This is a genomic window from Streptomyces sp. NPDC020845 (assembly GCF_044334165.1).
In the GTDB taxonomy this organism is placed as follows: Bacteria; Actinomycetota; Actinomycetes; order Streptomycetales; family Streptomycetaceae; genus Streptomyces.
Window position 1 is genome coordinate 566,478 of the sequence record NZ_JBIRSJ010000007.1, and the last position, 55,854, is coordinate 622,331.

Annotated in this window: 39 protein-coding genes and 4 pseudogenes; 24 read left to right on the top strand and 19 right to left on the bottom strand. The window is 70.3% G+C overall.

Annotated features, from left to right (window positions below):
* Positions 1-220 precede the first annotated feature (220 nt).
* Positions 221-2,461, bottom strand: coding sequence for an MMPL family transporter (locus tag ACH4U7_RS21055; RefSeq protein WP_398529369.1), 2,241 nt, complete (start codon positions 2,459-2,461; stop codon positions 221-223).
* A gap of 268 nt (positions 2,462-2,729) precedes the next feature.
* On the opposite strand from ACH4U7_RS21055, the gene ACH4U7_RS21060 reads away from it, so the two are divergent.
* Both ACH4U7_RS21060 and ACH4U7_RS21065 read left to right on the top strand, forming a co-directional pair.
* Positions 2,730-3,722: an ATP-binding cassette domain-containing protein gene (locus ACH4U7_RS21060; RefSeq protein ID WP_398529370.1), complete on the top strand. Its 993-nt coding sequence runs from the start codon at positions 2,730-2,732 to the stop codon at positions 3,720-3,722.
* Entirely contained in the window at positions 3,719-4,582 is an 864-nt protein-coding gene (locus ACH4U7_RS21065) for an ABC transporter permease (RefSeq protein WP_398529371.1), read from the top strand. The genes ACH4U7_RS21060 and ACH4U7_RS21065 overlap by 4 nt, the downstream gene beginning before the upstream one ends.
* A gap of 20 nt (positions 4,583-4,602) precedes the next feature.
* Here ACH4U7_RS21065 and ACH4U7_RS21070 read toward each other — a convergent pair whose 3' ends face one another.
* A complete protein-coding gene (locus tag ACH4U7_RS21070; protein ID WP_398529372.1) occupies positions 4,603-5,622 on the bottom strand; it encodes a LuxR C-terminal-related transcriptional regulator in 1,020 nt (339 codons plus the stop codon).
* Between the two features lie 161 nt (positions 5,623-5,783).
* Here ACH4U7_RS21070 and ACH4U7_RS21075 point away from each other — a divergent pair, with 161 nt between their 5' ends.
* The 12 genes from ACH4U7_RS21075 to metK all read left to right on the top strand — a co-directional run bounded on the left by ACH4U7_RS21075 (position 5,784) and on the right by metK (position 29,486).
* A complete protein-coding gene (locus ACH4U7_RS21075) occupies positions 5,784-6,053 on the top strand; it encodes a hypothetical protein (RefSeq protein WP_398529373.1) in 270 nt (89 codons plus the stop codon).
* A gap of 178 nt (positions 6,054-6,231) precedes the next feature.
* Positions 6,232-6,585 (top strand): hypothetical protein, encoded by a 354-nt coding sequence (locus tag ACH4U7_RS21080; protein ID WP_398529374.1) that lies wholly within the window; start codon positions 6,232-6,234, stop codon positions 6,583-6,585.
* A 37-nt stretch (positions 6,586-6,622) separates the two neighbouring features.
* Positions 6,623-7,621, top strand: a complete 999-nt coding sequence (gene sbnA, locus ACH4U7_RS21085) for a 2,3-diaminopropionate biosynthesis protein SbnA (protein ID WP_398529375.1) — start codon at positions 6,623-6,625, stop codon at positions 7,619-7,621.
* A gap of 2 nt (positions 7,622-7,623) precedes the next feature.
* Positions 7,624-15,498 carry an amino acid adenylation domain-containing protein gene (locus ACH4U7_RS21090; protein WP_398529376.1) on the top strand — a complete coding sequence of 2,625 codons (7,875 nt, stop codon included), beginning with the start codon at positions 7,624-7,626 and terminating at the stop codon, positions 15,496-15,498.
* A 283-nt stretch (positions 15,499-15,781) separates the two neighbouring features.
* The gene (locus tag ACH4U7_RS21095) at positions 15,782-22,954 is read left to right on the top strand and encodes an amino acid adenylation domain-containing protein (protein ID WP_398529377.1); all 7,173 of its coding nucleotides are present in this window, start codon (positions 15,782-15,784) and stop codon (positions 22,952-22,954) included.
* Between the two features lie 89 nt (positions 22,955-23,043).
* Entirely contained in the window at positions 23,044-23,247 is a 204-nt protein-coding gene (locus ACH4U7_RS21100; RefSeq protein ID WP_014179368.1) for an MbtH family protein, read from the top strand.
* A 122-nt stretch (positions 23,248-23,369) separates the two neighbouring features.
* Positions 23,370-23,627, top strand: coding sequence for an acyl carrier protein (locus ACH4U7_RS21105; RefSeq protein WP_089512909.1), 258 nt, complete (start codon positions 23,370-23,372; stop codon positions 23,625-23,627).
* Entirely contained in the window at positions 23,624-24,847 is a 1,224-nt protein-coding gene (locus ACH4U7_RS21110) for a beta-ketoacyl-[acyl-carrier-protein] synthase family protein (RefSeq protein WP_385611403.1), read from the top strand. Before ACH4U7_RS21105 ends, ACH4U7_RS21110 begins: the two co-directional genes overlap by 4 nt.
* Positions 24,844-25,998 (top strand): beta-ketoacyl synthase N-terminal-like domain-containing protein, encoded by a 1,155-nt coding sequence (locus tag ACH4U7_RS21115; RefSeq protein WP_398529378.1) that lies wholly within the window; start codon positions 24,844-24,846, stop codon positions 25,996-25,998. The genes ACH4U7_RS21110 and ACH4U7_RS21115 overlap by 4 nt, the downstream gene beginning before the upstream one ends.
* A complete protein-coding gene (gene fabG / locus ACH4U7_RS21120) occupies positions 25,995-26,858 on the top strand; it encodes a 3-oxoacyl-ACP reductase FabG (protein WP_398529379.1) in 864 nt (287 codons plus the stop codon). The genes ACH4U7_RS21115 and fabG overlap by 4 nt, the downstream gene beginning before the upstream one ends.
* Before the next feature lie 118 nt (positions 26,859-26,976).
* Positions 26,977-28,116, top strand: a complete 1,140-nt coding sequence (locus tag ACH4U7_RS21125) for a class I SAM-dependent methyltransferase (RefSeq protein WP_398529380.1) — start codon at positions 26,977-26,979, stop codon at positions 28,114-28,116.
* Positions 28,117-28,250: 134 nt separating this feature from the next.
* Positions 28,251-29,486, top strand: coding sequence for a methionine adenosyltransferase (metK, locus tag ACH4U7_RS21130; RefSeq protein WP_398529381.1), 1,236 nt, complete (start codon positions 28,251-28,253; stop codon positions 29,484-29,486).
* 102 nt (positions 29,487-29,588) lie between these two features.
* Here the strand turns inward: metK and ACH4U7_RS21135 are convergent, their stop codons facing one another.
* The 7 genes from ACH4U7_RS21135 to ACH4U7_RS21165 form a co-directional block, all read right to left on the bottom strand.
* On the bottom strand, positions 29,589-30,554 hold the full coding sequence (locus ACH4U7_RS21135; RefSeq protein WP_398529382.1) for a helix-turn-helix transcriptional regulator: 966 nt from the start codon (positions 30,552-30,554) through the stop codon (positions 29,589-29,591).
* A 557-nt stretch (positions 30,555-31,111) separates the two neighbouring features.
* The gene (locus ACH4U7_RS21140) at positions 31,112-33,124 is read right to left on the bottom strand and encodes a beta-galactosidase (protein ID WP_398529383.1); all 2,013 of its coding nucleotides are present in this window, start codon (positions 33,122-33,124) and stop codon (positions 31,112-31,114) included.
* A complete protein-coding gene (locus tag ACH4U7_RS21145; RefSeq protein WP_398529384.1) occupies positions 33,121-33,975 on the bottom strand; it encodes a carbohydrate ABC transporter permease in 855 nt (284 codons plus the stop codon). Before ACH4U7_RS21145 ends, ACH4U7_RS21140 begins: the two co-directional genes overlap by 4 nt.
* Positions 33,972-34,823: a carbohydrate ABC transporter permease gene (locus tag ACH4U7_RS21150; protein ID WP_398529385.1), complete on the bottom strand. Its 852-nt coding sequence runs from the start codon at positions 34,821-34,823 to the stop codon at positions 33,972-33,974. Before ACH4U7_RS21150 ends, ACH4U7_RS21145 begins: the two co-directional genes overlap by 4 nt.
* Before the next feature lie 160 nt (positions 34,824-34,983).
* On the bottom strand, positions 34,984-36,291 hold the full coding sequence (locus ACH4U7_RS21155; RefSeq protein ID WP_398529386.1) for an ABC transporter substrate-binding protein: 1,308 nt from the start codon (positions 36,289-36,291) through the stop codon (positions 34,984-34,986).
* A 112-nt stretch (positions 36,292-36,403) separates the two neighbouring features.
* Complete coding sequence (locus ACH4U7_RS21160; protein WP_398529387.1) at positions 36,404-37,564, bottom strand: ROK family protein; 1,161 nt, start codon at positions 37,562-37,564, stop codon at positions 36,404-36,406.
* A 60-nt stretch (positions 37,565-37,624) separates the two neighbouring features.
* Entirely contained in the window at positions 37,625-39,133 is a 1,509-nt protein-coding gene (locus ACH4U7_RS21165; protein ID WP_398529388.1) for an alpha-L-fucosidase, read from the bottom strand.
* A 214-nt stretch (positions 39,134-39,347) separates the two neighbouring features.
* Between ACH4U7_RS21165 and ACH4U7_RS21170 the strand changes: the two are divergent.
* The 5 genes and pseudogenes from ACH4U7_RS21170 to ACH4U7_RS21190 all read left to right on the top strand — a co-directional run.
* Positions 39,348-39,587: pseudogene (locus ACH4U7_RS21170) on the top strand (transposase); the annotation flags it as partial.
* A 39-nt stretch (positions 39,588-39,626) separates the two neighbouring features.
* A pseudogene (locus ACH4U7_RS21175) lies at positions 39,627-39,716 on the top strand (hypothetical protein); the annotation flags it as partial.
* A 166-nt stretch (positions 39,717-39,882) separates the two neighbouring features.
* Positions 39,883-40,005: pseudogene (locus tag ACH4U7_RS21180) on the top strand (group II intron maturase-specific domain-containing protein); the annotation flags it as partial.
* A 213-nt stretch (positions 40,006-40,218) separates the two neighbouring features.
* Positions 40,219-41,361, top strand: a complete 1,143-nt coding sequence (locus tag ACH4U7_RS21185; protein ID WP_398529430.1) for an epoxide hydrolase family protein — start codon at positions 40,219-40,221, stop codon at positions 41,359-41,361.
* A 234-nt stretch (positions 41,362-41,595) separates the two neighbouring features.
* Positions 41,596-42,243: pseudogene (locus ACH4U7_RS21190) on the top strand (type II CAAX prenyl endopeptidase Rce1 family protein); the annotation flags it as partial.
* A 176-nt stretch (positions 42,244-42,419) separates the two neighbouring features.
* Here ACH4U7_RS21190 and ACH4U7_RS21195 read toward each other — a convergent pair.
* Complete coding sequence (locus ACH4U7_RS21195) at positions 42,420-42,773, bottom strand: MerR family transcriptional regulator (RefSeq protein WP_089512981.1); 354 nt, start codon at positions 42,771-42,773, stop codon at positions 42,420-42,422.
* A gap of 100 nt (positions 42,774-42,873) precedes the next feature.
* Here ACH4U7_RS21195 and ACH4U7_RS21200 point away from each other — a divergent pair, with 100 nt between their 5' ends.
* The gene (locus ACH4U7_RS21200; protein ID WP_398529389.1) at positions 42,874-43,350 is read left to right on the top strand and encodes a hypothetical protein; all 477 of its coding nucleotides are present in this window, start codon (positions 42,874-42,876) and stop codon (positions 43,348-43,350) included.
* Between the two features lie 18 nt (positions 43,351-43,368).
* Here ACH4U7_RS21200 and ACH4U7_RS21205 read toward each other — a convergent pair whose 3' ends face one another.
* From ACH4U7_RS21205 to ACH4U7_RS21215, 3 genes are all read right to left on the bottom strand, one after another.
* Positions 43,369-44,523, bottom strand: a complete 1,155-nt coding sequence (locus ACH4U7_RS21205; RefSeq protein WP_398529390.1) for a helix-turn-helix domain-containing protein — start codon at positions 44,521-44,523, stop codon at positions 43,369-43,371.
* 1,592 nt (positions 44,524-46,115) lie between these two features.
* Positions 46,116-46,310, bottom strand: a complete 195-nt coding sequence (locus tag ACH4U7_RS21210; protein WP_398529391.1) for a GNAT family N-acetyltransferase — start codon at positions 46,308-46,310, stop codon at positions 46,116-46,118.
* Positions 46,307-46,606, bottom strand: a complete 300-nt coding sequence (locus ACH4U7_RS21215) for a hypothetical protein (RefSeq protein ID WP_398529392.1) — start codon at positions 46,604-46,606, stop codon at positions 46,307-46,309. Before ACH4U7_RS21215 ends, ACH4U7_RS21210 begins: the two co-directional genes overlap by 4 nt.
* 139 nt (positions 46,607-46,745) lie before the next feature.
* Here ACH4U7_RS21215 and ACH4U7_RS21220 point away from each other — a divergent pair, with 139 nt between their 5' ends.
* On the top strand, positions 46,746-47,324 hold the full coding sequence (locus ACH4U7_RS21220) for a hypothetical protein (RefSeq protein ID WP_398529393.1): 579 nt from the start codon (positions 46,746-46,748) through the stop codon (positions 47,322-47,324).
* Positions 47,325-47,431: 107 nt separating this feature from the next.
* Here the strand turns inward: ACH4U7_RS21220 and ACH4U7_RS21225 are convergent, their stop codons facing one another.
* The 3 genes from ACH4U7_RS21225 to ACH4U7_RS21235 are packed head-to-tail and all read right to left on the bottom strand — an operon-like array spanning position 47,432 to position 49,081.
* Complete coding sequence (locus tag ACH4U7_RS21225; RefSeq protein ID WP_398529394.1) at positions 47,432-47,806, bottom strand: hypothetical protein; 375 nt, start codon at positions 47,804-47,806, stop codon at positions 47,432-47,434.
* Positions 47,803-48,468: a hypothetical protein gene (locus tag ACH4U7_RS21230; protein ID WP_398529395.1), complete on the bottom strand. Its 666-nt coding sequence runs from the start codon at positions 48,466-48,468 to the stop codon at positions 47,803-47,805. Before ACH4U7_RS21230 ends, ACH4U7_RS21225 begins: the two co-directional genes overlap by 4 nt.
* 13 nt (positions 48,469-48,481) lie before the next feature.
* Positions 48,482-49,081, bottom strand: a complete 600-nt coding sequence (locus ACH4U7_RS21235; RefSeq protein ID WP_398529396.1) for a hypothetical protein — start codon at positions 49,079-49,081, stop codon at positions 48,482-48,484.
* Between the two features lie 180 nt (positions 49,082-49,261).
* On the opposite strand from ACH4U7_RS21235, the gene ACH4U7_RS21240 reads away from it, so the two are divergent.
* Positions 49,262-50,428 (top strand): IS630 family transposase, encoded by a 1,167-nt coding sequence (locus tag ACH4U7_RS21240; protein WP_398529397.1) that lies wholly within the window; start codon positions 49,262-49,264, stop codon positions 50,426-50,428.
* 86 nt (positions 50,429-50,514) lie between these two features.
* Here the strand turns inward: ACH4U7_RS21240 and ACH4U7_RS21245 are convergent, their stop codons facing one another.
* On the bottom strand, positions 50,515-52,023 hold the full coding sequence (locus ACH4U7_RS21245) for a DUF4246 domain-containing protein (protein WP_398529398.1): 1,509 nt from the start codon (positions 52,021-52,023) through the stop codon (positions 50,515-50,517).
* A gap of 193 nt (positions 52,024-52,216) precedes the next feature.
* Positions 52,217-53,230, bottom strand: coding sequence for a HEAT repeat domain-containing protein (locus ACH4U7_RS21250; RefSeq protein ID WP_398529399.1), 1,014 nt, complete (start codon positions 53,228-53,230; stop codon positions 52,217-52,219).
* Positions 53,231-53,278: 48 nt separating this feature from the next.
* Here ACH4U7_RS21250 and ACH4U7_RS21255 point away from each other — a divergent pair, with 48 nt between their 5' ends.
* Both ACH4U7_RS21255 and ACH4U7_RS21260 read left to right on the top strand, forming a co-directional pair.
* Positions 53,279-53,809 (top strand): hypothetical protein, encoded by a 531-nt coding sequence (locus ACH4U7_RS21255; RefSeq protein ID WP_398529400.1) that lies wholly within the window; start codon positions 53,279-53,281, stop codon positions 53,807-53,809.
* A 329-nt stretch (positions 53,810-54,138) separates the two neighbouring features.
* Complete coding sequence (locus tag ACH4U7_RS21260; RefSeq protein ID WP_398529401.1) at positions 54,139-55,221, top strand: glycoside hydrolase family 5 protein; 1,083 nt, start codon at positions 54,139-54,141, stop codon at positions 55,219-55,221.
* A gap of 113 nt (positions 55,222-55,334) precedes the next feature.
* Here the strand turns inward: ACH4U7_RS21260 and ACH4U7_RS21265 are convergent, their stop codons facing one another.
* The gene (locus tag ACH4U7_RS21265) at positions 55,335-55,538 is read right to left on the bottom strand and encodes a hypothetical protein (RefSeq protein WP_398529402.1); all 204 of its coding nucleotides are present in this window, start codon (positions 55,536-55,538) and stop codon (positions 55,335-55,337) included.
* Between the last annotated feature and the right edge of the window lie 316 nt (positions 55,539-55,854).

The window sequence follows — 55,854 nt, forward strand, 5'->3', positions numbered from 1 at the left end:
CGGGGGGGGGGGGGGGGGGGGGGGGGTGGGGGGGGGGGGGGCGGCCGCGGGGGGGGGGGGGGGGGGGGGGGGGGGGGGGGGGGGGGGGGGGGTTTGGGGGGGGGGGGGGGGGGGGGGGGGGGGGGGGTGCCGCCCCCCCCGCCCGCTGTCGTCACCTCAGTACCTCTGTACGTTTCGTGGTGCGGAATGTGTCGATGTCACTTTCACTCAGGGGTGTGGTTCAGTACGTGACCGGCACGCCCTGGGTGTCGCGCGCCGCCACGTGGCTGGGGCCGCTGTAGCCGGCCTCGGCGGGGCGGGACTTGCGGAGGAAGCCGGGTGCGGCCCAGTTCGCCCGGCCCAGCAGGGCCATCACGGAGGGCAGCAGGATCGCCCGGACGACCGTGGCGTCGAGCAGGACGGCCACCGCCAGGCCCACGCCCAGCTGCTTGAAGTCCTGCATGGCCAGGGTGCCGAAGACCGCGAACACGGCGACCATGATCAGGCCGGCGCTGGTGACCACCCCGGCGGTGGAGCGGATGCCGTGGGCGATGGCGTCCCGGGTGGTGGCGCCGCGGTCGTAGGCCTCGCGGATCCGGGAGACCACGAACACGTGGTAGTCCATCGAGAGCCCGAAGAGCACCACGAACACGAACAGCGGCATCCAGGACTCCAGGGCGCCCGGCGCCTCGGTGCCGACCAGGGAGGCGCCCCAGCCGTGCTGGAAGACGGCGGTCATCACGCCGTACGCGGCGCCCACCGACAGCAGGTTGAGGACGATCGAGGTCAGCGCGATGACCGGGGACCGGAAGGACACCAGCATCAGCAGGAAGGTCACGCCCATCACGAAGGCGAAGACCGGGACGATGCTGCTCTTGAGCTGGTCGTTGTAGTCCTCGGAGAAGGCCAGGTCACCGCGGACGAGCGTGGTGGTGTCCGAGACCTTGCCGAGAGTGTCGGGGATCAGGGTGTCGCGCAGTTCCTTGAGGGCCTTCTTGGAGGTGGCGTCGGTGCCGTTGCCGATCAGCGGGACGCTGATCTCGGCGATGTTCTGCTTGGCGTGCACCGTGACGTCGATCTGCTTACCGGTCTGCCCGGAGGCGAGCGCCGCCTTCTTGAAGTCGGCGATGGCCTGGGTGACCTGCGGGGAGTCGATGTCGTTGGACTTGATCACCACTCCGGCCGGGGCGGGGGCGCCGGGGAACTCCTTTCCGATCTGTGTCGAGATGGACACCATCGGGTTGTCGGCGGGCAGCAGCTTGTCGGTGCCCAGCTTCTCGGTCTTCATGCCCAGGGCCGGCGCGGCCAGGGCGAGCAGCAGTGCGGCGCCCAGGACGGCGAAGACACCGGGCCGGGCGAGCACCCCGCGCAGCAGGGCGTTGGTACGACGGCCGCCGACGGCCGCGGCGGCCGCGGCGCGGGCCTGGCGGCGGCGGGCGATGAAGGGGATACGGCCCTTCTCCACCCGGTCGCCGAGCATGGCCATCATGGCGGGCAGTACGGTCATGGAGCCGATGACCGCGATCAGGACGACCTCGATGGTGGCGAAGGCGAAGCCCTTGAACACGGTCAGCCCGGACAGGAACATACCGGCCATGGCGACCACGACGGTGATGCCGGAGATCAGCACCGAGTGTCCGGAGGTGGCGGCGGCGATGTGCAGGGCGGATTCCTTGTCCCGCCCGGCGGCCCGCTCCTCCCGCTCCCGGCGCAGATAGAACAAACAGTAATCAACCCCGACGGCCAGGCCCATGAGGAACATCACGGAGCTGGTCATGCCGTCGACCGGCACTACCTGGCTGGTCAGGGCCAGCAGGCCCATGGCGCCGACGCAGGCGGTTGCGGCGAGCAGCACCGGCAGCACGGCGGCCACGAAGGCGCCGAAGACGATCAGCAGGATGCCGAGGGCGACCGGGAGCGCGGTCATCTCGGCCCGTGCGAAGTCCTCGCCGAGGCTGTCGTTGATGCCCTTGAGGCCGGTGGCGGCGCCGTACTGGCCGAGCGTCACCGCTTCATGGGCCTTGTCTGTCTTCTCGACGGCGTCAATGACGGGCTGGATGCGGTCGGCCGCGGTGTCCGGGTCGCCCTTGACGTCGTACTGGATGAGGGCCGAGTGCTTGTCCTGCGAGACCACATGCGTGGTGTTCGGGTCGTGCAGGTTCTTGACCAGCCCGGTTTCCTTGAGCGCGTTCACCGTGGCGGTGACGGCGCCCTGGAACTCGGCGTCGCCGGCGGTGAGTTTGTCGCTGTGGACCAGGACCAGCTCCGCGGCGGGCGGTGCCAGGTCGGCGTCCTGGAGGATACGCTCGGCCCGACCGGAGTCCCCCGTCCCGTAGTCGGCGTTGGTCAAGGTCTTCTGTCCTGCGGCGCCGCCCACGACGGTGACCAGGACGACCAGGATCAGCCAGCCGAAGACGGCCGTCTTTCGATGGCGGGCGCTCCAGTCACCGAGCGCGGCGGCGAAATTTCGATGACGTGCCATTACCTCTCCTGCGGTCAGCGGCGTTTGCCCCGTAGCCGCGGAGGCCGTGGGGGATTGACCAAAACGCTAGGCGCTGCGCAGGGGCCATGGAGCCCGTGGAGCTTGCAGCAAGCTGCGCCTGCAGAGTACTGCCACCAGGATCCGGACATATCGGGCACCAGGCAGGCGATTCCGCTGCTACATTTCCCAGCAGCTTGATACCCGAACTCCCATGTTTCGAAGGGAATTCGGATTTCCATCGAAAGGGAAAGCTGGGAGAGGGGGATTCGTGGATATCGCCATCGCGGCAGAGAATCTTGGAAAACGCTATGGAAATCACCAGGCGCTCGCCGGAGTTGATCTCGAAGTGCGGTCCGGAACCGTACTCGGACTGCTCGGGCACAACGGGGCGGGCAAGACCACCACCATCCGCATGCTGGCCACGCTGCTGGAACCGGACTCCGGCAGCGCCCGGGTCGCGGGCTTCGACGTCGTACGCGAACAGCGCGAGGTGCGCCGGAGGATCGGCCTGGCGGGCCAGTACGCCGCGGTCGACGAGCTGCTGACCGGCCGGGAGAACCTGGTCCTGCTGGGCACCCTGCTGCGCCTTGGCCGCAGACGGGCGCGGCAGCGGGCGGAGGAGTTGCTGACGGCGTTCGAGCTCACCGGGGCGGCCGACCGTCCGGTGCGCACCTACTCGGGCGGGATGCGGCGCCGGCTGGACCTGGCGGCCTGTCTGATCGCCTCGCCGACCGTGCTGTTCCTCGACGAGCCGACGACCGGGCTCGACCCGGCCAGCCGGATGGTGCTGTGGAAGATGGTGCGGGAGCAGGTCGCCCAGGGCGTGACCATGCTGCTGACCACGCAGTATCTGGAGGAGGCGGACTTCCTGGCCGACCGGATCATGGTCTTCGCCGCCGGCCGCACCCTGGCCGAGGGCACTCCGGACGAGCTCAAGCAGAAGGTCGGCGGGGAGTGGCTCGAGGTGGCCGTGGCCACCGCCGAGGACCTGCCCGCGGCGCTTTCCGCGCTGGGTCCGGTGGCCGGCGCCAGCCCCACCGTGGACGAGACGAGCCACCGGATTTCCGTCCAACTGGCGGACAGGATGGGCTCCATCGCGGCCGCCGCGGCCGCGCTGGAGGGCTGCGGGGCCGATGTCGTGGACTTCGCGCTGCGCCGCCCCTCGCTCGACGACGTGTTCTTCCATCTCACCGGGGAGAGCAAGCCGGATCCGAACAAGTCTGGCGAGAACCCCACAACCACGGCGGAGGACGGGTCATGAGCAGCGTGACGGGACCGGCCGAGCTGGGTGCGGGGGCGGCCGGGACGGCTGCGGCGGGGGGCCGCTTCGCGGCTGTCGGAGATGTGCTGGCCCTCACCGGGCGGCATCTGCGGCATCTGCGCAGAACACCCGAGAAGCTGATCGCGGTGGCCCTGACGCCGGTGGCCATGGTGGTGATCCTGGGCTATCTGTTCGCCAGCGTCATCACGATCAAGGACAGTGGCGGGGTCGAGTACCACGACTACGTCATGGCCGGGGTCTTCGCCCAGATCGGGCTCACCTGCATCGGCATCACCGCGCTGGGAGTGGCCTCGGACATGGGCAAGGGGCTGATCGACCGATTCCGTTCGCTGCCGATGGCCCGGTCATCGGTGCTGGTCAGCCACACCGCGGCCGATCTCGCCCCGGTGGCGATCAGCATGGTCGCGGTGGGCGGGATCGGTCTGCTGGTCGGCTGGCGCACCGATGCGGGGCTGCTGCCCATCGCGGGCGGCTTCGCGCTGCTGCTCGCCTTCGCGTACGCGATGCTGTGGCTGGGCGCGCTGCTGGGGATGGTGCTGCGCAACATGGAGGCCATCAACGGCATCTCGGCCCTGGCCCTGGTCATCCTCTCGTTCATGTCCAACTCCTTCATGCCGCTGTCCGGGCTGCCCGGCTGGCTGCGCACGGTGGTGGAGTGGAACCCGGTCAGCACGGTGTCCGAGGCCTGCCGGGTGCTGTGGGGCAACGCCCCCGCCTCTTCGGGCGGGAGCCTGCCGATGGAGCATCCGGTGCTGGTCTCGGCCATCACGGTGGGTGCGCTGATCGCCGTACTGATCCCGGTGGCCCTGCGGACCTTCCGCACGGCCGCCGTGCGCTGACCATGGCGGCCGCCCGCCGGTCACTCCGGTTCCGAGGACCCGTCCGCGCTGCCCTGCAGCCAGCCCCGCTCGCCGGCGATCACCCCGGCCTGGAAACGGCTGCGGGCGCCGAGCTGGGTCATCAGTTCCGCGGTGATCCGGCGGGCGGTCCGTACGGAGATGCCCATCTTGCGGGCCACCACCTCGTCGGTGTGGCCCTGGGCCAGCAGGCTCAGCACGGCGCGGGCCTGGCTGGTGAGCCCGGTGTCCTCGTCGCGCCGGCGCGTGGCCCCGAACGGCGGGGCCTCCTCCCAGATGTGTTCGAACAGCGCGCACAGGGCGGAGACCAGCCCGGATCCGCGCAGCAGCAGCGCCCCGACGGCGGTGTCCTCGGGGTTGCTGGGCACGACGGCCGCCTGCCGGTCGAAGATGACCATGCGCAGCGGCAGCGAGGGGACCACCCGGACCCGGCAGCCGAGGCCGGTCAGCCAGTCCAGATAGGACACGGTCTGGGGGTGGTTGATCACGCTCTCCAGATAGACACAGCGCATGCGCACGCCGCGCTCCAGGAGTGCCTGGTCGATCGGCCTGCTGGCCTGCCGGGACTCGGCCGACTGCCCCCCGCCGGTGGTGAATTCCATGATCTCGGAGGTGCAGTCATGGGCCAGCTCCTCGAGCCGGACCCGGACCATGTCGATGCCGTTCAGCTCCTCGACGTCCACCCGGCGCTTGTTCTGGACGGAGTCGACGTATTCGGCGACGATCTTGCTGATGGCGAGCTTGCCGGAGGTGATCTCCTGCTGCCGCTGGGTCAGTTCCACCTCTTGGCGCGCCAGCAGAGACACCAGGCTGATCTCGGGATTGATTAATAAGAGCCCGCCAGGCCGCTGGTCGGACTCGCGCACCAAGGAGAGCCCGGCCAGTTCGTCCAGGGCGCTCCTGACCTTCTCCTCACTCCAGCCGAGTTGTCCGGCCAGGCCTGATATGCCGAGTTCGGGCCGGCCCAACATCGCTCGGTAGACGCTCTCGGCCGCGGAACTGACACCGAGGATCTCCAGCACGTGTGTACTCCCTCGTCCCCCCGCGCGCCCCCGCGCGTGATCGAAACCCACCCCTACGTCCCGATCACTGCATGTTACGGCACGAACGGGGTGCGACCGCGCGGTAGTTGATTAATTCACCTGTCCTTCGGCAGCCCGGCATCGAACCGTGAGAGGTGGCCATGTACATCGTCATGGGACGCATGCTGCGCGGCCGTACGATCGTGGACGCAGGGCAGCTACGAGCACTGGTGTACGCCGCCGCCGAACCGGAGGACGGTCTCGAGCACGTCTACGCCGAGACCGATCTGGATGGCGCCGGTACCGTCCTCTTTCTGTGTGCCACTTCCGCAGAACGAGCTGAGGCCACCGCCGTCCGTATCGTGGACCGGCTGCTCGCCCAGGATGAACTCCGGGGCTGGGAATGGGAAGGCCGTCGAGGCGAAGTCTAGGGAGATCCCAAATAATCCCTGGCATTCTCCGGCCATCGCAGGACCCTGACAGCGTAAACACATGACACCGGGTCTACGGCAGTACAGACTCATAACACCGGACAGGAATTCAAAACATTCTGGAATTCCCGCTTCCGAAACTCGAGAGTAACCAATCCTCAGCGAAAAGGGAATACTCATGCCTGCCATCAACCACTCCTCCGCCCGCATGAATGCGTTCATCTCGCTCGCTTTCGGAGCCGTCATTCTCGCCACTTCCCCGGCCGGGACCGGCGTCGGCTGGGACAGAGCCGGCGCGTTCGGCCCGGAGGTCGGCTGGGACAAAGTCGCCGTCGGCTGGGACCTGGCCCCGGCCCATGACCCCGGCGTGGGCTGGGACAACGTGGCGGCCGGCGCCCCGGACGCTGGCTGGGACAGCGCGGGCGCCGACCGCACGGACGTCGGCTGGGACCTGGCCCCGGCCCACGACCCCGGCGTCGGCTGGGACCGCAAGCCCCGCACCGACAACGTGGGCGACGTGGGCTGGGACTGAGCAGCGGTACGGATACGGCGATCAGGGGGAAGGTCTCGTGCCCATCATCACGACGCCGCAGGAGTTCAACGAAGAAGACCTCTTCGTGGACCTGCGGGAGATGTTCGGTTATCCGCTCTACCTGAAGTGCGAGGGGTTCAACTTCGCCGGCTCAATCAAGCTCAAGGCCGCCGCATCCATGATCGAAGCGGCGGAACGCGGCGGGCTTCTGGGCCCCGAATCGATCCTGGTCGAGTCCTCTTCGGGAAACCTCGGTATGGCGCTCAGCATGATCGCCGCCGCCAAGGGCTACCGGTTCATCTGCGTGGTGGACTCACGGACCAACCTGTCGACCCGGCAGGTCATCGAATCCCTCGGCAGCGAGGTGCATGTCATCACCGAGCCGTCCGTCACCGGCGGTTTTCTCGGGGCGCGCCTCGATTTCGTACGCGGTCTCTGCACCACGGATCCGCGTTACGTCTGGCTGAACCAGCACGCCAACCAGAACAACTGGAAGGCGCACTACCGCACCACCGCGCCCGCCATTGAAAAGCAGTTCCCCAACCTGGAAGTGCTGTTCGTCGGGGCGGGCACCACGGGCACCCTGATGGGCTGCGCGCGCTACTTCAAGGAGCAGCCGAACTCCCCCGTCACGGTCGTCGGCATCGACAGCGTCGGCTCGGTCACCTTCGGCACACCGGCCGGCCCCCGCATGATCCCGGGCCTGGGCGCCGGAGTGCGGCCCGCCCTGTTCGACCAGCGGTACCTCGACGACATGGTGCTGGTCCCCGAGATCGAGACCATCCGCACCTGTCACACCCTGGCCCGCGGCGGCTTCCTGTTCGGCGGCTCCACCGGCACCGTCGTCAACGGCGCCGTGAAGTGGCTGGCCGAACACCGCCCCGGCCAGGACGTCACCGCCGTGGCCATCTCGCCCGATCTCGGCGACCGCTACCTGGACACCATCTACCGGCCCACCTGGGTCCAGGACGTCTACGGCCTGGACGCGCTGGAGCCGGCTCCCCGTCCGGGCGCCGTCACATCAGGAGTGCACTGACGATGAGAGAGACCGACCTTTTCGAGCTACCGCTCTCCGGTGCGCAACGGGAGATGTGGTACGCACAAGCGCTCGACCCCGGAAACCCCGTCTACACCATGGCCGACCATCTCGACCTGGACGGGCCGCTGGACCTGGCGCGGTTCGAGCGCGCCTGGTGGCAGCTGATCCACGAAACCGAGTGCGTACGGGCCCGGTTCGGCGAGCGCGACGGCGAGCCCGTACAGACGGTCCATCCGCTCGGGGAGCGGACGCTCGCGGTACGGGACTACCGCGCCGCCACCGACCCCGACGCGGCCTCCCGCCACCGGATGCACGAGGACCTGCGGCTCCCGTCGTCCCTGGGCGCCGAGGCGTTCCACAGCGAGCTGCATCTGCTCGGGCCGCGGCGCACCCGGCTCTACGCACGGGCCAACCACATCCAGATGGACGGCTACAGCCGCTCGGTGTTCTACCAGCGGTTCGCCGCTCTGTACGAGGACGGCGGGGACGCACACGGCGCGCTGCCGCCGCTGGCCGATCTGCTCGCCGACGAGGAGGCGTACCTCGCCTCGCCCGCCCACACCCGCGACGCGCGGTTCTGGTCCGGCCGGTTCGACACCGCCCCCGAGCCCACCCGGCTGTCCCGGCGGCGCCCGGCGCACGCCCACCACACCCTGCGCCGCACCGCCCCGCTGCCCGAGGCCACCGTGGCGCGCTTGAGCGAACTGGCCTGGCAGGCGCGGGTGACCTGGCCCACCACGCTGATCGCGGCCACCGCCGCCTGGGCCGCCCGGGCCAGTGGCGACGGGGAGGTGCTGCTGACCCTGCCGGTGCCCGCCAGGACGGGGGCGACCGCGCGTGCCGTGCCCGGGATGCGCGCCAACTTCCTGCCGCTCGCCCTGTCGGTGCGCCCCTCGATGACCCGCGCCGATCTGCTGCGGCACACCGCGGCCGAGCTGCGCGCCACCGTCCGCCACCAGCGGTACCGCGGCGACGAGCTGCGGCGCGAACTGGGCTTCACCGGCGACGCCGACACCACGTACGGGCCCACCGTCAATGTGCTGGAGTCCGGAGTGGACTTCACCTTCGGCGACGCCTGCACCGGCCGGCTGCACAACCTGTCCACCGGGCCGGTGCCCGATCTGCAGATCATCTATCTGGACGCACCGGGGGACGGCTGGACGCTGCGCCTGGACGCCAACCCCAGCCTGTACACCGACGCCGAGCTGACCGCCCACCAGGACCGGCTGCTCACCGCCATCGAGTCCTTCGCACACGGCGCCGACGACCTTCCGCTGGGCCGTGTCGATGTCACGCTGCCCGCCGAGCGGGAGCGGCTGCTCGTCGACTGGAACGCCACCGAGCGCACCGGCGGCTTCACGGACGTGGTGGAGCGGGTACGGGAGCTGGCCGGTCTCGCGCCGCACGCGGTGGCCGTCGACGACGGCACGACCCGGCTGAGCTACGCCGAGCTGGTCACCCGCGCCGACGCCCTCTCCCGCACCCTGACCACCTCCGGGCTCTCCACCGGCTCCCTGGTCGCGCTGGCCGCGGGGCCCAGCGCGGCCTTTGTGACCGCGGTCCTCGGCGTGCTGGGCGCAGGGGCCGCGTGGGTGCCGCTCGACGTACGGGCCCCCGTCGCCCGCGGGGCCGCGCTGCTGGCCGACAGCGGGGCGCAGGCGCTGCTGTTCGGCCGCGACCAGGAGGAGTTCGCCCATCAGGTGCTGGCCGCCTGCGGCAGCTGGCCCCAGGTGATCGAACTGGAAGGGTCCGGGGATGGCTCCGGGAATGCTGCGGCGGATCTTCTACCGGTTGCGGGCAAGGGCGACGACCTGGCTTACGTGATCTTCACCTCGGGCTCCACCGGCCGCCCCAAGGGCGCGATGGTCCACCGCCACGGCATGGTCAACCACCTCCTCGCCAAGGTCGAGGACCTGGATCTGACCGCCGCCGACTCGGTGATCCACAACGCGCCCGTCACCTTCGACATCTCCATCTGGCAGATGCTGTCCGCGCTCGTCGTGGGCGGTCGCACCCGGGTGGTGTCCCGCGAGGTGGCCGGCGATCCGCAGACGCTGTTCGCGCTCGCCGACGCCGAGCGGATCACCGTGCTCGAAGTGGTGCCCTCGCTGCTGCGGGTGGCCCTGGACGAGTGGGACGCCGGGGCGGCCCGGCCCGAACTGACCGCGCTGCGCCATCTGGTGGTCACCGGGGAGACCCTGCCGGTCGACCTGTGCCGCCGCTGGCTCGCGCACTACCCCGGTGTGCCGCTGGTCAACGCGTACGGGCCCACCGAGTGCTCGGACGACGTCACGCACGCCTTCATCCGCTCCGAGGACGACCTGGGCCCGGTGCGGGCGCCGATCGGCTCGGCGGTACGCAACACCAGCCTGTACGTCCTCGGCGACGGGCTGCGCCCGGTGCCCGCCGGAGTGCCGGGCGAGCTGTACGTCGGCGGGTTCGGGGTCGGCCGCGGCTATCTGGACGATTCGCGCCGCACCGCCTCCGTGTTCGTCGCCGACCCGTACTCGCCGGTGCTCGGCGCCCGGATGTACCGCACCGGTGACCGGGTGGTGCACCGCCCGGACGGGCAGCTGGAGTTCCTGGAGCGGGTCGACCACCAGGTCAAGATCCGCGGCCATCGCATCGAGCTCGGTGAGATCGAGGCCGTACTGCGCGATGTGCCCGGCGTCATCGACGCCGTGGTGACCGTGGCCGTGGACCGCGAGGGCAACTCCCGGCTGGCGGCCTTCCTGTCCGGCACCGCCGATGTGGTCGCCGCGCGCGACCGGGTCGCGGGCGCACTGCCCGACTACATGGTGCCCGCGGCCTTCGTCGTCCTGGACGCCCTGCCGCTGACCGTCAACGGCAAGGTGGACCGCAAGGCACTGCCCGAGCCGGACTTCGCCGCCGCGGCGGCGGGTTCGGGCCGCGCCCCGCGGGGTCCGCGCGAAGAAGTGCTGTGCCAGCTGTTCGCTGATGTGCTGAACCTGGAGCGGGTGTCGATCGACGACGACTTCTTCGGGCTCGGCGGCCACTCGCTGCTCGCCACCAAGGTGATCAGCCGGCTGCGGGTGCTGCTCGGCATCGAACTGCCCATCAAGGCCCTGTTCGACGCGCCCACCGTGGAACGGCTCGCCGCCGCGCTGGACGGCGCCGGCCAGGCGCGGCCCGCGCTCGTCGCGGCGGACCGCCCCGCGGAACTGCCGCTGTCCTTCGCACAGCAGCGGCTGTGGTTCCTCGGCCACCTGGACAACCGCAGCGCCACCTACCACCTCCCCCGGGCGCTGCGGCTGTCCGGCGAGCTTGACCCGGCGGCGCTGGCCGAGGCGCTGGCCGACGTGGTCGCCCGGCACGAGAGCCTGCGCACCGTCTTCCCCGAGGTGGACGGGCGCGCCACCCAGGTCGTCCTGGCCGCCGAGGTGGCTCGTCCTGGCCTGCCGGTGACCGAGGCGGCCGAGGACGAGCTGGAGTCGCTGCTCGCCGAGCGGGCGGCGCGCCCGTTCGACCTGGCGGCGGAACTGCCGCTGCGCGCGGAGCTGTTCAGGATTGCCGAAGAGGAACACGTACTCCTCGTGGTGCTGCACCACATCGCCGGGGACGGCTGGTCGGTGCTGCCGCTGGCGCAGGACCTGCGCGAGGCGTACGCGGCGCGGCTGCGCGGCCGGGCGCCCGCGTTCCGGCCGCTGCCGGTCCAGTACGCCGACTACACGCTGTGGCAGCGCGAGCTGCTGGGCGACGAGAAGGACCCGGACAGCCTGGCCGCGCGGCAGCTGGAGTTCTGGCGCGAGGCGCTGGAGGGCCTGCCGGACGAACTGGAGCTGCCCACCGACTTCCCGCGCCCCGCGCTGCCCTCCTACCGGGGCGGCACGGTGGAGTTCCGCCTGGAGCCCGAGCTGCACACGGCCGTGGTGGCGCTGGCGCGCTCCTCCGGGGCGAGTGTGTTCATGGTGCTGCAGGCGGCGCTCGCGGCGCTGCTGTCCAAGCTGGGCGCCGGGGAGGACATCCCGCTGGGCACACCCGTCGCGGGCCGCGGCGAAGCCGCGCTCGAGGGGCTGGTCGGCTTCCTCGTCAACACGCTGGTGCTGCGCACCGATGTGTCCGGCGACCCGACCTTCCGCGAGCTGGTGGGGCGGGCGCGCTCCGCCGACCTGGCGGCGTTCGACCACCAGGACGTGCCCTTCGAGGCGCTGGTGGACGCGGTCAGCCCGGCCCGCTCGCTGTCGCGGCAGCCGCTGTTCCAGGTGATGCTGGCCTTCCAGAACAACGCGCCCGCCGACTTCGGGCTGCCGGGCCTGATCACCACGATGGCCCCGGTGCCCACCGGCACCGCACGCTTCGACCTGGCCTTCGAGCTGACCGAGGAGCACAGCACAGAAGGTGTGTCCGGCGGCATCGGCGGACAGCTGGAGTACAGCGCCGACCTGTTCACCGAGGCGAGCGCGGCGGTGATCGCCGAGCGGCTGGTCGAGCTGTTGCGCAAGGCCACCGCCGAACCGGACCGGCCGCTGAGCCGGCTGGACGCCCTGCTGCCCGAGGAGGCCACGCACCTCCTCGGCACATGGGCCGGCAGCGACGCCCAGGTCCCCGAAGCGGGCACGCTCCCCGAGCTGTTCGCCGCCCGGGTGGCGCTGGACCCGGACCGTACGGCGCTGCTGGCCACGGGCGTCGGCCCGGTCACGTACGGGGAGCTGGACGAGCGGGCCAACCGGCTCGCCCACCATCTGATCTCCCTCGGCGTGGGTCCTGAGGACACCGTCGCGCTGGTCCTGCCCCGCACCGTCGAGGCGGTGGTGGCGGTGCTCGCGGTGCTCAAGGCGGGTGCGGCGTATCTGCCCGTCGACCCCGCGTATCCGCAGGACCGCGTCGACTACGTTGTCGAAGACGCCCGGCCGGCCGCGGTGCTTACCACGGTGGAGCGGGCGGGGGCATTCCACGTGCCGTCAGGCACAGCTGCCGGCATCCTCGCGCTGGACTCGCCCGAGACCGCCGCCCGGCTTGCCGCGGCCCCCGCGCACGACCCGACGGACGCCGACCGGCGGGCGCGGCTGACGCCCCAGCACCCCGCGTACGTCATCTACACCTCGGGCTCCACCGGCCGCCCCAAGGGCGTGGTCGTACCGCACGCCAATGTGGCGGTGCTGGCCGCGCAGGGCGAGCCGTTCGGGGTGCGGGAGGGCGTCCGGGTGCTCCAGTTCGCCTCGTTCAGCTTCGACGCCGCGGCCTGGGAGGTCTGCACCTCGCTGCTGACCGGCGCGGTGCTGGTGCTGGCCGGCGAGGAGGACCGGGCGCCCGGCGAACCGCTCGCCGCGCTGATCGCCGAGGCCCGGATCGACGTGGTCTGCCTGCCGCCGACCGTGCTCTCGGCCTGGCCCGAAGACCTGCCCATGCCCGAGGGGATCACGGTCATCACAGCGGGCGAGGCCTGCCCGCCCGAGCTGGTGGAGCGGTGGTCGGCCGGGCGCCGGATGATCAACGCGTACGGGCCCACCGAGACCACCGTGTGCGCCACCCTCAGCGAACCGCTCTCCGGGGCCGTCAAACCGCCCGTCGGCCGCCCGCTGCCCGGCACCCACGTACGGGTGCTGGACGCGGCGCTGCGGCCGGTGCCGGCCGGGGTCACCGGGGAGCTGTACGTGGCGGGCGCCGGGCTGGCCCGCGGCTATCTGGGGCGGGCGCGGCTGACCGCCGAACGGTTCGTCGCCGACCCGTACGGGGAGCCGGGGACACGGATGTACCGCACCGGGGACCTGGTGCGCTGGCTGCCCGACGGGACGCTGGACTACGTCGGCCGCTCGGACGACCAGGTCAAGCTGCGCGGCTTCCGGATCGAGCCCGGGGAGATCGAGAGCGCCCTGCTCGCGGACCCCGGTATCGCGCAGGCCGCGGTGATCGTGCGCTCGGACCGCCCCGGCGAGAAGCGCCTGGTCGGATACGTCGTACCGGCCGGGGACGAGGCGCACCAGGTCCCCGATGCGGCGCGGCTGCGGGAGCGGCTGGCCGACCGGCTGCCCGACTACATGGTCCCCGCCGCCTTCGTCACCCTGGACGCCCTGCCGCTGACCGGCAACGGAAAGCTGGACCGCAAGGCGCTGCCCGCGCCCGACTTCACCGCCCGCGCCACCGGCCGGGCGCCGGTCACCGCGCAGGAGGAGACGCTGTGCCAGGTCTTCGCCGACGTACTGGGCCTGGAGCGGGTCGGCGCCGACGACAGCTTCTTCGACTTGGGCGGCGACTCGATCGTCTCGATCCAGCTGGTGGGCCGGGCCCGTAAGGCCGGGCTGCTGATCACCGCGCAGGACGTGTTCACCCACCGCACCCCGGCGGCGCTCGCCGCCGCGGCCAAGCCCGCCGCCGAACAGGTGGTCCTCGGCACGGACGACGGCGTCGGCGCCCTGGCACCCACCCCGATCGTCCACTGGCTCCAGGAGCTGTCCCAGGGCGCGGAGTTCGCCGGATTCCACCAGGCGGTCGTGGTGCACACCCCGGCCGGCGCCACCCAGGCCACCCTGGCCGCGGCGCTTCAGGCCCTGCTCGACCACCATGACGCGCTGCGGATGCGCCTCGAGTCCAACAGCACGACCGGGCGCTGGACGCTGCGGATCGCCGAGCCCGGCGCGGTGCGCGCCAAGGAGCTGCTGAGCCGCGTCGGTGTCGCCTCGCTGCCCGAGGAGTCCTGGGCGGAGGCGGTGACCGGCTCGGCCGCCGCGGCCCAGGCCCGGCTCGACCCGCGCTCGGGCGTCATGGTCCAGGCGGTGTGGTTCGACGCGGGCCCCGGGCGCACCGGGCGGCTGCTGCTGACGATGCACCACCTGGTCGTCGACGGGGTGTCCTGGCGGATCCTGCTGCCCGACCTGGCCCAGGCGTACGAGGCGGTCACCCACCGCACCCCGGTGGCGCTCCAGCCGGTGGGCACCTCGCTGCGCCACTGGTCCGGGCTGCTGGCGGCCGAGGCGCGCACGGTGCGCCGCGGCGCCGAACTGCCGTACTGGCGCGAGGTGGTGGCCGCCTGCGATCCGCCGCTCGGCACCCGGCCGCTCGACCGCGCCCGGGACACCACGGCCACCGCGCGCACCCTGCGGCTGTCCCTGGACACCGACACCACGGCGGCGCTGCTGACCGAGGTCCCGGCCGCCTTCCACACCGAGGCCAACGACGTGCTGCTGGCCGGACTCGCGCTGGCCGTGGCCGACTGGCGGCGACGCAGGGGCGAGGAGAGCTCGGCCGTACTGGTGGAGCTGGAGGGCCACGGTCGGGAGGAGTTCACGGAGGGGGTGGACCTGAGCCGGACCGTCGGCTGGTTCACCACCACCTCCCCGATCCGGCTGGAGGTGGGCTCGCACCTCGTGCACGACTCCGACTGGGCCGAAGCCTGGTCGGGCGGGCCCGCGGCCGGTCTGGTCCTCAAGGCGGTCAAGGAGCAGCTGCGCGCCGTGCCCGACCACGGCCTGGGCCACGGTCTGCTGCGCCGCCTCGCCCCGGACACCGCGCCCGAGCTGGTCGCGGCGGACCCGCCGCAGCTGGGCTTCAACTACCTGGGGCGGCTGCCCGCCCCGGTGGCCGAGGACTGGTCCGTCGCCCCCGAGGCGGCGCTGGTCGCGGCCGGTGCGGACCCGTCCCTGCCGCTGCCGCACGTACTCGGGCTCAACGCCCTCACCGAGGACGGCCCGGACGGGCCGCGGCTGGTCGCCGCCTGGACCTGGGCCGCCGAGCTCCTGGCGGAGGACGACGCGCGAGCCGTCGCCGAGGGCTGGTTCCGCGCGCTCAAGGCCCTGGCCCTGCACGCCCAGAGCCCGGATTCGGGCGGGCACACCCCTTCCGATGTCGACCTGGTGGAGCTGAGCCAGGACGAGATCGACGAGTTCGAAGACGAGATGGATGAGTGGTCCCTTTGAACCCTCCCCCAGCCAAAGCAGGGGGATTCCTGGCTCAGGAAGCCCCGCAGACCAGCGGCCTGCAAGGTCTTACTCCCTCAACACCAGCCGGGACGGAACCTGCCCGGTTTGCTGAGCAAAGCCTGGCTGCGCCGTCTTGGTTCTCGATCAGCGCGGTATGCGCGCTTGGTTCTCGCAACGCACAACACACAGCTTACCCGACTATATGGGCGGTCTTGCCCTGTTTCGCAGGGGTTCGATTCCTCCCCGGGCCAAAGCCTGGGGCATCCTCGAAGGAGACTCGGTGACCGGAACTCCGATTCAAGCAGCGAGCGAGACCGCTCGCCGGGCGCCGGACGGAGGTGCCGTCCGGCCGCCCAAACGGTCCAATTTCAGTGATGTCCTGCCGCTGACCCCGCTGCAGGAAGGGCTGCTCTTCCACGCGGTGTACGAGCAGCAGGCCGATCTTGACGTGTACGCCATCCAGCTGGTGCTGGACCTGGAGGGCCCGCTGGACGCGGGCCGCCTCAAGGCCGCGGCCACCGCCCTGCTCCAGCGCCACCCCAACCTGCGGGCGGCCTTCCGCTACCGCAAGAACGGCGACCCGGTGCAGCTGATCCCGCGCACCGTCGAGGTGCCGTGGGCCGAGACCGATCTGCGCTCGCTCGCCCCCGAGGAGCGGGCCGCCGAGGCGCGGCGCCTCACCGACGAGGACCGGGTGCGGCGGTTCGACGTCCACCGCCCGCCGCTGCTGCGGTTCATCGTGATGGACTTGGGCGAGGGCGCGCACCGCGTCGTACTGACCGCCCATCAGATGCTCTTCGACGGCTGGTCCATGCCGCTGATCGTGCGCGAGCTGTTCACCCTGTACGGCGAGAACACGGCGGCTCTCGCCCCCGCCGCCCCGTACAAGTCCTATCTGGCGCATCTGTCCGGGCAGGACCGGGCCGCGGCCGAGGAGGCGTGGCGCGGGGCGCTCGCCGGGCTCGACGAGCCGACCCTGGTGGCCCCTGGCGCGGCAGGGCGCGCGGCGGCGCTGCCCGGACACCACGCGGTGGAGCTGCCCGCGGCGTTCACCGCCGAGCTCACCGCCTGGGCGCGCGGCCGGGGCCTGACCCTGAACACCGTGGTGCAGGGCGCCTGGGCGGCCACCCTCTCCACCCTCACCGGGCTGCGCGACGTGGTCTTCGGCGGCACGGTCTCCGGCCGGCCGCCGGGGCTGCCCGGGGTCGAGACGATGGTCGGCCTGTTCATCAACACCCTGCCGGTCCGGGTCGACCTGGACCCGGCCCGCTCGTTCGCCGACATCCTCACCGCGCTCCAGGACCGGCAGACCGGACTGCTGCCGCACCAGCATCTGAGCCTCACCCGTATCCAGCAGACCGTCGGCGCCGGGGAACTCTTCGACACCGTCCTGGTCTTCGAGAACTATCCGCTCGACCCCTCCGAGATGGCGGAGCCCGCCCCCGGGCTGCGCATCACCGGGCTCGAGGCCAAGGACGCCACCCACTACCCGCTGAGCCTGATGGCGCTGCCCGGCGAGCGGCTGCGGCTGGACGTCGGCTACGCCCCCGACCTGTACACGGCCGAGGAGGCGGCCGCGGTGATGGACCGGCTCACGGGGCTGCTGCGCACCCTGCTCGACCACCCCGACCGGCCCTTCGGGCAACTCGACGCGCTGCTGCCCGGGGAGCGCGAGCGGGTGCTCGATCTGCCCGCCGACCCGGCGCCCGCGGACCCGTTCGCGGATGTGGTCGAACGGGTGCGGGCGCTGGCCCGCGAGCAGGCCGAGGCCCCGGCGGTCACCGACGGCCGGGAGACCCTGAACTACCGCGAGCTGGTGGGCCGGGGCAGCGCCCTGTCCCGGGAGCTGACCGGGCGTGGCATCGGCCCGGGCTCGCTCGTGGGCGTGCTCGCCGCGCCCGGGGCCCGGTTCGTCACGGCGGTGCTCGGCACGCTGGGCGCGGGCGCGGCGTGGGTGCCGCTGGACGTCACGGCGCCGATGGCCCGTACGGCCGCGCTGGTCGCGGACGCGGGGGTGGCCCTGCTGCTGACGGATGCCGAACACACCGCGCTCGCCGCCGAGGTGGGCGGCGCGCTGCCCGTCCTGACGGTGAACGGCCACTGCGACACCTTTGGTGACCTCGCACCCGTGGCCGGGGCGGGCGACGACCTGGCGTATGTCATCTTCACCTCGGGCTCCACCGGCCGCCCCAAGGGCGCGATGGTGCACCGCCGGGGCATGGTCAACCACCTCCTCGCCAAGGTCGAGGACCTGGATCTGACCGCATGTGACACGGTCGTGCACAACGCGCCCGTCACCTTCGACATCTCGGTGTGGCAGATGCTGTCCCCGCTGGTCGTGGGCGGTCTGCTGCGCGTGGTGCCCAAGCGGACGGCGGCCGACCCGGCCGAGCTGTTCGGGATGGTCGGCCCGGAGCGGATCAGCATCCTGGAGGTCGTGCCCTCGCTGCTGCGGGCCGCCCTGGACAGCTGGGACGCGGGCGCGGCGGTGCCCGATCTGACGCGGCTGCGCCGGCTGGTGGTCACCGGCGAGGCGCTGCCCGCCGAGCTGTGCCGCCGCTGGTTCGCGTACTTCCCCGGCATTCCGCTGGTCAACGCGTACGGGCCCACCGAGTGCTCGGACGATGTCACCCACGCCGTGATCCATGACGCCGACGAGGTGCCCGGGGTACGGGCCCCGATCGGATCGGCGGTCCGCAACACCGGCCTGTACGTCCTGGACGACGGGCTGCGCCCGGTGCCCGCCGGGGTGCCCGGCGAGCTGTACGTCGGCGGGATCGGGGTCGGCCGCGGCTATCTGCACGACCCGCGCCGCACCGCCTCCGTGTTCATCGCGGACCCGTACTCGCCGCTCCCCGGCGCCCGGATGTACCGCACCGGGGACCGGGTCGTACGGCGGGCCGACGGGCGGCTCGAATTCCTGGAGCGGCGCGACCACCAGGTCAAGATCCGCGGCCATCGCATCGAGCTCGGCGAGATCGAGGCCGTGCTGCGCACCGTGCCCCAGGTCACCGACGCGGTGGTGAACGTCGCGAAGGACACCCGGGGCGAGGGCCGGCTGGTCGGCTATCTGGCGGGCACGGCGGACCCGGCGGCGGCCCGCGCGTCGGTCGCAGAGCGGCTGCCGGAGTACATGGTGCCGTCCGCGTTCGTGCTGCTGGACGCCCTGCCGCTGACCGCCAACGGCAAGGTGGACCGCAAGGCGCTGCCCGCCCCCGAGATCGCCACCTCGGCCGGGCGCGGCCCGCGCACCCCGCGCGAGGAGCTGCTGTGCCAGGCGTTCGCCGAGGTGCTGGGCCTGGACCAGGTCTCCATCGACGAGGACTTCTTCGACCTCGGCGGCCACTCGCTGCTCGCGACCCGGCTGATCAGCCGGGTGCGGTCGCTGCTGGACGTCGAGGTTCCGCTGCGTACGGTCTTCGAGGCGCCGACCCCGGCCGCGCTCGCCGCCCGGCTGACCGGCGCGGACGCGGCCCGGCCCGCGCTGACCGCGGCGGCGCGCCCGAAGCGGCTGCCGCTGTCGTTCGCCCAGCGGCGCATGTGGTTCCTGGGGCGTCTTGAGGGCCCGTCCGGCACCTACAACCTGCCGTGGACGCTGCGGCTGACCGGGAAGGTGGACCGGCCCGCGCTGCGCGCCGCGCTCGGCGATGTGGTGATGCGCCACGAGGCGCTGCGCACCGTCTTCCCCGAGGCGGCCGACGGCCCGTACCAGCGCATCCGCCGCCGGGCGCGGATCACCCTGCCGGTGCACCATGTCACCGAGACCGAACTGGAGCGATCTGTCGGCGAGTTCGCGTCGCGCGGCTTCGACCTGTCCCGAGAACTGCCTTTCCGGGCTGCGTTGTTCGCACTGGGCAAGGACGACAACGTCTTGGTGACGGTGATCCACCACATCGCGGGCGACGGCTGGTCCAACGCCCCCCTGGCCCGGGACCTGAACCGCGCCTACGCGGCCCGGCTGCGCGGCGAGGAGCCGCGGTGGAGCCCGCTGCCGGTGCAGTACGCGGACTACGCGCTGTGGCAGCGCGAGCTGCTGGGCGACGAGAGCGACCCGGAAAGCCTGGCCGCCAAGCAGCTGGCGTACTGGCGCGAGACGCTGGACGGACTGCCGGACGAGCTGGAGCTGCCCACCGACTTCCCGCGCCCCGCGCTGCCCTCCTACCGGGGCGGCACGGTGGAGTTCACCATCCCGGCCGCCACCCACGCCCGCGCCGCCGCGCTGGCCAGGGAGTGCGGGGCGAGCCTGTTCATGGTGGTGCAGGCCGCGCTGGCCACGCTGCTGTCCAAGCTGGGCGCCGGGGAGGACATCCCGGTCGGCACCCCGGTGGCCGGGCGCACCGATGACGCGCTGGACGACCTGGTCGGCTTCTTCGTCAACACCCTGGTGCTGCGGGGCGATCTGTCGGGTGATCCGACCTTCCGGGAGCTGGTGGGCCGGGTGCGCTCGGCGTCGCTGGCCGCCTTCGCCCATCAGGACCTGCCGTTCGAGCGGCTGGTGGACGCCCTGTCGCCGGCCCGGTCGATGGCCCGGCACGCGCTGTTCCAGACGATGCTGGCGTTCCAGAACAACGCGGCGGCGAAGCTGGAACTGCCGGGGCTGGAAGGGAAGGTCGGGGCGGCGCGCACCGGCAAGGCCCGGTTCGACCTGGCCTTCGACCTGGCCGAGGAGCACACCGAGGCCGGGGCGCCGGGCGGGATCGCCGGGCGCCTGGAGTACAGCGCCGATCTGTTCACCGAGGAGACCGCCCGCACGCTGGCCGCCCGCCTGGCCCATCTGCTGGACCGGCTCACCGCCGCCCCCGACGGCCGCCTCGCCGAGACGGACGCGCTGCTGCCGGGCGAGCGGGAGCGGCTGCTGGTGGACTGGAACGGCGCGCCCGCGCACCCCGCCGAACCGCCGCTGTACGAGCGCTTCCAGGCCCGGGTGGCCGCCACGCCCGACCATCCCGCGCTGCTCTTCGAGGGCCATCAGGTCAGCTATCGCGAGCTGAACGAGCGGGCCAACCGGCTGGCGCGGGCCCTGGTCGCGCGCGGCGCGGGCCCCGACCGGCTGGTCGCCATCGCCCTGCCGCGCTCCCCCGAGATGGTCGTGGCGGCGCTCGCCGTGCTCAAGTCGGGCGCCGCGTATCTGCCCATCGACCCGGCCTACCCGGCGGACCGGATCGGCTACATGGCCGAGGACGCCCGGCCGGTGCTCGCCCTGACCGACCGTGAGGTGGCGCGGGCGGTGCCCGGACTGGCCGCCGCGCCGCATCTGCTGCTCGACGACCCGGAGGCGGTGGCGGAGATCGCCGCCCTCCCGGGGGACGATCTGCGGCCGCATGAGCGCCGTGCCGCGCCGAGCGCCGACCACACCGCGTACGTCATCTACACCTCGGGCTCCACCGGCCGCCCCAAGGGCGTCGTCGTGCCGCTCGGCGCCTTCGCCAACTTCCTGGCCGAGACCTCGCGCCTGCTGGACCTGGGCGCGGACGACCGGCTGGTGTCGGTGACCACCTTCGGCTTCGACATCGCCAACCTGGAGCTGTTCGTCCCGCTGCTGTCCGGCGCCACCCTGGTGCTGGCCCCGCCCGCGGCCGTACGGGACCCGCAGGCGCTGGCCGCGCTGCTGGTCGAGGCCCGCGCGACCGTCGTGCAGGCCACCCCGACGCTGTGGCACGCCCTGGTCAGCGGGCATCCGGGGGCGCTGCGCGAGGTGCACGCGCTGACCGGTGGCGAGGCGATCGGCCAGGACCTGGCCACCGCGCTGCGCGACGCGGCGCGCAAGGTGACCAATCTGTACGGGCCGACGGAGACCACCATCTGGTCCACCGCCGCCGAGCTGGACGGCACGGGCACCCCGCCCATCGGCCGCCCGCTGGCCGGCAACCGGGCGTACGTCCTGGACGCGGCGCTGCGGCCGGTGCCGGCCGGGGTGACCGGCGAGCTGTACCTCGGCGGGGCGTCCCCGGCCCGCGGCTACCACGACCGGCCGGGGCTGACCGCGCAGCGGTTCGTCGCCGACCCGTACTCCCCGGTGCCCGGCGCCCGGATGTACCGCACCGGCGATCTGGTGCGGCGGCGGCCGGACGGCACGCTCGACTATCTGGGCCGGGCGGACCACCAGGTCAAGGTGCGTGGCTTCCGGATCGAGCTGGGCGAGATCGAGACCACGCTGCTGAGCCATCCGCGGGTGGCGCAAGCCGCGGTGGCGGTACGTGAGGACACACCCGGCGAGCCGAGGCTTGCGGCGTACGTCGTACCGCGCGGCGAGCCCGGCCTGGACCTCGCGGAGCTGCGGGCCCATGTGGCGGGCGCGGTGCCCGACTACATGGTCCCGGCGTTCCTCACCGAGCTGGAGCGGATGCCGCTGACGCCCAACGCGAAGGTGGACCGCAAGGCCCTGCCGGCCCCGGGGCTGCCCCGCGCGGCCACCGGCCGCGGGCCGCGCACCCCGCTGGAACAGACGCTGTGCCAGGCCTTCGCCGACGTACTGGGCCTGGATCGGGTCGGCGCCGAGGACAGCTTCTTCGAGCTGGGCGGCGACTCCATCCGCTCCATCCGCCTGGTCGGCCGCGCCCGTGAGCTGGGCGTCGGGCTCACCCCCGCCGACGTGTTCCTGCACCGGACGGTGGCGGGCCTGGCCACGGCGGCCACCGCGGCCGGCTCGGCGCCGGATGTGCCCGACGCCTTCGCCCGGGTGCTGCCGATCCGCTCCCAGGGGACGCGCCCGCCGCTGTTCTGTGTGCACGGCGGGGTCGGGCTCTCCTGGCCGTTCCTGGAACTGGCCGGTGCGCTCACCGATTTTCCCGTGTACGGATTCCAGGCGGGCGGAATTCTGTCGCCGACTCAACAGCCCGCCTCCGTACGGGAAATGGCTGCGGAATACATCCGGAGACTGGTGGAAATCCAACCCAATGGCCCTTACCATATTGTTGGATGGTCTTTCGGAGCGCTGGTCGCCCATGAAATGGCCGTCCAATTGCAGAAGCAGGGGCGCGAAGTGGCGCTGCTGGCCAACCTGGACGGCTTCCCGGCGACGGAGTCCGACCCGGAGGAGGACCTGAGCGATCAGGCCCTGCTGGCCCAGATCCTGCTGCGCTGCGGCCTCGATCCGCAGGGCGGCGCCGAGGGCGGGGACAAGCTGGACGCCGCCGGGGTGCTGGCGCTGCTCGCCCGGGACGGCAATCCCCTCGCCGAGCTCGACGAGGCGCAGCTCGGCCATCTCATCGGGGTGATCCGCCACTTCAGCGCCCTGGGCTCGGCCCACCGGCCGGACCGCTACCGCGGGGAGCTGCTGTTCTTCGCGGCCACCCGGGGGCTCGCCCCGTCCGCACCGGCCGAAGACCTCTGGTCGGCGCATATCGAGGGCGCCATCGTCCGCCACGAGGTCGACGCCGACCACGACGGAATGCTGGCCCCACAGCCCGCCTCCCATATCGCCAAAGTCATTTCCGAAGCGCTCGGCGGCTAGCCGAGAAGACTTCCCGAAGAGAATGGTGAATTTCTTCCGAGGGATGCCCATGCCAGAAATCGAGCAGCGAGAGAGGAAAGCATCCGGATATGACAAACCCCTTCGACGACGAGACCGGAACCTTTCTGGTCCTGGTCAACCACGAGGGCCAGCACTCCCTGTGGCCCGCGTTCGCCGAGGTCCCGGCCGGCTGGACGGCGGTACTCGCCGAGACCAGCCGTGAGGAGGCCCTGGCCTATGTCGAGCGCACCTGGACCGATCTGCGCCCGAAGAGCCTGATCGACGCGGCCTAGCCCGCTCACACCCGACCGATACCCGACCGACGCGGACCGGTCCCAACCGGGCCGGTCCGCCCGAGGGCACCACCCAACCCCCCACCTCATCGCACATCAATTTCCCGACGGAGGAATTCGCAATGAGCGCCATCACCATCGACGCCACCGCCGAGGCCAAGGTCCGTGACATCCTCGCCAACTCCCTCGACCTGGACGGCGAGGAGCTGACCCGCACCGGGCTCTTCGTGGACGAGTACGGTGCCGACTCGCTGTGCGCGATCGAGATGCTGTCCGCCCTCGAGGTGGCCTTCGGCGTCACCATCGAGCAGGACGAGCTGGAGAACATGGTCCACTTCGAGGCCGTCCTCGAGGTGCTCTCCCGGGCCGAATCGCGATGACCGCCCAGCGAGTGGTGCTGACCGGACTCGGCGTCCTGTCCAGCATCGGCAATGGCGTCACCGAGTTCACCAGGGGGCTGCGCGAAGGCCGGTGCGGCGCCGGGGAGATCACTCTCTTCGACGCCACCGGCTTCCGCCGCCAACTGGCCCACGAGGTCAAGGACTTCGAACCGGCCGAGTGGATCCGCCACACCCCGCTCGAAGAGCTCGGCCGGGCCAGCCAGTTCTCCGTGGCCGCCACCCGGCTGGCCGTCCAGGACGCCGGGCTCGACCTGGAGGAACTGCGCGGTCGGCGCGGCCTGGTCACCATCGGCACCACCGACGGCGAGGCCAGGGAGCTCGACCAGCTCGTCGAGTCCGAGCTGACCGTGGGCATGGCCGGTCTGGACCCGACCGCGGTACGGCGGCTGCCGGCCCACCGGCTGGCGCTGGCCGTCGTCCGTGAACTGCGGCTCCCGCAGGCGGTGCCCTCCGTACTCGGCACCGCCTGCGCGGCGGGCAACTACGCCATCGGCGACGGCTTCGACGCCGTACGGTTCGGCGAGGCCGACTACGCGCTGGTCGGCGGGTCGGACGCGCTGGCCCGCCGCACCTTCGCCGGGTTCTCCCGGCTCGGCCTGGTCGCCTCCGACCGGTGCCGGCCGTTCGACGCCGAGCGGGAGGGGCTGCTGACCGCCGAGGGCGCCGGCGTCCTGCTGCTGGAGACCCTGGAGTCGGCGCGGGCGCGCGGCGCCCGGATCTACGCCGAGCTGCTGGGCTACGGCCTCAACTGCGACGCCCACCACCCGACCGCGCCCGACCAGGAGAGCGTCGCCCGCTGCATGGGCCTGGCGCTCGCCGACGCCGGGATCAAACCGGAAGAGGTCGATCTGGTGTCCGCGCACGGCACGGGCACCAAGACCAACGACATCACCGAGACGCGCGCGATCCGCGAGCTGTTCGGCGACCGGCCGCCGCGCACCGTGGCCCTGAAGTCCATGCTCGGCCACTCCATGGGCGCGGCCAGCGCCCTGGGCGCCGCGGCCTCGGCCGTCGCCCTGGCCCACGGCTTCATCCCGCCCACCGTCAACCACCGCTCCACCGATCCCGAGTGCGGCATCGACTGCGTGCCCAACCACGCCGTCTCGGCACCGCTGCGGATCGTGGTCAACAACGGCCTGGCCTTCGGCGGCAACAACGCCTCCGTCGTCCTCGGCCGCTATGAGGAGGACCAGCGATGACCCCCGTACCCACCGAGGAGGTCACCACCGAGACCCGGCCGCCCGCCCGTACCGACCGCGCCGTCATCACCGCCTGGTCGGCCGTCTCTCCGTACGGCATGGGCCGTACGGCGTACGCGGAGGGGATCACCGGGCGCCGCCCCACCGAGTCCGTACCGGACCCGGCGGCCTGGCAGACGCCGGACGCCGCCGCCTGCCTGGTGCCCGGTTTCGACATCCGCCAGATCCTCGGCCGGGCGGGCACCCGCACCATGGACCGGGCCATGGGGCTCGCGGTCACCGCCGTACGCGAGCTGTTCGAGGAGGCCGAGGCCGACGAGCGCCCGGTGACCCGCGGGACCGGGACCGCGCTCGTCCTCGGCACCACCCTGGGCAGCGCGGCCAGCCAGCAGAACTTCAGCCGGGCCTCGTATCTCGGGGAGAAGCCGTACGACGTACCGGCCCAGCTGATGCCCAACACCCTGATGAACAGCCCGGCCGGGGCCAGCGCCATCCGCTTCGGCCTCAAGGGCCCCAACACCACCGTGGCCGGCGGCCGTCCGACCGCGCTGCTCGCCCTCGCCTACGCCCGCCGGCTGCTGGCCGCGGGCCGGGCCGAGCGGGCGCTGGTGGGGGCGGTGGAGGAGTACTCCGGGGCCCGTTCCTGGCTGGAGCGCCACAGCCGTGGCGCGGACGAGGAGCAGACCGCGCCGCTAGGGGAGGGCTGCGCGGTGCTGCTGATCGAACCCGCCGACACCCTCCCCGAGGACCGCCCGGCGCTCGCCGAACTCCTGGCGATCGACGTACGGGTGGACGTCCGCGGCGATCTGCCCGGCACCCTGCGGGAGAGCGTGCGCCACGCCCTCGCCGAGTCCGGGATCGCCCCGGCCGAGGTATGGGTGGCGTCCGGGGGCGGGCTGAGCGGAGACGCGGGCGACCACGAACAGGCCCTGCTGACGGAGCTGTTCGGGCGCGAGGCCGCGACCCGGGGGATGTGCCACGAGCTCATCGGCGACACCGCCTCGGCCCAGGCCGCGTTCCAGCTCGCCGCGGTCCTCGTCACGGCCGGGGCCGACCCGGCCTCGACGGGTCGGGCCGCCGTGATCACCTCGGTGGACCGCGAGGGCCTGGTGGCCTGCGGGGTGCTGCGGCTGCTGGGCGGTGCCCGATGAGCGGCGCGACCCCGACGTCCGGTGCGGGACAGCCACCCGGTACGGCCCCGGCGGACCCCGTTGCCGCCAAGGCCGCTCGGGCCGCCGAGGCCGCGGGGGTCGCCGTAGCCGCCGAGGCCCCCGTGCCCCCGCCGGTCGCGCTGGTCAGCGGCGGTTCCCGGGGCATCGGCCGGGCGGCCGCGCTGCGGCTGGCCCAGGACGGCTACGCGATCAGCTTCTGCTACCGCTCGGACGAGGAGGCGGCCCGGCAGCTCGGCAAGGAACTGGCCGAGCTGGGGGTCGGCTCCCTCGCCCAGCGCCTGGACATCAGCGACGGCGAGGCCGTACGCGAATGGGTCGCGCGCACCGAGCGCGAACTGGGCCCCGTCGGCGTCGCCGTGGCCAGCGCGGGCATCACCCGCGACAAGCCGATGCTGATGATGTCCGACCAGGACTGGCGGGCGGTCGTGTCCACCAACCTGGACGGGGCGGCCCACGTCTGCCGGGCCGTGCTGTTCCCGATGGTCAAGCGCAAGGCAGGCTCGATCATCACCCTCTCGTCGGTGTCCGGGGTCTACGGCAACCCGGGCCAGGGCAACTACTCGGCCTCCAAGGCCGGGATGGTCGCCATGACCCGGGCGCTGGCCAAGGAAGTTGGCCGCTACGGCATCCGCGCCAACGCCTTGGCCCCCGGAATGATCGACACCGACATGACCGGCGCCCTCAGCGGAAGCCAGCGCGACCGTGCCGTGGCGGCCATCCCGCTGGGCCGGTTCGGCACCGCTGAGGAGGTCGCGGAGGCCGTGTCCTTCCTGGCCTCCGACAAGTCCGCGTACATCACAGGATCCGTGCTGCAGATCGACGGCGGGATCGTCCTGTGACGCCCCCTGTGACGCCCTCTGTGACACCCCCGCCCACGCTCCACCGCACCGCCGCCGACTTCGGCGCTGCCGCCCCCCACAGCCATGTCCCCACTCGACACTCCAAGGAGCCGGCCTCATGACCGTTCCCGCCACCACCGCCACCACCGCCACCACTGCCACCACCGCCTCCGCCAACCTCACCCCGCTCGTCGACACCACCGCCTTCCCGGAGGCCGTGGACGGCGAGGTCCGGGCCGCCCACCGGCTGTACGAGCACCTGATCGGCATGTGGGCTCCAGGCGTCATCGAGGCCGCCCAGGACCTCGGCGCCTTCGCCGCCCTCACCGTCGGCCCGGCCACCGCCGCACAGCTCGCCGAGGTGCTGGACACCGATCTGCGGGCCACCCGGGTCCTGCTGGACGGCCTGTACGCGTACGACGTCGTCGAGCGCAGCAGAGGGGAGGACGGCCAGGCCGTCTACACCCTCCCGGCCGAGCTGCACGGCGTGTTCGCCCCCGACGGGCTCTTCAGCCTCGCCGGGAAGATCGGCCACGACCGCAATGTGGCCTGGAACGCGTGGCGCCGGCTCGCCGAGAACGTCCGCTCCGGCGCCCGCACCGCCGAGGGCGCGCAGCAGCTCAACCAGATATCGGAGGAGGACTACACCTCGCTGGTCCGCGGCATCAACTTCTGGGCGCCGCCGATCACCCGCTCGCTGGCCGGCGCGCTGCGCGAACTCGGCTGGACCACCGGCCGCTCCGCGACCCTCCTGGACGTCGGCTGCGGCACCGGCATCTACAGCCACCTGCTCCTGCGCGAGTTCCCCGAGCTGACCGCCCGCGGCCTGGACGCCGAGCGGATCATCCCGATCGCCACCCGGCAGGCCACGCAGCTGGGGGTCGCCGAGCGGTTCCAGGGCGAGACCGTGGACTTCTGGAGCGAGGACTGGGGCAGCGGCACCGACCTGGCGCTGTTCGTCAACATCTTCCACCTTCAGACCCCCGAGTCGGCCCGCGAGCTGCTGCTGAAGGCGGTCAAGGGGCTCACCGAGGACGGGGTGATCGCGATCGCCGACCACATCGTCGACGAGGACGGCGGCGAGGGCTCGGTCCAGAACAAGTTCTTCCGGCTGTTCGCCGCGTCGATGCTGGCCACCGGCGGCGGCGACGCCTTCACCGTCCACGACTACGACCAGTGGCTCGCCGATGCGGGGCTGCGCCGGATCGGTCTGCTCGACACCCCGATGCACCGGGTGCTGCTCGCCCGCCGTTCCTGATCACCCGTTGTTCCTGATCACCCCCGGCCATCCCCGTGTCAGCCACCCCCTGTTGAGGCCACCTCCCCAGCTCCCCGGCGTGACCCCGCGCGCCGGGGAGCACCTCTCTCATCCCATACAAGGGAGTACGCACCATGTCCGTACGCCTCTTCACCTCCGAATCGGTGACCGAAGGCCACCCCGACAAGATTGCCGACCAGATCAGCGACAGCATCGTGGACGCCCTGCTCGAGAAGGACCCGCGCGCCCGGGTGGCGGTGGAGACGCTGCTCACCACGGGCCAGGTGCATATCGCGGGCGAGATCTCGACCACCGCCGGGGACGTGGACATCGTGTCCCTGGTCCGGCAACGCATCCTGGACATCGGCTACGACCGCTCCACCAAGGGCTTCGACGGCGCCACCTGCGGTGTCTCGGTCTCCCTCGGCGCCCAGTCGCCGGACATCGCGCAGGGGGTCGACACGGCGTACGAGATCCGCGAGACCTCAGACGCGACGGGCCCGGCGAGCTCGGGCCCGGTGGTCGATGAACTCGACCGCCAGGGCGCGGGCGACCAGGGCCTGATGTTCGGCTACGCATGTGACGAGACACCCGAGCTGATGCCCCTCCCGATCATGCTGGCCCACCGGCTGGCCCGCCGCCTGACGGCCGTACGCAAGAACGGCACCGTGCCGTATCTGCGCCCCGACGGCAAGACACAGGTGACCGTCGAGTACCGGGGCAGCAAGCCGATTCGGCTCGACACCGTGGTGGTCTCCAGCCAGCACGCCGCCGATGTGGACCTCGCCGGGCTACTCGCCCCCGACATCCGCGCCCACGTCGTCGAGCCGGAGTTGGAAGCCCTGCGCGCCGACGGCATCCGGCTGGCCACCGACGACGTAAGGCTGCTGGTCAACCCCACCGGCCGGTTCGAGATCGGCGGCCCCATGGGCGACGCCGGGCTGACCGGCCGCAAGATCATCGTGGATACGTACGGGGGCGTGGCCCGGCACGGCGGCGGCGCGTTCTCCGGCAAGGATCCGTCCAAGGTCGACCGCAGCGCCGCGTACGCCATGCGCTGGGTCGCCAAGAACGTGGTGGCCGCGGGGCTCGCGGACCGCTGCGAGGTGCAGGTCGCGTACGCCATCGGCAAGGCCGAGCCGGTCAGCCTGTTCGTCGAGACCTTCGGCACCGCCCGGGTGGCCGTGCGGCGGGTCACCGACGCCATCAGCGAGGTGTTCGACCTCAGGCCCGCGGCCATCATCCGCGACCTGGACCTGCTGCGCCCCGGCTACGCCAGGACCGCCGCGTACGGCCACTTCGGGCGCCCCGAGTTCACCTGGGAGCGCACCGACCGGGCGGCGAAGCTGCGGGCGGCCGCCGGTCTGTGAGCCCGGTGCCGCCCGGCCCGGAGTTTGCGGTGCGTACGGGACAGCGGCACGCCGTGGCGTCGGCGTGGCGCTGTCCCAAAGCCATCGCAAGCCACCACAACGTCACGGTCGTGGGGCGGCGGCCCGGAGGGCGCGGTCCCCGATCACGCGCAGATGGGCCAGCAGCTCCGGGGGCTCATGCACCTGGAACTCACAGCCCAGCATGAGCAGCCGGGACGCCAGCCACTCCAGCGTATCGGCGCGTCCGTGCAGCTCACAGCTGTTCTCGTCGATCGGCCGCAGCTCGCCGGGCGCGGCGCCCAGCCGCTGTGCCGCCTGGGCGGCCGGAAGACAGAGCGTGGCCCGCACCTCGTAGGTGGGCGCGAGGGAATACATCCTGCGGGTGACGAAGGCGGCCGCGTCCTTCTCGGGCAGCTCGCGGGGCGGGACGCGTACGCCGGTGGGCTGGAGGCGGGCCATCCGGTCCACGCGGAAGATCCGCCAGTCGTCGCGTTCGGTGTCGTACGCCAGCAGATACCAGCGGCGCCCCGCCAGCACCAGCCGGTGCGGCTCGACCAACCGCCGGGTCCGGTTGCCGTCCCCCGCCTGGTAGGCGAACCGCAGCCGTTCATGGCCGGCCACGGCCGCGGCGGCCATCGCGAGCTCATGCGGGTCGACGGGCGTGGCGCTCTCGGTGAACAGAGACTCCGTCGCGGCCCGGAAGGCCCCGACCCGGTGCCGCAGCCGGGACGGCAACACCTGCTCCAGCTTGGCCAGCGCACGCAGGGACGCCTGCTCGATACCGCTCACCGGCTTGCCGACCGCCGTACTGAGCGCGACCGCGATGGCCACCGCCTCCTCGTCGTCCAGCAGCAGGGGCGGCATGGCCTTGCCCGCGGCGAGCCGGTATCCCCCGGCGGCCCCCATGCTCGCCTCGACCGGATATCCCAGCTCGCGCAGCCGGTCGACATCCCGCCGGACCGTACGAGGGCTGACGCCCAGACGATCGGCGAGCTCGCTGCCGGGCCATTCGCGCGGGGTCTGCAACAGGGACAACAGGGTCAGCAGCCGGGCCGATGGGGTGCTCATGGCGTCCATGGTGTCGGACCGTCCAGGCCAGGATCCGACCTGGACGGCTCCGACGGTCGCCGCGACGACCGCGGGTCCCGGTATCCAGCCTGTGGCAGATACACCTCAGCGACACGCCGTGGCTTCGGCGTGCGGCCGGACCAAGCCCACCGCGAACGCACCGATATCGTGTCGGGTCTGCCACAGTCGATCCCAAGCTGGGTGATCTTCCGGCCGCGCCCCACGAGTTCGGGGCGATGTACCTGGAGATCACGGTCCGACCGACGATCCACCGAAGACGCGTCAGAGGGACACTTTGCAGTACATCTGCTCATTGTTCGCGCGAGCTTCTCTCGCAATCCGTGTCAGCAGCTCGGCTATGCCCAGCAGGGCATCCGGCTGGACCCCGTACTTGCGTACCGCATCGGTGCGTTCCCACCGCCTGACGGCGTCGGGCAGCTCGTCACAGCGCACCGGCAACAGGGGGCCCGCGTAGAGAGGCCCGCGGTGCGGTCCGGGCACATGGCGGCCCCTTCTTGGGTGTTCGTGACACGTCGTGTACATACGCGGAACCAAGCTCAGCTCACGGCATCTGACCTCACAACCCGCACCTGGCCGGCCGGTATGCACAACTCCCCGCTGACCGGTAGGTCTGTGAGCATCTCCCGGCCCTGCGCCGTGATGACCGCGTCGTTGTCGACGTGGTTGACGAAGAAGGTGAAGACCTCCTCGTCGTTGCGGCGCACGAGCACTTCCACCCCGCTCGGCACGTTCGCCACGCCGGTGGGGGGCACAAACGAACGTGCCAATGCGAGGAGCGCATCGCTGTCGAGTCCGGCCGAGACGTAGACCGCACGGCCCCCGGCCCCCAGTGAGCGCGAGGTGATCGCTGGACGACCGCTGAGGTGACCTCCCGCATACCGAGCGATCACCTCGGCGTCGTGCACGTGGACGAGTTCGGTCCACTCCGTGCCGGACCACCCGTTGTCGAGGGTGAGCGTCTCGCCGTCCTGCAGCGGCCGGAACTCCTCGCACCACGCGCCCAGGAGTTCACGGAACGCGCCGGGATACCCGCCAAGCCTCACCTGATCGTGCTCGTCCACGATCCCCGAGAGGAAGCTCACCACGACCGTTCCGCCCGCCTCGGCGAAAGCGCTCACGCGCGCCGCCGTGTCGTCGTCGGTCAGGAAGAGCCCCGGCACCACAAGTACCTCGTACCCGGTGAAGTCGGACCAGGGCGGGAGCACCTCGATGCTCTCGTTCAGCCGCCAGAACGCGTGATGCCAGTCGCGGACGATGCGACCATAGTTGAGGTGGTTGTTCGGCTTGACACCCTTCATCATCGCCCAGCCGGCCTCGTCGTCGAAGAGGATGCCGACACGGGCCTGGGGAGTGCGTGAACCCATGACCGGGGCGAGACGCTGCAGGTAGCGGCCCAGCTTGCAGACGTCGCGATAGACCTCGGTGTCCTCGCCCGCGTGGGGAACCATCGCCGAGTGGAACTGCTCCGCACCGGCCCGGGAGGCGCGCCATTGGAAGAACAGGACGCCGTCGGAGCCGTGACCCACGTGGCTCAGGCTGTTGCGGATCAGCTCTCCTGGCGTCTTGGCACGGTTGCGCGGCTGCCAGCTCACGGCGCTGGTCGAGTGCTCCATGAGCATCCACGGACGGCGCTGCGTCGTCATCGCTCGCATGCGATCTCCGGAGAAGGCGACGTCCTGCTCGGGGAGCGGGTCGGATGAGCGCGTGTAGTGGTCGTTGGCGACGATGTCCATGTGCCGTGCCCAACGGGGGTAGTCCACGACATCGGGCTCGGCGCCTACCATGAAGTTCGTCGTGACGGGGAGCTCGGGCGTGATGCTCTTGAGTACCTCACGCTCGGCAAGGTAATGCGCCAGGAGCTCGTCCGAGGAGAAGCGGTCGAAGTCGAGGACGAGGGAGGGATTCTTCGCGTCATCACCGCGCGGCGGGATGATGTGTGCGAAGTCGCGGTAGGTGTGGCCCCAGAAGGCGGTTCCCCACGCCTGGTTCAGAGCTTCGAGAGTCCCGTACTTGCGTTGCAGCCATCCGCGAAACGCCGCTGCCGAAGTGTCGCAGTAGCAACGGCCGTTGCCACCGCCCAACTCGTTGCTGACGTGCCACATCACGACGTGATCTCGATGGCCGTAGCGATCGGCGAGTGCGCGGACGACGCGTAGCGCGTATGCACGGAAGACCGGACTGCTCGGACACCAGCCGAGCCGGGCACCGGGCCAGTGCGGTTGCATATCGCGTTCGACGGGGTAGATCTCGGGGTGTGCCGCCAGCAGCCAGTCCGGGGGCGCGGCCGTCGGTGTGGCGAGATCGATGGCGATGCCGTTGTCCGCCAGGAGGTCGACGATCTCGTCCATCCAGTCCCAGTCGAACTCTCCGTCCGCGACTTCGATGAGGCCCCAGGAGAAGATGCCGAGCGAGACGATGTTGACGCCGGCCTGCGTCATCAGATGAACGTCCTTCTTCCACACCTCCTTGTCCCACTGCTCGGGGTTGTAGTCGGCTCCGTAGCTCAGCCCGCGCGTGGGCCAGGCGTTGTCGATGTGGGACCAGGTCATCCCTTGACTCCTCCGGCGATGAGGTCGAGGCGCCAGAACCGTTGCAGGAACAGCACCAGGACGATGAGGGGAACGATCGCGAGCGCGGCGCCGGTGATGGCGAGCGTGTAGAGGGACGGCGAACCGGAGCCGCGCTCGAGCAGGGAGTTCAACCCGACCGTGAGCGGGAAGGTCCGGGTGTCGGAGAGCATGATGTACGGCAGCAGGAAGTTGTTCCAGATGCCCACGAACTGCAGCAGGAACACCGTCACCATCCCCGGTCCCATGAGGGGGAACACGACACTGCGGAAGATTCGCCACTCGCCGGCGCCGTCGATCCGCGCGGCTTCGAGGATCTGCGTCGGGATGGCGCTCGCGGCGTACACCCGGCACAGATAGATACCAAACGGGCTGAGAACGCTCGGGAGCAGCACTGACCACTGGGTGCCGGCCAGTTGCAGATCGGACAGCAGCAGGTACTGCGGTACCGCGAGGGTGATGCCGGGGATGAGCAGCCCCACGAGGATCGCGACGAAGAAGATCCGGCCACCTCGGAACTCGAACTTCGCCAGGGCGTAGCCAGCGGAGGCCGACACGAGCGTGGACAGGGCGCCGCCCACGCCCGCGTACAGGAGCGAGTTCAACGCCCACAATCCGTAGGCGCCGCCGTCGTGAGAGAAGAGGTCGCCGAGATTGTCGAGCAGACCGGTTCCGGGTGCGAGGGTGAAGGAGTTGAACAGCTCGTTCGGGGCTTTGCTGGCAGCGACGAACACCCAGGCCACGGGGAGGAGGCTGTAGATCGCACCCGCCAGCATGATGAGCGTGGGGACGATCTTGGTCCGTTGGCGCGACACGTCGTTGATCGTGCTCATCGCATCCCCCGTCGCGTCGAGATGCGGACCAGCGCGAGGGCGCCGACCGACACCACCGCGGTACCCAGGGCGAGGATGATCGACGCCGCCGCCGCGTCATGGAGATTGTCGAGGACAAACGCGTCCTGGTAGATCGACATGAGCGGAGCCCACGTGTTGGAGATGGCGTTCGTCAGGGGCTTGAGCATCAGCGGCTCGCCGTAGAGCTGGAGAGATCCCAGCAGCGCGAAGATCGAGGTCAGGATCAGCGCGGGCCTGACCAGCGGCACTTTGACCCGGAGGGCGATCTGGATCTCGCTGGCCCCGTCCAGGCGGGCCGCCTCGATCAGCTCGTGGGGGATACCGCGCAACGCCGTGTAGATGACGAGCATGTTGAACCCGGTCGCACCCCAGATGGAGATGTTGGCGAGCGAGCCATAGATCCCGCTCGTATCGAGGAAGGGGATGTCCCCCCAGCCGAGGGATCGGGTGACGTACGAGAACGGGCTCGTCCCCGCCAGGTACATGAACCCCCACATCAGCGCGGACACCACGCCCGGTACGGCGTAGGGGATGAAGATCGCCATGCGCCCGAAACGCCGCAGCTTCACCCCCGGCGTGTCCAGCAACAGAGCGAACAGCAGCGCGAGCCCGAGGGTCAACGGCACGGCGATGACCCCGTAGACCGCCAGACGCTGGAGTCCATCGATCAGATGGCCGTCTTCGAGGACCGAGACGTAGTTGTCGAACCAGACGAACACCGTGGACCGGGTACCGAGGGGGCCACCGCCGGTCCGCCGCTCGGCGTAGAAGCTGGAACCGAGCGCGTACACCACGGGGATCACTGTGAAGACGGTGTACAACACCATCGCGGGTGCGCTGAACAGGTATGGCGCGATACTGCGGCGACGACGGCGACGCGTTTGCGGCGGAACGTCCACGGTTTCTGACCGGGCGGCCTTGTCGGCAACGACTCGGGTGGTCATATGGATAACCTCTCTGGCGCTTTGCGTATCTCTGCTCGCCGTTCTAGCCCTCGCTCACCTCGAACCCCTGCTTCTTCAGGTCGTCCACGACGGCTTTCTGAGTGGTGGTCAGGACCTGCTCCCATGACGTGCCGTTCCGAACGGCCGCGTTCATCGCGTCGGTGAACGCGGACTGGGCGACATCCGTGTTCGGGCCCCAGGTCACCGGGCGGGTGTGCTTGGAGATCTCAGCGACGGTCTTGTAGTAGTCGGTCTGCTGCGGCATGAGAGCCGGGGGCTTTTGCGACGTGGCGGCCTTCTGTCCTGACAGCGCCGCGGGATAGCCGTTCTGCACGTTGAGGATCATCTTCGCGCCCTTGTCGCCGGCGTTGAGCCACTTCGCGAACTCGGCAGCTTCCTTGGGGTGCTTGGACTTGGCGGTGACGATGACCGAGGAACCGCCCTGGAACGAGACCGTCGGGTCGTCCGCGTTCCACCGGGGCAAGGGCGCGAGAGCCCACTTCCCGGCGGTCTTCGGAGCCACACCGTAGATGACACCAGGGGCCCACACGGCGGAGGGCCAGGACAGCATGGTGCCGTCGTTCAGCTTCTGGTTGTAGGTCGGCGTCAGGATCGGATCGGCCGCGATCAGCTTGTCCTCGTACATCTTCTGGAAGAACCGCATCACCTTGCGGGACTTCGCACCGTCGATGTTGACGATCCACTTGTCCCCGTCGATCGACCACCAGTTGTCGCCGGCCTGCCCCGCCACGGCGGCGTACCAGCCCCATCCGTCGGTGCTGAGGGAAGCCATCGTCAGCTTCGGGTTCCGGGCCTTGATCTTGGCGGCCGCCTCGCGGTAGTCCTGCCAGGTCACGGGCGCGTCGATGCCGTACCGGTCGAAGATGTCCTTCCGGTAGAGCAGCGCCATGGGACCGACGTCCTGCGGCAGTGCGTACGTACGGCCACTGAAGGTCGTCTGGGCCCACGAGCCGCGTGAGTACTCGTTCCGTACGTCGGAGACGTAGTCGGTGATGTCCAACGGCGCGCCGGAGACGATCATGCGAGGCAGGGCCGTGTTCTCCACGAGCGCGAGATCGGGGGCGTTGCCCGCGCGGATCGCGGCCAGCAGCTTGGCGGACGACTGCACGCCACCGCCGGCGTCGGTGTGGATCACCTTGATGTTCGGATGCGTCCGGTTGAACTCCTTGACCTCCTTTGCGCTTCCGGGCGCCCATGCCCAGTACCGCAGGGTGACCTTCCCACCATCGGAGGTCGAGTCCTGTTCATCTGAGCAGCCGGAAACGAGCAGTGCGGTGACGGCTATGGCGGCCACCGCGGCCATGATCTTGCGGGACTTCGTGGTGCGCATGAGTCTCCTTCGACCCGGAGCGGGCTCCGCCGCTCACGGGCGATGAGCATCGTCCGCCCACCGAAGGTTTGTCAATAGAGGTGACAAACTCTCGTTCGGCCCGCCCGCGCGCTCACTGCTCGGCTCCGGCGAGCCGTCGGTAGAGGGCCAGGCCGGCCGCTGCGCGCGCCCAGTCGAGGAAGTCGAACACGGTGACCTCGATGACCGGCTGGTCCGGCACGGTGTACACCGCGCGCATCCCTTCCTCGAAGTCCTCGGTACGCGAGCGGAGGATCGGCGGGCTGTCGCCTGTCAGGATCACCTTGTCGGGGTCGAGCAGGTTCAGGATGTGTCCGGCCGCCGCGCCGAGCCCACGCGCGGCGCGGGCCAGCCGCTCGCGCGCCGTCTGCTCGCCCGCCTCGGCTCGATCGATGACCTCCCCGAGTGTCCGCGCGCCGGCGACACCGTTCACGATCGAGGTCGTGGAACTCTCCACCCACAGACAACCGCGATGGCCGCGGGGGCACCACGCGCCGTCGGACGCGACCGGGACGTGCGAGAACCTGCCCGCCCTGCGATGCGCGCCGAGGATGATCTTGCGGTCGGCCACCAGTCCGAAGCCGATTTCCCGCCCGAGCGAGATGAGCGCCATGCTGTCTTGCCCCTCGGCCAGGCGCGGCCACTGCTCGAACGCAGTGAGCGCCACGACGTCGTCTTCGGCCCACACCGGGATACCGAACTCCCTCTCCCACGCCGACCGGGCCGCCTCGGGAACCACGGCGTGGAGGCCCATGCCGTCCCCAGCCCCGTCGATCCGCTCCGTGGAGCCGCATACGGCCAGGCCGGCCACGCGCAACCCGCTCGACTTCGCCTCGTCCAGCCAGGTGCGACAGTGCGCACCGACGACCGACGTGCCGAGCTCGTCGACGTGCTGTCGGCGCTCCCAGACCACCTTGTTGGTCAGGTCTATCCCCGCTACGACGAGTTCGCCCGCGCGGATGTGCACGCCGAGGAAGTGGAAGAAGTCGGTCCTGGCGAGCAGTACGTCCGCGGGACGCCCCGTGCTGGCTCTCTGCTCCCTGCCGCCTTCGACAATGAGACCCGCGGCCTCGAGATCGCGTGCGATCGCTGTCATCCGGGTGCGGGACAGACCGAGCTTCTTCGCCACCTCGCTCTTGGAGAGTCCACCGTTCCACAGGATGCGGTTGTATGCCGCCTGCGTCGTCGGGTGCAGCTGCGGCCATCCAAGGTCGGCCCCAGAACGTGTGGCGGGGTCGTCAGGCGTACGTGTCATAAAGACATCCAACAGGACTTCTCGGTGTCCGCCCGCCACGGCACCGTCCGCGCACGGGGTTCACCCACCGGACCGCGCACCCTCGGCATCGATCACTGCGACCGTACGGATCGCCGGAAGCCCGCGGGATGCGTCGATCCTGACCTTGACCTCGTCGACGACGCGCGAGGGAAAGCGCAGGATGCGCTGGTAACCGACCGAGTCCGCCTCGGCCAGCACCTCTTCGCGCCCACCGGCCACCCCGATCACCACGACCCGTTCGACGCGCTGCCCCCGGGTGATGTCCTCGCGGATGACCACGGCTCCGATATCGGTGGAACCGGCCAGGACGAGTGAGACGGCCGGCACGGCATCGCCCGCCTCCGGGCGCCACACGCACGGCGCTGCCGCGTCCCCGGCCAGGCGCGCGAGTACCGACCAGTCGGCCACCGGCTCGCCCGCGTGTGTGCGCGGCGCCCCGGACGACAGCGCGACGTCCGCGTCCAGCACTCCGTTCCGGAACGCCCGGATGCGTTCGCCCAACCCCGTCAAGGCAGCAACGTCGGGCGCAGCCAGCAAGCCGCGGGGATCGGGCGCCACGTTGAGCAGCAGGCACGCATTCCCACCGACCGCGTCACACCACAGACCGAAGAGTTCGTCGGCGGAGCGAACGGAGCCGTCCTCGTGCTTGTGGTAGAACCACCCCGGCCGGATGGAGGTGTTCACCTCGGCGGGGTACCACACGAGATCGTCGAGTCGGCCGGCGAGGGCCGCGCGGCTGCCGAGATCCTCGTCGCCGCTCCGGACGAGCCGCGAAAAGGCTCCGTCGTCGACGTGCTGCGAGTGATCGGCAACGCGTTCGGCGTCGCGCAGCGCAGCGGGCACGACGCTCCATTCGTCCGGCCGGGTGTGTCCGGCCTCGTTGCCGCACCACCGGACGTCCGGCCCGCAGACCGAGATCACCGCGCCGGGTTGCAGACGCCGCACGACTGCGTAGTAGCGCTCCCAGTCGTACCGCTGGTGTGCGCCGTCGGGGCCCTCGCCGTTGGCGCCGTCGAACCACACCGAGAACACCTCGCCGTATCCGGACAGCAGCTCCTCCAGCTGACGCACGAAGAAGTCGTCGTATGCCTTCCCCGAGCCGTACGTGGCCTCTGTGCGATCCCACGGCGACAGATAGACACCGAACTTGAGACCGTATCGTCGCGCCGCATCGGCCACGAGCCGCACGAGATCGCCCTTCCCCTCCCGCCACCCGGAGGCTGCGACGGAATGCGCGGTCACCCGCGAGGGCCACAGGCAGAAGCCGTCATGATGCTTGGCGGTGAGGATGACGCCCGTCATCCCGGCCGCGGCGATCGTCGACACCCATTGATCGACGTCCAAGTCGGACGGGTCGAACAGGGCCGGATCCTCGCCGCCCAGCCCCCACTCGCGGTCGGTCATCGTGTTCATGCCGAAATGGATGAAGGCATAGAACTCCATCGACTGCCAGGCCACCTGTCGCGCACTGGGCCGGACCGCAGTCAGCGCCCCGATCTCGTCGACGCCCTCCAGGGCACCAGAAGTGGGCACGATGTCATGCGTCATTCAGTCGTCCTGTTCCGTGACGGACTCACGCCGTTTGTAACCTCAGTTGACAAACTCGTACTCTATCCTTCCGCCGGACGCCCGGTCTACAGGACGACGATGTGCGCTGAACCATCCCGGGCCGCAGAAGATCTCTCACAGTTATGTTCTTCGCGGTCCTGCAAGAGGGCCGCTGGCCTCCGGGCCCGGCATGACTGTTCCCCCCGTCGATCGGATGACCTCGATACCGGGGGTCGCGGTCAGGACCGCCGCCACCTTGCTGGTCACCGTCGGCGACGGCACCAGCTCCCCCACCGCCGCCCACCTGGCCTCCTATGCCGGCCTCGCCCCGGCAACCAGGTCGTCGGAGACCTCGATCCACGGCGAACACGCGCCCGGAGGCGGCAACCGGCAGCTCGAGCGCGCGATGTTCCTGTCCGCGTTCGCCGCACTGCACGATCCCGCCTCCCGTTCCGGCGTCTCCCCGCGAATCGTCCGCTACGCGGACGATCTCGTGGTTCTGGTCGACGGCGAACGCGACGACGTCGAGGCGCTGCGCGAGGACATCTCCGACGTGCTGCAACCGCTCGGTCTTCGTCTCTCCGAGGCGAAGACACAGGTGGTGCACATGTCGGAGGGGCTCGACTTCTTGGGGTTCCGCATCCAGTGGCGCCCGCAAGCGAGGAACGGACAAGTGGCACGGCTACACCTTCATCGCCGACCGACCCATCCGGCAGCTGAAGGACAAGATCCGCGCCCTGACGAACAGAATGTCGCAGCAGAACCCCGGGGACGTACTGATCAGGCGCAACCAGATCATGCGCGGCTGGGCCAACTACTTCAAGCACGCGGTCTGCAAAGCCCCCCTGAGCTCCCTGGCCAGCTTCACCTGGCACCGGGTGATCAGCTGGTGGATGGCGCTGCACCGCTGGAAGTGGAAGGACGTCCGCCGACGCCTCACCGACCGCAATGGGCGGTGGCAAAGGCCCTCGGCGGACGGGACTGAACTGTTCGACCTCCAGGCGGTGACGGCCACCCGCTACCGCTACCGCGGCGCCGGGCCATCTAGGCCAGGATCCGGCCTAGATGACTCCTACAGTCGCCCCATGAGCGATGAACCGCGCCCCATCCGCCCCTTCCGCATCGACATCCCCCAGTCCGATGTAGCCGACCTCCACGACCGCCTGGCCAACACCCGCTGGCCGAGCCGGCTCCCCGGCGAGGGCTGGAGGCGTGGCGTGCCCCTGGCCCACCTCAAGGAGCTGGCCGACTACTGGCAGGGAGGCTACGACTGGCGCCGGCACGAGGCGCGGCTGAATGAATTCCCCCAGTTCATGACCGAGATCGACGGACAGGACATCCACTTCCTGCACATACGCTCACCCGAACCCGACGCGCTGCCGCTGATCCTCAACCACGGCTGGCCGAACTCCTTCATCGAGTTCACCGACCTCATCGGCCGCCTCACCGACCCCCGCTCACACGGCGGCGACCCGTCCCAGGCCTTCCACGTCGTCGTCCCGTCCCCGCCCGGCTACGGCTTCTCCGCACCGCCCCGCGAAACCGGCTGGACCGTCGCCCGGGTGGCGGGGCTCTGGGTGCGCCTGATGCAGCGCCTCGGCTACGACCGCTACGGCGTCCAGGGCGGGGACCTCGGCGCGTACATCGCCCCCGAAGTGGCCAAGGCGGCACCGGAGCACGTGGTCGGCGTCTACATCATCGCCGGGCTCGGCTTCCCCACCGAAGCCGACCTCCCCGAGCTGACCGCCGACGAACGGGCGGTCTTCGAACAGCTCCAGCAGGCCGAGTGGATGAACGGCGTCCCCCACCACGCCCTGCTCCGCGCCGCCCCGCAGACCTTCGCCTACGGCTGGCACGACTCCCCCGTCGCCGCGCTGGCCTGGATGATCCAGAAGTTCAAGGAGTTCACCGTCGCCGACAAACTCCCCGAGGAGCTGATCGACCGCGACCTGATCCTCACCAACACAACCCTCTACTGGCTCACCGACACCTTCGGCTCCTCCTCCTGGCCCATGTACGACAGCACGGGCTTCGGCTGGCCGGAGGGCCAGAAGGCCGTGCCCACCGGCGTCTACAGCGGGGCCCCCGGCATCCGGCGGCTCGCCGAGCGCCACAACACCATCGTCCACTGGCCCACCGACAACCCGGGCGGCCACCACTTCGTGGCCATGGAGCGACCCGACGACGTGGCCGCCGATATGCGCGCCTTCTTCGCCAAGGTCCGCTGACCCGGAATACCGCCGACCCGGAACACCTCTCATCCGGAATACCTCGAAGGATGTACGCGCGTCTCATCAGCGGTCACGAGGTTCGCGGCCGAAACGGAACCGAGACTGGCAGCAGCACGGCGGACCGATCACCAGCTCAGCCAGGACGGGCACATGACGAGGCAGCACCCGGGCGGGCAACCCGCCACTTCCCGACCCAGCGCCCTGGTCAGGGCTCTCGCCGGCGGCCTGGTCATGGCCGCCGCGCTGGGCATCGGCACGGCGGCGGGCTCGGTCGCCGCGGAGAGGGTCGGCCTCACCGGGACGGCGGCCCGGCTGGTCCCGGCCGTTCTGGTCAGCGCGCTGGCCCTCGTCCCCGTAACTCTCGCGGTACGGAGGCGCGGCGCATCGCTCAAGGCCCTGGGCCTCGGCGGTGCCCGGGCCGGCCTGCGGGCGTTTGTCACCGGTGTAGGCGTGACGGCGGCGTCGGCGGTGCTCGTCCTCGGCGCCGGGACGGCCGGGGGCCTGCTGCGCTGGTCGCGCCCGGACCCGTTGCCCCTTGTCGGCTTCCTGATAACCAATGCGGTGATCGCGCTTCTGCTCGAAGCCCTGCCCGAAGAGACCACGCTGCGCGGCTACGCCTGGACCGCCCTGCGCGAACGGTTCGGCGGCACCGCCTCGGCACTCGGCACGACGGCCGTCTTCCTGCTCGTACCGGGTGCGTCGACCGTGGCGTACGCGGCCACCGCACACGTGACCGGCGCCGAGCCCGCCCCCATCGGCATCGTGCCACCGGGACAGGACGCGGCCTCCTACCTGATCCTGCTCCCCATCTTCGGGCTGACCCTCGTCGCGGCCCGGACGGCCGTCGGCCAGGCCCCGCTCTGGGCCGCCATCGGCACCCACCTGACCTTTCTCACCGTCAACCGCGTAGCGCTGGAGGGCGACCGGCGCGACGCGGGCTGGTCGGCGAGCCAGACGACCCCCGACGCGGTACTGCTCGTGCCCGGCTATCTGCTGGTCGCAGCGGTCGTGTTCATGTTGTGCCGACGCATGGGCGCGTATGGGCGGCCCCAGACTTACGACACACGCAACGGGCACCCCGTACCGACCCGCGCGTCGAGGTCCGCCCGCAGGGCCGCGAGCTCGGCCATCCGCGCGTCGATCACCCGGATCTTCTCCTCGAACAGCGCGGACAACGCCTCGGCGGAGTCCGGGGCATCGCGCAGTTCCTCGAAGTTCCGCCCGATCTCGGCCAGCGAGAAGCCGAGCGTTTGCGCGGTGCGGACGTAGTGCAGCCAGGTCACGGTCTCCGGAGAGAAGTCGCGATAGCCGTTGGGCAGGCGCCGCCCGCTGACGAGGCCGATCTTCTCGTAGAAGCGAATGGTGTCCTTGCTCAGGCCCGCTTGCGCGGCCAGCTCCCCGATACGCATGGCTCTCCGCCCGATGGTGGACTTGACCTTGGAGCGTACTCCACTGTTTAGCGTGAGGCCGCAGCTGCACGTCGCCGCCGAGATCAGCAGGAGCCTCGCCATGAACCGTCTCTTCGCCCCTTCCCGCCACACCTATCTCCGCGCCGTACGCGCAAGCGCCTGGTACGACCTCGTCGTCACGGCGGGCTTCGCGACGCCGTGGACCTATGCGCTGATCCACGACGCCCTGAACTCGCTGGGCGACGCCCTCGGGCTCGGCGTCCTGCCCGCCGTCGACCCCGTGCAGATCCTCTACGCGAATCTGATGGGCTCGGTTGTGGTCGTCTGGGCGCTGCTCCGTATCGTCAAGCCCCTGCCGGTCCACGGGCTGTTCGACGGTGTCGCCCGCACGCTGTTCTCCATGTGGCTCGCGTACGCGTTGGCCCAGGGTGTCACGCGGGTTCTGTGGGCCTTCTTGGTGGTGGAGGTGGCGTGGGGTGTCGTTCAACTTCTGCCGTGGTGGCGAACCCAGCGCGCCAACCTCCTGGATGGTCCCGCAAGCCCGTCAGCGCATCCTCTCGGCGCCGAGGGTCGGTGAGCCCGCCGGGGACGTGGCTCACATCATGATTCCGGCCCGCTTCGCCAGCCTGGTCAGGCGTGGATTGCTGCGCTTATGCAGCGATGTCAGTACGCGCGTAAGCTCCAGACTGGTCGGATGAACGGCAGCCATTTCGGGAGCCACGTCCCACGCCTTCTCAAGGGACTCAATGGTTGCGTCACGGTCCCCTAGGGCCAGCTGAGAGCGGCCTATATTCAGGTACAGAGGCCCCACACGGGTTGCCGGAAGTGTCAGACCCGCGCGAATCAAGTCCTCCGCGGTGCCCAGAGCTTCACGGTGTCGCTCCATATCGGAAGCCGTGGAGATGACGTGCGTGGCCGTATTCTCTTGGCCGAAGTGGATTCCGTGCTCGGCAACGTCCTGCGGGAATTCTTCCGCCGCACGCCACGCGGCCTCAATGTGCCGGTTCGTCGTCTGCTTGTCCCTCAACCGCCCGGCCAGGGTCAGCGCACGGAGGTGCAAAATGCCCAGCCCAAAGGCTCGTTCGCGCGCTCGCAGTGATGATTCCGCCTGAACGATGGCACGGTCGACAATGGCCAGCCCACCGGCGAAGTCGCCCGAGTTCAAGAAAGTACCCGCATCGTCCCTCGCCGCCACAATGGCCGCAATCGGATCGGCCCGCTCCGCCGCCAGCCGCTGTTTCATGGTGGCCAGCTCGGCCAGGTGCATCCACCTGTGCCGGGCGGCAAGCCAATAGACCACGCTGTAGACGTCGGCGACAAGAGTCCAGTCGCTTGGACGCCCCGTCGCGTGCGCATGGTTGGTCACCTTGGCCAGCAATCGCGGAAGCTTCGCCGACACCTCGGCCAGCTCGCTGTTCCACCGATGCCGATTCAGAATCTCCACCTCAAGCACCAAACCCTCCGGGTTGGGGGGTGGTTCTCCAGGGAGATCGAAACGACGAATGGCATGACCGAGATCGGACAAATCCGCACCGGGCGTCCGCCCGAGCACCTGGTCCAGGGTCAGCCCCATTGCCCTGGCCAGTGATGCGGCTACGCCCTGCGTTAAGGCTCGGTCTCCCACTTCGATTTTGCTGAGGAGGGAGACGGAAACACCTGACCGGCGAGCCAGAGCGACCTGGCTCAATCCGCGATCTTTACGGAGCGCCGCGATATTGGCGCCGGGCCCGGGAACATTCGCGCCGTTCATGTTCCCACTCCCAACCGCGTCACGCGTGGCGAGTGTGCAAGAAGTGTGCAAGTCAGGCCGGACTCAGCGCCGTTGACTAGACATACAGGACCCCCGCGACCGTGGCCGCGGTCCGGGGGCATGGCCGATCTGAAAGACGCAGACCGACAATGCAGTTCGTATCACGATCACTCGGACGAGTGAAAAGGGCGCTGTTCCGCCACCGAGCCGCCACCCTCGAACGGCAGCCCATTCCCGTTCCGACTCCCCCGCCACCCGCCACCAGGCCGGACCTCATGCCACGCCCGGTGTCGTACGCGGAACAGACGCGCTTCCGACTACCGCGGGTCCCGGTCGAGTGGACCATCCCCCTCATGCGAACCCTCGACCCGGCGCCCCCGTACATCCCGCCCTTTACGTGCGAACAGGCGGCGGTGGAACGGTGACCGGCCTCGAGGAGCCCGCGGCAGACTCTGATTGATGTAACTGCCGTACCCCGTGGAGGGGTGTGCTTCGCTTCGCCGTGCCTGTGCGCCGTCTCGCGGCATTCGGTTCACGCGGGCGCGGCTTTCGTCTCGGACCCTCCGGGTCCAAAGCGCCGGCGAGAAGGGGGAAGGGGGGCGGCTGGCCCAACGTCCCGATTCCTCGGCCCGGCGGGTGGCTCAGCTTAAGGCCGGCTCCGCTGGGCGGCATGGTCCGGTTGCCGCGTGCGGACATCGTCTCGCGCCTTCGGCGCACAGCGGCCAACAGCGGGAAGGAGAGGGGGCGCCGGGGGCATCGTCGCCGTCCAACCCAAGGGGTCGTCACCGGCTCGCGGGCGGGGGGACGGCGGATGGTCGCCCGAAGCGGTGAGCGCCGGTCCGGTTCAGGCCCTCCCCCCACCTGCTCTTAAAAAAATGCTTGCTTTATATCAAGTACTGCATCAAGCGTTTTTCTAAGAGCGGGTGGGGGAGGGGCGGTCCCGTCCGCCGGTGCTCGCTTGTCCGTCGCGCTCCCGCGCCCCGGCCGAGCGCACCGCTGGGCTGACCGGTCGGCCACCGCGCGGCAGCAGCTGCGGCGGAGCGCAGCGCAGCCTGCTTTGAGCTCAGCCGCCCGCCGGGCCGAGGAATCGGGACGCCGGGCCGGCCGCCCCCCTTCCCCCTTCTCGCCGGCGCTTTGGACCCGGAGGGTCCGAGACGAAACCCGCACCCGCCCGAGCCGAATGCCGCGAGACGGCGCACAGGCGCAGGCGAAGCGAAGCGCAGCCCACCGCGCAGCGCAGCGAAGCCAACGCGCAGCGGAGCATTTTTCTACCGGCCCAAGGACACGTCAGCAGGTACGCGCACAGGCCAGGGCCGAGCACCCTCACTGGCGCAGGCAGGTGCGCCGGGATGCGTACAGCGCCTTCCTTGCCCCAGCCAGTGAGTCACAGAACGCGCCGAAGATGGCCGGGCGCGCGTTCGTAGGCGAAAGAGATACGGAAGAGATCGATCGCCGTCGAGGTGGGTCGGCTGTCGGAGCGCTTGAGCGAGTTTGCCGCGGCGGCACGAGCCGCGTTGGACGATGCTGAGGGTCTGGATGCGCTGCCAGTCGACAAAAGGCGTTGGCCCGGGAGCCGCGGTACGCGGCGCCTGTCAGGGGTGCCAGTACAGCGTGGGGGCAGGGAGTTTGACGAAGCCGAGCTCGCGGTAAAGCGGCTCACCCTCGGCGGAGGCGCGCAGATCCACCCGGGCGACCCCATGTTCCCGGAACCAGTCGAGCAGGCCCCGCATGATCGCGCGGCTGTGGCCGCGCCGCCGGTATGCCGGATCGGTGACCACGCCGATCACCTGCCCGATCCGGCCGTTCCGCAGGCGGGGGCTGGGCAGCCGCTGCTCGATGGTGCCGATGCCGCAGGCGGCAAGGCCCTGATCGCCTCCACGACGAGGATCCGTACGGCGTCGGCTGTCAGCCGTTCCTTGAGGGCCTCGGCAAGGGCGTCCCGCCAGTCGTCGTCTCCTGAGGAGGGGTTGAAGAAGTCACCGCCGAGGTCTTCGAACAGCAGCTGTCGCAGGCGTACGAGTTCCGCGATGTCGTGCTCGGCCGCCAGCCGTACGTCGGTGTGGTGTCCGGCGTCGTGTCCCATACCGACCAGACTGCTGTAACAGCCTGACGCATCTCAACCCTTACAGCGAGAACGCCGTGAGGGTCACGCTCAGTCCGATGCCCAACCGGAGAGGGGCCCCCGCATCGTCGCCGTCAGTCCTTCATGTCATCCTCGGATCGTGACCAATGCGGAGACAGCCGAGGACCGGCGCGACGACGAGGTGCCCCCCACCCCGGGGCCGACCACCCCTGCCGAGTGGGATGACCTGATCGCCGACTGGGACGAGATGCGTCACGGCTACTACCTCGGCGATCCGCAAGCCACCGTGTTGACGTGCGCGAGGAATCTCGAGGCGAGCGTGGCAGCCGGCGGGGCCGGGTCGGAGACGGCGCTGTGGACGCTGGGGCTGGTGCTGATCGGGCCCTATGTGATCTACGCCCGCCCGGACGCGGCGGCCGAGGCCCGGGTGATGGAGGCGATGGGCGCGGTCGAGCGGGCTCTCGGGCAGGCATCCTGTGAGCATGAGGAGCATCCTTGCGACGATGCTCCGTTCGACGCGGAGCTGGACAACTTCCGGTACGTCCTGGAGATGCTGGCCCATCCGGAGCGGGACGCCGACCACGAGGCGGCCCTGGCCGATGAGGAGAACTGGCCCGACGAGGAGGGGGCGCAGTCCTGGTACGAGGGTCGGATGACGCGGGAGATATGGACCTGCCCGCGGAATCTCGCCGGGTTCGCCGGCGCCTTTCCCGGCTGAGGCCGGATGCCCCGCGGCCCTTCTCGTCCGCGGCCAAGGCGGCGAGCCCCGCGTCCAGCGCGAGCGGCCGCGTCGAATGCCGGCGGGCCGATCAGCCACGGCGCCTGTCATCGCGTACGACCTCGCGTGCGCTCCCGGTGCCCCCTGAGGTCGGGGCGGCCGATGTGGCCCGCCGGGCGCTGGGACTCGCCGAGCCAGATCTGCGGGACGTGACTTAGGACCGCCGCGACCACCGGCCCCTGGTTGGGGGCGGTAAGGACGATGCGGTGGCGTACGCGCGGCAGGCCGGGGTGGAGCGGTTCCTCGTCGCGGACCAGGCCCCACAGGATCGGGTCGTCCCGGTCGATGGGGCCGGTGGGGTACAGCTCCAGGGAGTTGACGGCGGCCTCCCCCTTCTGCTTTCCCATGGCGACCAGCACGATGCCGAAGATGCCGACGGCGCCGAGCACCATGAGGGCGATGGAGCAGGGGAGCCCGGTCATGGCGCTGCGGCGGCCGACGCGTCATAGACGATCATCGGTCGCCGCAACGTGCGGCGGCTGGTCTGCTGTCGGCCGCAGGCGTCGGCGAGGCCGACGACGGCCACCCCCTCAAGATCGCCGAGCAGGCCGTACGCGGCTCCGGCGCCGGCTGGGCGATCTTGAGGTCGGCCTGGTTCGCGCAGAACTTCGGCAAGAGCTTCTAGCTGCCCGGAAGCCTGAACGGAACCCTGGCCCTGCCCACCGGCGACGGGCGCACACCGTTCGTCGACGCCGAGGACATCGCCGAGGTCGCCGTGTCGGCGCTGACCGACGACCGCCACCGCGGCCAGACCTACCAGCTCACCGGCGCGCGGGCGATCGGCTTCGGCGAGGCCGCCGACCTCATCGGCAAAGCCACCAGGCGCACGGTCCGCCACGTCAACATCGCCCCGGAGGCGTTCATCGAACGCAGCACCGCCGCCAGCGTCCAGGCCACCGTCGTACGCCGCTGCACCGGCATCGGCATCCTGACGGCCATCCGCGACGGCCGGGCCACCCCGGTCTCCGACGGCGTCCCTCAAGCCCTCGGCCGCCCGGGCCATCACTTCGAGGACTACGTCACCGAAACCGCCGCCACCCCGGACGGCCCCTGGAGCCGACGAACGCGGACGGCTGACCGGCATGACGCATTCACGTTCAGGAGCCGCCGAGCACCTTGCGCAACGGGTCGAAGTCGTTCTTCTCGGACGCGAACTCCTCCAGCCAGTCTACGAACCGGGCGCCGTACTTCTTGCCGCCCGACCCCAGGACCTCGTCGGCTTCCGCATCGGTGGGAGGGGTCAGGCCGAACGTCTCCTTCAGCCAGACCACGTACGCCTCGTGCCCAGGGGAGTGCTCCTCGTCGGGGTCCGCCTCGCGCTCCTCGTCCCAAGGGGTGAACCACTCGTCGTCGATCGCAAGCAGCCGGAACAGGTTCCGCAGGCCCTCGATGATATCGAGATCGCCTTCGTCGCCGAAGCGGATGATGGGAAGCGTGGCGAGGTCGGCGCGGTCGTCGCAGTGCCACAGGGCGTAGAACGAACCCGAGGCGGTGGCCTGGGCGAACGGGGTGAGCCGGTCGAGGTAGCCTCGCGCCTCCTCTTCCCGCCTCTCCAGGCTCAGCCACTCCAGCAGACCGGCGTCGGGCCGGTCGTACTCGTAGAACTCGAACCCGTCCGAGAAGTAGGCATCTCCAGGGCCGTCGGAGAACTCCTTGAGCAAGTTCAGTTCGGAAATGGGTGAGTAGGCGTCGGTCATGTCATCCCCGGTGCGGAATCGAGTGGTTGAGTGTGGCGCGCACGCTACCGCCCGGGACTGACACCGAAGGCTGCCCTGTACGTGGGGGCATGGCAGTCATCCTGCCCGAGGGTGGCGGTGGACCGGACACGGCAGGCTACGGCCTGTCGTGATCCACTTCTCCTGATGGGCCCTCGATCCATGCCAGTTGCTGCAGCCCGCCGGATAGCCCCGACCGCCGCCGAGCGCAAGCACCTGAAGAAGATGGCCCACGGCCACAAGACCGAGCACCGTCTGCGCGTGCGCGCGCAGATCGTCCTGCACGCGGCGTGCGGACGCTCCAACGCGCGCATCGCCCGCGAGACCGGCCTGCACGTGGACACCGTGCGCACCTGGCGGGGCCGCTTCGCCGAGCAGGGCCTGCCGGGCTTGACCGACCGCAGCCGCAGCGGCCGGCCGCCCGCCTTCAGTCCGCTGCAGGCCGCCCAGGTCAAGGCCCTGGCCTGCCAACTTCTCGCCGAGACCGGGGTACCGCTATCCCGCTGGTCAGCCCCGGAGCTGTCCCGCGAGGCCATGGCGCGCGGCATCGCCACCTTCGTGTCGGCCTCCACCGTGCGCCGCTGGCTGGCCCAGGACGCACTCAAGCCCTGGCATTACCGCTCCTGGATCTTCATCACCGACCCCGACTTCCGCACCAAGGCCGAACGGGTGCTCAACCTGTACGCCCGCACCTGGCAGGGCTGGCCCCTCGGCGCGGACGAGCACGTCATCAGTGCGGACGAGAAGACCTCCATCCAGGCACGCTGCCGCTGCCACCCCACTCTCGCCCCCGGCAAGGCTCGCGCCATGCGCGTCAACCACACCTACGGCCGCGGCGGCGCCCTGGCCTACCTGGCCGCCTACGACGTCCACCACGCGAAGGTATTCGGCCGCACCGAACCGCGCACCGGCATCGACCCGTTCATGAACCTGGTCACCCAGGTCATGAGCCAAGAGCCCTACGCCAGCGCCAAGCGCGTGTTCTGGATCGTCGACAACGGCTCCTCCCACCGCGGCAAGAAGGCCGCCGACCGACTCGCCGCAGCGTTCCCGAACGCGGTCATGGTCCACACCCCCGTCCACGCCTCCTGGCTGAACCAAGTCGAGATCTACTTCTCCGTCGTGCAGCGCAGGGTCGTCACGCCCAACGACTTCGCCGACCTTGCCCAGGTCGGGGACCGGCTCCGAGCCTTCGAAGACCGCTACAACGCCACGGCACAGCCGTTCCAGTGGAGGTTCACCACCTCCGACCTAAACGATCTGCTGGCCAGGCTCGACCGGCACACCGCCGATCACCAGAAAGAATCCTCCGACTCACAGGCAGCATGATCAACCCCCGAAGGACTTCCGGAAACGGACCACTTAGTTGACCTCTGTGTGGTGCGGTCAGTGAACCTCTTTCACCCTGTGTGACTTCAGTGCTCGCAGAGGGAGAATTCTCGTTCGTAGAGCTGCTCGTTGTGTTCGTCGACGAAGAACTTGCGTTCCTGCATGAGTTGTTCGCGGTAGTTCTTGGCCTGTTCAAGCGTCATGGTCGAGGTGTCGGACCATGGTTGTTGCGGTGGCACATCGGATGTCGAGACGATCTTTTCCGACGGGTCGACCAGGAAGAACGCGAGAATTTTGCGATATCCCGGGCGGGTGGGGTCCGTGAGGCGGAATGAGCCGACGCGGTGTTGCAAAATGTTCGGGAACGCCAGGCAGCGGCCCGCCGGGGTCGATGTCGATCCCAGCATCTGGTTCAGTGCGTCTTCGTCCTCCAGGCCGTAGACCTCACGCAGGCCGTTGTCGTCGTTCTGTTCGTAGTCCGGGTCGTCGAGTGCCGCCCGGAAACTCAGCCGGCTTTCGGTGATGTTCTCGCTGTCCCAGTAGTAGATGCCGGTCGAGACGATCCGCTCGTTCAACATCCCCTCGACATGCCAGGAACCGCCGGGGTACTCGGGCTTGTCCGGGGTGAGATGAATGGTGGCGAGCTTGACGATGACCTGGAGACGGCGGCCGCGCAGGTCGACCCGGGCGGATTCATCGGGCAACTCGGGCGGGGTGAAGACCGGGGCGTCCGGGAGGACCGGGCTGCGGTTTTCCCACCACCCGTCCTGGGCCTCTCCCCATGCACGGACGGCTTCTGTATAGGCCCCATCATCACTGTAGGAGGATCTGTCCGGATACTCCGGCTTCGAGTCGTACCACCCGTAAGGATCGGCCTCGATCCGCAGGGGCCGCGGATGGCGCAGATCGGTGAGCACGTTCTCCAGCAGCGGGCGAAGGCGCGCGAACAAGTCCGGCAAGACGGAGGCTAGTTCGCGATGAGTCTCGGGGTGGACGTTGTTGACGTACGAACGGAAGGCGACATCGCCGTCGTCACTGACATCGACGTCCGTGGGCAGCCACTGGAATTTCTCCGAGAATTCGTACCTCGAGTAGCGGTCCGTCGGGTTCTGCCAAGCCCTCTCGGGCGCTCCGCTCACCTCTCTCACCAGGCAGAACAGCGAGGGATGAACCAGATCCAGTACCTGGCCATCGGATCCGGGATGCCAGTCCTGTTCTGCTTCGGGGACCTGCTCCAGAACCCGAACCGCCTCGCGCAGCCGGGTTCGGAGCTTGTCGTCGACCAGCGTGTCCGACTGCCACACCCCGTCGACGCCCGACACCTCGACGCCGGTTCGTCCGTCCCGCAGCGCGGCGTAATGCTGGAGTTCGGCAAGCACGTAACGAACCTGTGCTTCGGTGAGGCCCTGGGCGACCGCTTCTTGCGTCCACCTGGCGACGATGTCGGCGTCGTTCATCTTGTCGAACCACCCCGGCTTCGCCCGAATGTGGGCGCTGCACTGCATCATCTGAAGTTCCCTCAGCGTTCGGGGAGTCGCGAACGATATGGAACGGGAAGCATGAAAGGGCAGTGGGAAAGCAGACAGGCCAGTCAATTCCTTTGGTCCTCCCGGTCGGTGTGCGGTGGCGGGAAGGATACTTCAGCAGACTGACACCGCAGCCGTGGTCCCTGTCATCGCTGGTCCGGGAGCCAGGGCTTCGACGTAGTCGCGTGATGTCCGGTTCGCGCACACGACCTCCGCCCACCAGGCCATTTCACCCCTGACACTCAGGATGAAAGAGGTTCAGTCAGATGGGCAGGGCGCCCTTGAAGTGGGAATTGGGCAGATCGGGGTGGGTGGTGGCGAGCCAGCCGTGGCCGTGGGCGTCGTCCGCGGACATGGGGCCGGGCTGGACGGAGAGGTTGTCGGCCGCCACGTCCGCCTCGGGCACGCCCTTGGCGTATTTCTCGTCCTCGATCCCCTGTTCCGCGTCTTCGATGTAGCTGATTTCGAAGGGCAGTGGCTTGCCCCGGAACTCCGGGTAGTCATAGGTGCCGTAGCTGCGCACCCTGCGACCGTCGCGCGCGACATACCAGACCGAGCCGGAGTGGTAAGGGTCGATCACATAGAAGTGGGCCTCCCCGCATCGCTCGCTGAGCGTATCGGCGAGGGTGAATCCGTCGCATTCGTCCACGAAGGAATTGCCCCACACCATGCGCCAGCTCTTGATCGGCATGTCCCTGAACCACCAGCTCTTGAACTCCGGGGTGATGAAGACCCGGTAGGCCCTCTGCCGCTCCCCCTGGGAATCCTGGAAATCCATGGCGTCGTCGGCCCGGGTGGTGGCCTCCACACCCAGCGCGGGGGTGACCGGCCGGAGGTCGTGCAGGCCGAGGGCGGCCACGGCGTCGTCGAGCCGGTCCGCCGGGAAGGCCAGCCAGCGGCCGGCTTCCGAGGGAAGGTCCACCGGGAGTCTGTCCAGGAGCTTGATCCGTACGAGGCGTTCCACGGCACGCCGGTCGGCATCGTCGAGCACCTGCGTACCGCCCAGGTCGACCAGCGTCTCCAGGGCCTTGCCGCGCAGCCGCCCGGGGCCATGGCGCCGGATCTCCCGAAGGCGCGGCAGCGCCTGGTCACCCAGCCGCTTCAGGACGGACTCGGCGCTGAATCTCGGGCTCCCCCGTCGCGTGTCGCGGACATACGGCAGGAGCCGGTCGACGCTCTGCGCTCCGAGCGCGACCAGGCCGTCCTCCGCGGCCCTGCGAACGGTGTGGTCGTTGTCCGAGAGATCCCGTATGAGGGCGTCAATGGCTTCTGGCATGGGGCTTAGCCTAGGCCGGGAAAAGGATCACCTACCGGAGGGGTTTCGATGCCGGGGGACGGCGCGGCAGCGTCCTGTTACATCCTGGAGCGGCAGTTCTCCACCCAGTTGGACTGGACGACGTTCTTCGTCTACAACCGGCGTGATCACATCCGGCTTCTGCTCACCGAGTTGTTCTTCGACGCCGAGGATTCGGACCGCGTCGAGAGCACCCGGAGCGACCACGTGGATGACCACGAGACGAGCGATCTGTGGGTGATCGAGGGCGGGCGCCTCATCGGCCACGTCGATCTGCGTCCCCTCATCGACGTCCCCGACGTCTTCGATCCCGAGAACGACGAAGGGCGGATCGACTGGCAGGCCTTCGACGCCGCCGTCCCCGCCGACCTGCGGGGACCGCTGCTGGGCAGGAGTGAGGAGCTGCGGCTGCTGGACGTCGACCAGGACTTCGCGGCCGCCACAAGCGACCTTCCGACGCTCTACCCGGGCCGCCCGCTCGTCTACGGCATGAACCTGTGGATGAACGGGGAGCTCTCCGACGAGCCCGCCGCCTACTTCACGGACCCGGACCCCAGTTGACGACTCAGCCGGATCCCGGTTAAGGGCTCAACCGGATCCCGGTTAAGGGCTCAGCCCGATCCCAGCTGAGGGCTCAGACCGCCGCGGCCACGCAAACCGCCCGCTCCGGCCGGTTCGGGCAGACCGGTGGCCGTCATCAGCGGGTCCGCCCGGGGCAGCCCGTGGCCACGGCGGTCACATGCCGGAAACCTTGACGGCCGCTGTGCCGGGTGTCACGATTCGGGCGCCCCCCATGTTTGCGTAAACATCGCCCATACGACACCCCGACGGCTACTCAGACATGCAGGCTCCGCCATGCGCTGAGTCGGCCTCTCCCGAAAGAGCAAGCGATGCGCACATCCCCCGTCAGCCCCGTCAGCCCCGCCAGAGCGCGCTTCACCCCCCGGCTGCGCGCCGCCTTCGTCGCGATCCTGGTCGCCGCGGCCACCGGCACCACCCTGGCCGGCAGCCCCGCCTCCGCCGCCTCCGCCGCGCCCAGCGGAGACACCACCCAGTTCCGGGGCGTGAACTGGGCCGATCCCCGCGACAACTTCGCCGACGACCCGGTCGTGCTGTCCGGCCTGTCGACGTCCGACAGCTATGACCAGACGTACGCCAAGGCGAGCCGGATCATCTCGGGGTTCCGCGCGAACCTCGGCGCCAACACCGTCCGGCTGCCCATCAACCCGTACACGGTCAACGGCCCCTACTGGAAGTCGTACCGCGGGGTCATCGACGCGGCCTCGGACAAGGGCTTCAAGATCATCCTCTCTTACTGGGAGGGTACGGGCCCGCGCAAGGACGGCTACATCGACGACCCCGCCACCTTCTGGCCCATGTGGAACACCGTGGTCGACGCGTACAAGGACGACAAGCAGGTCTACTTCGAGCCGATGAACGAGCCCCACGGCTACACCGACACCGAGTGGGCCGACATCGCAGCGAAGTGGCTGTCCACCTACCCCTCGGTCCCGCGCAACCGGGTGTTCGTCAGCGGCGCCGGCTACAACGACCACGTCACCTCGGTCTGCGCCGACCCGCGCCTGGACGGCACGTACCTGTCGCTGCACCACTACGGGTTCTGGAAGAGCTACGCCACCTACGACGAGTGGGTGGCCGACCTCAAGGTGCGCATAGGTGACTGCGCCAACCGGACCGTCGCCGACGAGTTCGGCGCCCCGATGACCACCGGCCTCAACTACAACAAGCCGGCTCCGTCCGACAACTTCATCAACTACGTCCAGGCCGTCACGGACACCTTCCGCGAGCTCAAGATGGGCTCCGTCTACTGGCCCGGCCTGCGTACCGACGACACCTACACCCTGCAGACCCTGACCGGCGACCCCGCCCGGCCCTCGCTGGCCACCACCAACCAGTCCGGCGCCGACCGGCTCGCCTGGGGCTGGGGACGCGGCAAGCCCGTCCGGCCCTGACGCGGACAGTCCTGACACGGACAGCCCATAGGCGGTACCGGCAGACGTGCCCGGTACCGCCGTCCGCGCCAAGCGTCCGAAAGGACGCTGCGCACCGGATCCCCGATGCGCCTTCAGCAGCAAGCAGGCACGTCGGCGGCCGCTTTGGCTGTCGTGCCGGGCAGCCCGGTGAGCCAGGCGCCCTGCACCGGACCGGCCGCCGTTCCGGCCGACGCGGCGGCTGCCGTCGACGACGAGGCGGCGGCGGGAACGACCGCCGCGCTCAGGGCCAGGATGCTTCCCGCGAGAGTCGCGGCGATCTTTGCTGTGATGCTCATGGATGTGTCCCCCTTTATCAAGGGTTGTTCGGGGCTTCGGCATCCAGGGTGCCGAGCGCGACCGCACCTGGCCTTGTCGGTCCGCGCAGAGATGTTGACGATTCGCGCACCTCTTTGACGCGCACACCTTTGAGGCGCCGCATGTCGCGGCGCCTCAGGCGGGCCGTAGCCGCAAGGACGAGCGGGCGTCAGCCCACCAGGTGGTAGTTGCCCGCGACCACCAGGAAGAGCACCGCGGCCAGCGCCACCGCGCTGTAGTGGATCCGGGCCGCCCAGCCCCACCAGCGGCGCCACCAGGCGATCACGGCGCACACCA

Bases quoted from the DNA above. Each gene is read 5' to 3' on its own strand.
- ACH4U7_RS21090 (WP_398529376.1), top strand. From the start codon at position 7,624: ATGAGAGAGACCGACCTTTTCGAGCTACCGCTCTCCGGTGCGCAACGG.
- ACH4U7_RS21150 (WP_398529385.1), bottom strand. From the start codon at position 34,823: ATGGTGTTGTACACCGTCTTCACAGTGATCCCCGTGGTGTACGCGCTC.
- ACH4U7_RS21195 (WP_089512981.1), bottom strand. From the start codon at position 42,773: ATGCGTATCGGGGAGCTGGCCGCGCAAGCGGGCCTGAGCAAGGACACC.
- ACH4U7_RS21065 (WP_398529371.1), top strand. From the start codon at position 3,719: ATGAGCAGCGTGACGGGACCGGCCGAGCTGGGTGCGGGGGCGGCCGGG.
- ACH4U7_RS21225 (WP_398529394.1), bottom strand. From the start codon at position 47,806: ATGACCGGGCTCCCCTGCTCCATCGCCCTCATGGTGCTCGGCGCCGTC.
- ACH4U7_RS21115 (WP_398529378.1), top strand. From the start codon at position 24,844: ATGACCCCCGTACCCACCGAGGAGGTCACCACCGAGACCCGGCCGCCC.
- ACH4U7_RS21250 (WP_398529399.1), bottom strand. From the start codon at position 53,230: ATGCCAGAAGCCATTGACGCCCTCATACGGGATCTCTCGGACAACGAC.
- ACH4U7_RS21205 (WP_398529390.1), bottom strand. From the start codon at position 44,523: ATGAACGGCGCGAATGTTCCCGGGCCCGGCGCCAATATCGCGGCGCTC.
- ACH4U7_RS21230 (WP_398529395.1), bottom strand. From the start codon at position 48,468: ATGCCGGTCAGCCGTCCGCGTTCGTCGGCTCCAGGGGCCGTCCGGGGT.
- ACH4U7_RS21200 (WP_398529389.1), top strand. From the start codon at position 42,874: ATGAACCGTCTCTTCGCCCCTTCCCGCCACACCTATCTCCGCGCCGTA.
- ACH4U7_RS21125 (WP_398529380.1), top strand. From the start codon at position 26,977: ATGACCGTTCCCGCCACCACCGCCACCACCGCCACCACTGCCACCACC.
- ACH4U7_RS21240 (WP_398529397.1), top strand. From the start codon at position 49,262: ATGCCAGTTGCTGCAGCCCGCCGGATAGCCCCGACCGCCGCCGAGCGC.
- ACH4U7_RS21255 (WP_398529400.1), top strand. From the start codon at position 53,279: ATGCCGGGGGACGGCGCGGCAGCGTCCTGTTACATCCTGGAGCGGCAG.
- ACH4U7_RS21135 (WP_398529382.1), bottom strand. From the start codon at position 30,554: ATGAGCACCCCATCGGCCCGGCTGCTGACCCTGTTGTCCCTGTTGCAG.
- fabG (WP_398529379.1), top strand. From the start codon at position 25,995: ATGAGCGGCGCGACCCCGACGTCCGGTGCGGGACAGCCACCCGGTACG.
- ACH4U7_RS21215 (WP_398529392.1), bottom strand. From the start codon at position 46,606: ATGGGACACGACGCCGGACACCACACCGACGTACGGCTGGCGGCCGAG.
- ACH4U7_RS21235 (WP_398529396.1), bottom strand. From the start codon at position 49,081: ATGACCGACGCCTACTCACCCATTTCCGAACTGAACTTGCTCAAGGAG.
- ACH4U7_RS21260 (WP_398529401.1), top strand. From the start codon at position 54,139: ATGCGCACATCCCCCGTCAGCCCCGTCAGCCCCGCCAGAGCGCGCTTC.
- ACH4U7_RS21145 (WP_398529384.1), bottom strand. From the start codon at position 33,975: ATGAGCACGATCAACGACGTGTCGCGCCAACGGACCAAGATCGTCCCC.
- ACH4U7_RS21055 (WP_398529369.1), bottom strand. From the start codon at position 2,461: ATGGCACGTCATCGAAATTTCGCCGCCGCGCTCGGTGACTGGAGCGCC.
- ACH4U7_RS21110 (WP_385611403.1), top strand. From the start codon at position 23,624: ATGACCGCCCAGCGAGTGGTGCTGACCGGACTCGGCGTCCTGTCCAGC.
- ACH4U7_RS21165 (WP_398529388.1), bottom strand. From the start codon at position 39,133: ATGACGCATGACATCGTGCCCACTTCTGGTGCCCTGGAGGGCGTCGAC.
- ACH4U7_RS21140 (WP_398529383.1), bottom strand. From the start codon at position 33,124: ATGACCTGGTCCCACATCGACAACGCCTGGCCCACGCGCGGGCTGAGC.
- ACH4U7_RS21080 (WP_398529374.1), top strand. From the start codon at position 6,232: ATGCCTGCCATCAACCACTCCTCCGCCCGCATGAATGCGTTCATCTCG.
- ACH4U7_RS21155 (WP_398529386.1), bottom strand. From the start codon at position 36,291: ATGCGCACCACGAAGTCCCGCAAGATCATGGCCGCGGTGGCCGCCATA.
- ACH4U7_RS21100 (WP_014179368.1), top strand. From the start codon at position 23,044: ATGACAAACCCCTTCGACGACGAGACCGGAACCTTTCTGGTCCTGGTC.
- ACH4U7_RS21185 (WP_398529430.1), top strand. From the start codon at position 40,219: ATGAGCGATGAACCGCGCCCCATCCGCCCCTTCCGCATCGACATCCCC.
- ACH4U7_RS21265 (WP_398529402.1), bottom strand. From the start codon at position 55,538: ATGAGCATCACAGCAAAGATCGCCGCGACTCTCGCGGGAAGCATCCTG.
- ACH4U7_RS21105 (WP_089512909.1), top strand. From the start codon at position 23,370: ATGAGCGCCATCACCATCGACGCCACCGCCGAGGCCAAGGTCCGTGAC.
- ACH4U7_RS21160 (WP_398529387.1), bottom strand. From the start codon at position 37,564: ATGACACGTACGCCTGACGACCCCGCCACACGTTCTGGGGCCGACCTT.
- metK (WP_398529381.1), top strand. From the start codon at position 28,251: ATGTCCGTACGCCTCTTCACCTCCGAATCGGTGACCGAAGGCCACCCC.
- ACH4U7_RS21075 (WP_398529373.1), top strand. From the start codon at position 5,784: ATGTACATCGTCATGGGACGCATGCTGCGCGGCCGTACGATCGTGGAC.